Here is a 54,429-nt window from a genome sequence, read left to right as displayed (position 1 = left end):
TCCCTGCCATTTGCGAGCCTCCTGCCCGTCGTCGTCGCACGCTGGTCACGCCTGCGGTCTTTGACAGCCGCCCCGATCGCGAATGGCATCGGAGCTGCCCTCAAAAACTGCCTATACCGGGCTAGGCCGGTATAGGACTTGATCTCTTACTTGGCGGCGGTGGCCAGCGTCGAGGTATCGACGGCGACGCCGACGCCCATCGTGCTGGACAGAGCGACCTTCTGCAAAAACTGACCCTTCGCCGTGGACGGCTTGGCCTTCAGCAGATCGGCAATCAGGGTGTTGAGATTGTCCGCGAGCTGCGAAGCGTCAAAGCTGGCCTTGCCGATGGTGGCGTGAATGATGCCGGCCTTGTCGTTGCGGAACTTCACCTGACCCGCCTTGGCGTTCTTGACCGCCGTGGCGACGTCGGCGGTGACCGAGCCGTCCTTCGGATTCGGCATCAGGCCACGCGGGCCCAGCAGCTGACCGAGCTTGCCGACCACGCGCATGGCGTCCGGCGTGGCGATGACGCGACCGAAGTCGAGATCGCCAGCCTGCATGCGCTCGGCAAGATCGTCCATACCAACGGCGTCGGCACCGGCGGCCTTGGCAGCCTCGGCCTTTTCACCCGGCGGGCAGAACACGGCGACCTTGACGGTCTTGCCGGTGCCGTGCGGGAGCAGCGAAGAACCGCGCACGCCCTGGTCCGACTTCTTCGCGTCGATGCCCAGGCGCACAGCCACGTCCACCGACTCGGGGAACTTGGCCTTGGCGTTGTCCTTGATGATCTTCAGCGCTTCGTCCAGGCCATAGAACTTGCCCGGCTGCACCGCGCCCTGCGCGGCCTTCATACGTTTTGTGAGTTTGGTCGTCATGTCTTAACCCTCCACTACCAGGCCCATGGAACGGGCGCTGCCGGCGATTGTGCGAACCGCGGCTTCGAGCTCGGCGGCCGTGAGGTCGGCGCTTTTCTGCTTGGCGATCTCTTCGAGCTGGGCGCGCGTGACCTTGCCGACCTTGTCGGTATTCGGCTTGGGCGAACCCTTGGCCGTATTGGTCAGCTTCTTCAGCCAGAAGGTGGCGGGCGACGTCTTCATCGCGAAGGTGAAGCTGCGATCGGAGTAGGCGGTGATCACCACGGGAATCGGAGCACCCGGCTCCATTTTCTGCGTAGCGGCATTGAACGCCTTGCAGAATTCCATGATGTTCAGGCCGCGCTGACCGAGGGCTGGACCCACCGGCGGCGACGGGTTGGCCTGACCGGCCTTGACCTGCAGCTTGATGTAACCAGTAACTTTCTTTGCCATGGCATTTTTCCTCGCGAGTTCAGGCGCCTTGCGGCTCCTCGCTGTTCACCGGTCCCTCGATGGAAGGAAGGTCTGCATCGTGCAGACCCTGAAACACGGACACGCCGAGATCGTTAGACCTCGACGTGAACCGCGCAGTATAGAGATTGAACTGGCTTTCAGCAAGCCCCGTGCCAAAGGCACGGATTCACTCACTAGAGCCAGTGAATCGGACCGGCCCGATCAGGCTTTCTCGACCTGACCAAATTCCAGTTCGACCGGGGTCGACCTGCCGAAGATCAGCACGGCAACGCGCAGACGACTCTTGTCGTAGTTGACTTCTTCGACCACGCCATTGAAGTCGTTGAATGGACCTTCGGTGACACGAACCATCTCGCCCGGTTCGAACAACACCTTCGGACGCGGCTTTTCGACACCTTCGCGGACGCGGCTGAGAATGGCTTCGGCCTCGCTGTCCTTGATCGGCAGCGGACGATCGGCGGTACCGCCGATAAAGCCCATGACCTTCGGCGTCTCCTTGATCAGATGCCAGCATTCATCGTCGATCCGCGGCGATTTGCCCTCGGTATTCGTCTCGATCTGCACCAGCACGTAGCCTGGGAAGAATTTGCGCTCGCTGCGACGCTTCTGGCCGCCGCGCATCTCGATCACTTCCTCGGTCGGCACCAGCACTTCGCCGAATTTCTCTTCCATCTCGGCGCGCTTGATGCGCTCGTCGAGGGAACGTTTCACCTGATTCTCGAAACCCGAATAGGCGTGCACCACATACCAACGCTTGCTCATGTTTTCCACCTCAGGTACCCAACTTGAGCAGCCAGTCGAGGATGACCGACTTCAGGATCAGATCGATCAGGCCAAGCAACAGCGACAGCACCACCACGACCACGATGATGATGCCGGTAGTCTTGATCGTCTCATCTTTGGTCGGCCAGACCACCTTGCGCAATTCGAACTGCGACTCGCCGACGAAATTGCGCACCCGACGACCCAGCGCCGTGAAGGCCGCTATCGCCAGCGCGATGACCAGCGCCGCGAGTACGCCGAGCAGGCGCACGGATGAAGGGATGCTGGCGTCGTTACCGAACCAGGAATAGGCGAAGATGCCGCCAACCAGTATCAGCCCTGCCAATACCAGCTTGGCAACATCGGCGGCATTCGTGCCTTTGGGCTGCTGTTCTGCCTTGGTATTCATGCACAGTGATCAAGTGTCAGCGGCATACCGGCCTGTTCGGGCGGCCTTGCCATCGTCACCCGTCATCGATCCTCGGGAAAGTGGCACGCCAGGAGGGACTTGAACCCCCAACCTGCGGTTTTGGAGACCGCTGCTCTGCCAATTGAGCTACTGGCGTACATGACTTGAACTGTAAACACGACGGCGAGCGGATGGTTCCGCTCGCCCCGTGAAGAGATTTAGTTTTAGCCATCATCCCTGATGGCGGAGCCAAGCCCGGCATCCATGCCGGACTCTTCATAGGAGCTACTCACTTTGGGGCTTTGTTAATTCGAGCCCCGCCGTTCGAATTTGTTACTTGATGACCTTGGCAACGACGCCGGCGCCGACGGTGCGACCGCCTTCACGGATGGCGAAGCGCAGGCCTTCGTCCATCGCGATCGGGTGGATCAGGCTCACCACCATCTTCACGTTGTCACCCGGCATCACCATTTCCACGCCCTCGGGCAGCTCGCAAGCGCCCGTCACGTCGGTGGTGCGGAAGTAGAACTGCGGGCGGTAGCCCTTGAAGAACGGCGTATGACGGCCACCCTCGTCCTTCGACAGAACGTACACCTCGGCCTCGAAGTCCGTATGCGGGGTGATCGTGCCCGGCTTGGCCAGCACCTGGCCGCGCTCGACGTCGTCACGCTTCAGGCCGCGCAGCAGCAGACCGGCGTTGTCGCCTGCCTGACCCTGATCCAGCAGCTTGCGGAACATTTCCACGCCCGTCACGGTGGTCTTCTGCGTATTGCGGATACCCACCACTTCGATTTCGTCGCCGACCTTGATGATGCCGCGCTCGATACGACCGGTCACCACCGTGCCGCGGCCGGAGATCGAGAACACGTCTTCGACCGGCATCAGGAACGGCTTGTCGATCACGCGCACCGGCTCAGGGATGTACGCGTCCAGCGCGTCCACCAGCTTGATGATCGACGGCACGCCGATTTCGCTCTGGTCGCCTTCCAGCGCCAGCTTGGCCGAACCATGGATCATCGGGGTGTCGTCGCCCGGGAAGTCGTACTTGCTCAGCAGCTCGCGCACTTCCATCTCGACCAGCTCGAGCAGCTCGGCGTCGTCGACCATGTCCGCCTTGTTCAGGTAGACCACGATGTACGGCACGCCGACCTGGCGCGACAGCAGGATGTGCTCGCGCGTCTGCGGCATCGGGCCGTCCGCGGCCGAGCACACCAGAATCGCGCCGTCCATCTGCGCCGCACCGGTGATCATGTTCTTCACATAATCCGCGTGACCCGGGCAGTCGACGTGCGCGTAGTGGCGGTTCGGCGACTCGTATTCCACGTGCGCGGTCGAGATCGTGATGCCGCGCGCCTTCTCTTCCGGCGCCGCGTCGATCGCGTCATAGGCCTTGAACTCGCCACCGAAACGTTCTGCACCGACTTTCGTCAGCGCCGCTGTCAGCGTCGTCTTGCCGTGATCCACGTGACCAATCGTGCCGACGTTGACGTGCGGCTTGGTGCGTTCGAATTTACCCTTTGCCATGCGCGCTAAACCCCGATGGAGTCAATCAATTGAAGGAAAAAAACCGACCGTATCCGACCTGAGCCATTACGGGCGTAGTGAAATGGTGCTCATAACAGGAATCGAACCTGTGACCTCTTCCTTACCAAGGAAGTGCTCTACCGACTGAGCTACATGAGCGGATACTTCAGCCATCCTCCATGATGGCAAAGAACAGACCGGCATCCTGCCGGACAATTCAAAAAAAGCGTCGACTTCCGCATTGCATGCAAAGGTCGACCGCTTGGCCGATGCAGCGCAATGGAGCGGAAGGCGGGAATCGAACCCGCATAATCAGTTTGGAAAACTGATGTTCTACCATTGAACTACTCCCGCCCTGCGCGGAACTCGCTCGATAAACGGGACGGGCTTCGTGATCCACATCGAATCATGCCACCTGCCTCATCCATCAGGGCCGCGCCGCTTTCGCGTCGCGATCAGAATTGCTTCCTTGCAACCATGTGTACTTGTTCTACTGAACGCCGCGATAAAACTAACGTCGCTCACTTTTTGACGCTTCACCGTTTCACAAATCGAAGCAGTGACCAAGCTGGTGGAGGGAGGTGGATTCGAACCACCGAAGGCGTAAGCCAGCAGATTTACAGTCTGCCCCCGTTGGCCGCTTGGGTATCCCTCCAACAAAGAACGCGTATTGTGTGGATCGAGCCTTGAGCTGTCAACACCTGAGGCGTGCAAATGCGCGTATTTCGCACAGTTTTTGCGCGTACGGCTGCAGGTCAGCTCGCGGACGCGCCGTGCATATCGATCAGCTGCTCCATGCCCTTGGACAGTTCCAGAAGCTGTTTCGCCTGCAGCTGCAGCCGGCGCTCGTTGTCGTTACTTGGCTCCCAGCGCGGCACCGCAGTGGGTTTACCGTCCTGCCCGTCGAGCGCCACGAACACCATCACGCAGCTGGTTGCCAGCCGCTGCTCGCCCTTGCGCAGATCGCGCGCCAGCACATCCACGGCCATATGCATGCTCGATGTGCCGGTGTGAATCAGACGAGCCCGCACCGTGACCAGGTCGCCGATCAGGATCGGCGCCACGAACTGAATGCCGCTGACCGACGCGGTGACGCAATACGCGCCGCTCCAGCCCACCGCACAGGCATAACCGGCCTGATCGATCCACTTCATGGCCATGCCGCCGTGCACCTTGCCGCCGAAGTTGACGTCGGTGGGCTGGGCGAGAAAACGGAAAGTCACTTCGTGCTGCTGGCCTGACATGGAAACTCCGGCTAAAGGTCGAACAAACTCACGACGACGCGCGTCAGACGTTGAACAGGAAATTCAGCACGTCGCCGTCCTTGACGACGTAGTCTTTGCCCTCGGCGCGCATCTTGCCCGCCTCCTTGGCGCCCTGCTCGCCGCGATAGCGGATGAAATCGTCGAAACCGATCGTCTGCGCACGAATAAAGCCGCGCTCGAAATCGGTGTGGATCACGCCAGCCGCCTGCGGCGCGGTGTCGCCGATGTGGATCGTCCAGGCGCGCACTTCCTTGACGCCGGCAGTGAAGTACGTCTGCAGACCGAGCAACCCGAACGCCGCGCGCGCCAGCCGATTAAGCCCCGGCTCCTTCAGGCCCATTTCGGCGAGAAACTCCGCTTTGTCGGCGTCGTCCATCTCGGCCATATCCGACTCGATGGCCGCGCACACGGCGACCACCGGCGCACCCTCGATGGCCGCATGCTCACGCACCTTGTCCAGCAGCGGATTGTTCTCGAAACCGTCTTCGGCCACATTGGCCACGTACATCGCCGGCTTGATGGTCAGCAGCGACAGCGGCTTGAGCGCCAGCTTTTCTTCATCGGACAGCGGCGCCGAGCGCGCCGGATTGCCCTGATCCAGATGCGGCACCACTTTTTCCAGCGCGGCAACCATCAGCTTGGCGTCCTTGTCGCCTGCGCGGGCTTTCTTCTGCTCGCGCTGCAGCGCCTTGTCGGCCGTAGCCAGATCGGCCAGCGCCAGCTCGGTACCGATAACGATAATGTCGTCGAGCGGATCGATGCGGCCGGCCACGTGGATAATGTTGTCGTCGTTGAAACAACGCACAACGTTGACGATGGCGTCGGTCTCGCGAATATTGGCCAGGAACTGGTTGCCCAAGCCCTCGCCCTTCGACGCGCCCGCCACCAATCCGGCAATATCGACGAACTCGACCACGGCCGACACTACTTTCTGCGGCTTGACGATCTCGGACAGCTGCGCCAGTCGCACGTCCGGCACTTCCACGATGCCGACATTGGGCTCGATGGTGCAGAACGGATAGTTCGCCGCCTCAATGCCCGCCTTGGTCAGCGCGTTGAACAGGGTGGACTTGCCGACGTTGGGCAGACCGACGATGCCGCATTTGATACCCATGATGATTCCGTGCCGTGAAACGTGAGGCGCAAATCGATCCGGTGGCTCGGCTTGCGCATCGCGTCTGCTGCGAATGAAAACCTACTTTTTCACTGCACTGGCTTCCGCACTGTGCAGCTGATGCATTGCCTTTTCAAACTCGCCCCTCGTCGCCAGCGGCAGCACATCAAGTGCTCTGCCGATACCGAACAGCATGGCGTCTTCGTCAGCCGCCGAGGGCCGACCCAGCACCCAGGGCGTGACCTGATCCCGATGCCCGGGATGGCCGATACCCACGCGCAACCGATGGAATTTACCGTGCCCCAGATGGGCCATGATGTCGCGCAGGCCGTTCTGACCGCCATGGCCGCCGTCGAACTTGAGGCGCACCACGCCAGGCGGCAAATCGAGATCATCGTGCGCGACCAGGCACTGCTCCGGCTCGATCTTGTAGTAGCGCAGCGCGGAAGCCACCGCGATGCCGCTTTTGTTCATGAAGGTCGAAGGCTTCAGCAGCCACACCGACTCGCCACCGATGGCGACCTTGCAGGCTTCGCCGTGCAGCTTGCCGTCGAAACCGAACCGCTGGCCCTGCGCGCTGGCGAGGGCGTCCACAAACCAGAACCCGGCGTTGTGCCGGGTTCTGAGGTATTCGGCACCGGGGTTGCCCAGTCCGACGATGAGTCGCAAACCTGCCATGACGGAAGGCAAGCAGCGCAGCCCGCACCGTTTCCAGTGCGGGCTGCAGCGGCTTACTTCTTGTCGTCCTTCTTGGCGTCGCCGGCGGGCTTGGCGGCAGCGTCATCACCCTCGACAGCTTCCGGCGCTTCGTCCACTTCTTCCTGCACGAACATTACGGTGACCACGGCAATGTCGTGATCCTCGCCCAGCGCCAGCGCCGGAATTTCGACGTTCGCCGGCAGCGTCAGCTGCGACAGATGGATGATATCGCCTTCCTTCAGCTTGCCCAGATCGAGCTCGATGAACTCCGGCAGATCCTTGGGCAGGCAGGAGACTTCCACTTCCGTGAGGTTGTGCGAAATGACCACGCCGGAAGTCTTGGCAGCCGGCGAGGTTTCCTGGTTGAGGAAGTGCAGCGGCACGTTGACGCGAACGACTTCGTTCTCGTTGATGCGCAGGAAATCCATGTGCATCATCAGCTGCTTGAACGGGTGCTTCTGCCAGTCGCGCACCAGCACCTTCTGCACCTTGCCGTCGACGTTGAGGTCGAGCACCGAGGAGAAGAACCACTCGTGCTTGGCAGCGAGCAGGATGGTGTTGTGTTCGATCTGGATGCTCTGCGGATCCTTGCCGGCGCCGTAAACGACGGCAGGCACGAAGCTCGCATGACGCAGGCGGCGGCTCGCACCTTTCCCCTCGTCTTTGCGGCTCTGCGCCTTGATTTCGTGTGTCTTAGCCATGTTGGTATTGCCTTGGTTGGGTAGTAACCGCTTCGCAGCGGTCGAGTGACTTTCCCGCGACCAGAAAAGTCGATGGTGCGATGGCGAATGCCATCGCGTTTGAAGCCAAAAACTGTGGGTGCAGCAATATCAGCCAGTCAGTATGAAGCAATACGACTGAATCAATCCCGCCGCATCAGTCCACGTACAGCGAACTCACCGACTCGCCAAAGGCGATGCGGCGAATGGTTTCGGCCAGCAGCTCGGCGACCGACAGCTGACGAATCCGGGTACAGGCCTGCACCTGCGGACTGAGCGGCAGCGTATTGGTGACTACCAGCTGATCGAGCTGGGAGCCTTCGATATTGCTGACCGCCGCGCCCGACAGCACCGGATGCACGCAGTAGGCAACCACCTTGCGGGCGCCACGCTCTTTCAGCGCAGCGGCGGCCGCACACAGCGTGCCGGCGGTATCGACGATGTCGTCGATCAGCACGCAGGTCTTGCCGTTCACGTCGCCGATGATGTTCATCACCGTGGCCACGTTGGCCTTCGGGCGGCGCTTGTCGATGATCGCCAGATCCGCGTCGTCGAGCCGCTTGGCCAGTGCGCGGGCGCGCACCACGCCGCCCACGTCCGGGCTGACCACGATCACATCGTCCATGCTGTGATGGCGCCAGATATCGGCCAGCAGCACCGGCGAGGCGTACACGTTGTCGACCGGAATATCGAAGAAGCCCTGGATCTGGTCGGCGTGCAGATCCACCGTCAGCACCCGGTCGACGCCCGCGGCGCCGATCATGCGGGCAGCCAGCTTGGCGGTGATCGGTACGCGGGCCGAGCGCGGCCGGCGATCCTGTCGCGCGTAGCCGAAATACGGCATCACCGCGGTCACACTCATGGCCGAAGCGCGCTTGAGCGCATCGACCAGCGCCAGCAGCTCGAACAGGTTTTCCGCACTCGGCGCACCCGTCGGCTGGATGACGAAAACCTCCTGCCGGCGGACGTTTTCCTCGATTTCGATCTGCACTTCGCCGTCGCTGAACGTGCTGACCAGCGCCTTGCCAAGCGGCACGCCCAGTCGATGGGCGACGTCCTCGGACAGCGCGCGATGCGCATTGCCGGTAAAAAGCATCATCGGGGTGGACGTGTCCACAGTGGTTACCTCGGAACTCAAGCCATCAGGAATGGCTGGGGCGGCAGGATTCGAACCTGCGTATGCGGGAATCAAAATCCCGTGCCTTAACCAGCTTGGCGACGCCCCAGTAGTAGGTTGTTCGATTGTGCTTTTGTTCGTACTCGTTGGGGTTCGCCATGCCGCCAGCGAACGCCGTGTGTCGTTTCACTCCGTGCGCGATTGATGCCGCGCCAGAGCCTGCTGCAGCGGTGAAACATCGACCCCCGAGGCCACGTGGGCCGTGAAGGCCACCGGACATTGCCCGGCGATCGATACCGCCCGCTCGAATGATTTCGTTTCCAGAAACACGCAGCCGCCACTACCGGACAGTCGCGCTTGACCGAAGCCGCCCAGCCAGTCGAGCGCGGCGGCCACCCGCGGGTGACGCGCGCGTACTACCGGCGCAAAGGCATTTTCTGTCGTTTCGCCAGAAGCAAAGGATGAAATTGTCGCCCGCGGCGCATTTCGTGTCAATTCAGACGCCTGGAAAAGCGCGGCCGTCGGCACATGCTCATGCGGGTCGAGCACCACATACGTTCGCCGCGGCAGCGGCAGCGGTGTGAGCTGCTCGCCGATACCCTCGGCCCAGGCCGACCGACCGCGCACGAAGACCGGCACATCCGCACCCAGCTGACGCCCGAGTTCGGCCAGGGTGTCTTCGCCCAGATTCAGCCGCCACAGCCAGTTCAGCGCCACCAGCACGGTGGCCGCATCGGAACTGCCACCGCCCAAGCCGCCGCCCATCGGCACGCGCTTGTTTACCTCGATGTCCGCGCCCGCAGCTGCGCCGGCGTGCGTCTTCAAAAGCTGCGCCGCGCGCACCGCCAGGTCGGACGACTCCGGCACGCCGGGCACCTCGTGTAGCCGCCGAACTTGGCCATCGTCACGCAGGCGCAGGCGGATCTCATCGCCCCAGTCGAGGATCCGAAATACCGTCTGCAGCTCGTGGTAACCGTCGGGCCGCCGCCCGGTGATGCGCAAAAAGAGGTTCAACTTGGCCGGCGCAGGCCATATCGTCCATTCGTTCCGGGCAGGACGCGCCAAAGCGCGGCTCATAAATACCCGCAGCCGGTCTGGAAAACCGTTTTCGCGGTCGCGCTGGCGCGCAAAGGCAAACGCCGGATCGTTCTTGTCGACCGCGGCAAAGCCGCGCTTGGCATAGAACGGCGCGTTCCAAGGCACGTCGGCCAGCGTCCCCAGGGCGATCCGGCGATAGCCGGCGGCGCGTGCCCATTGGCAGGCATGTTCAAGCAACGCGGCACCGATGCCGCGCTGGCCGTAACTTGGCAGCACGTCGATTTCGGCGACGCCGATCGCCTCATCAGCCGCCCCGCGGTCTATCTCTGCATCCAGCCAGACAAATCCCACCGCCTCCTGGTCCACACTCAGCGCGACCCAGACCAGACCGCGACCGATCGCCCGGTGCAACAGCTCGGGCGGGATCGGCATATCGGCATAGGCCGCCCAGGCCGGGTGACCGCGAAAAAGCTGCACGGCTTTTCGCTCGATCGCACACAGCGCCGCAACCTGGTCAGGCAGCGCACGTTCGATGGAAAAAACGCGTTCGGTCGGATGATCGGGCATGACGGGTCTGGCGACTCAACGCATTCGTGCGCTGCGCGCATCGCCGAGCTGCCAGCGAATCGCCATCACTGGAACTGCCATGATTCGATCGACAGCTTCACCTTGTACGGCGGCTTGCTGGCGTAGACCTTGGTCGGCAGAGCGGGCTGGCGCGTGATGTCCCATTCGCGGTACTCGACCGACCAGCCATCCTGCACCAGCAGCGACGGCAGCGCGTTGTCGCCAAAGCTGACGTCGGCTGCGCCGCTGTCCGCGCGCAGGCCAAGCACCCAGGCACGCAGATCGCGCAGCGGTACTTCCCAGCCCAGCGCCTTGCGCATCAGCGCCTCGGCATCGGGGCCGCTGATCGGTCCGGACTTGAGGCCCTGCAGCTGCGCGCCGTCGGGCCCGCCGCTGAGACGGAAGTCCGCGCCGCTGATGGCCGGCCCGCGCAGCACGAACTCGTAGCGATCGCCATTCTGCGTCCAGCTGAAGCTACCGCTACCGCCGTCCTTGCCGTCGGACACACCCAACCTCCCCTGCATGACCCAATGATCAGCATGGGCCAACGACTGCTCGCGCGACTGCTGCGCCGCCAGCTGGCCGGCACCGCCCTTCGTCCTTATCGCCGGCGCCGGTACGCAGGCGGCAAGCAACAGCGGCAGCGACACGGCAACGCATCGAAAAACCCGGTTCATCGCAGCAGCCTTCATGCGTGCAGACGCCGCAGCGCATCTTGCAGGTTCTTGTTGGTCGGATCGAGCTTGCGCACGTCGTCGAAAATGCGTTGTGCCTCCTGCTGGTGACCCAGCTTCCACAGCACCTCGCCCAGATGAACGCCGACGTCGGCGTCCTTCTGCGCTTGCCACGCGCTGCTGAGCACCTGCGCCGCCTGATCGAGATGACCGAGCCGGTACTGCAGCCAACCCCAGGAATCGGCGATGGCCGGATCGTTCGGCTTGGCCGCGCGGGCCGTCTGGATCAGCTGCTCGGCTTCGGGCAGGTCACGATCGGCGTCGGCCAGGGTGAAACCCAACGCATTGCTGGCATCGACGTCACCCGGCTTGATCTTCAGAAGGCGGTGAAAATCCTTGACCGCCAGATCGACATCGTTCGCCTCGGCGTATGCCAGCCCGCGGCCGTAGAGCAGGTCCGGATCGTCCGGCACCACCTGCAGGGCGTGACTGAATGCCGCGATCGCCTGCGGGTACTTGCGTTCGCGCATGTAAAGTTCGGCATCGACCTGATAGGCCTTGCGCAGCTGGGTGGGCTGATCGAGGTAATCGACCTGCATCTGTTCCAGCGCCTGATGCGCCTCGTTGCTCTTGCCCTGCGATTGCAAGATCACCGCGCTGCGCAGGTCGGCGTCGAACGCATGGGTGTCGTCATCGTCGACCTGGCTGTACCAGGCCAGCGCCTCGTCGTTGAGATGCTGCGCCTCGGCCAGCTGGCCCAGCAGATAGGCACTTTTCGCGCGCACCTCCGGCGGCGCTTTCTGCAGCTGCTGATACAGCGCGGCCAGCCCGGTACCGTTGCCGTTCTGCGCCGCCAGAGCCACGCGCAGGGCGTAGGTGTCGGCATTTTGCGGGCCGTGATCGAGCACCTTGGAGGCGCCGGCATAGTCACCGGCCTGGCTGAGCATGCTGGCGTAGGCCAGACGCAACTGAATATTGTCGGGTGCCTTGGCGATCGCCTTTTGCAGCAGCGCGCGGGCGCCGTCGTGATCGCCATCCTTGAATTTCATTTGCGCCAGCCAGGCGTAGGTTTCGGCGCTCTTGAACCGCTGCACGGCCGCTTCGGCGATGGCCAGCGCGTAAGCGTGCCGGCCGAATTTATCGCCCAGTTCGCTCATCGCCAGCCATGCCTGCGGGTCGGCCGGCAGCTGCTGTGGCGTCGCCAGCTCAACCAGCAAGTTGGCCGCTTGTGCCTGATCGCGGGCGCCAAGCATCACCCGGCCGAACTGGCGCCAGACTTCCTTGTCGCTGCTGCCGATGAGAAGCGTGAGCTGGCGACGCGCTTCGTCGGCGTCGCCGCGATCGAGCGCCAGCTCGGCGCGGGCCTCGGCCATACCGACAGGCGCGGCGCCCAGCACCTGCCAGCGATCCAGCGCTTGCTGAGCCGCGGTGTCGTCATGCACGGCGATGGCCAGGCGCGCAGCCCGTTCGGCCACTTCGGGATCCAGGCTCAGGCCGGCGGCGTGACCGTAGGCCGTCGAAGCGGTTTTGAGATCGTTGCGGCTCAGCGCCATTTCGCCGGCCAGCAGTTGGGCCAGCAGATCGTGCTCGGCGTCGGGCGTGGCAACCACCAGATGCGCCAGCGGCTGCGCGTTTGCGGCCGCCTGCCGCGGCGAACGCGCGGGCATCGGGGCACAGCTGCACAAAACCAGCACCGAGGCCGTCAGTGCCGTAAAATGCCGCAGTTGCTTGAACCTGGCCGACCCGCTCCGCACATCCACCTCCATCTGCCTACCTTTTGTTTGTTTGCCGCCGCGTGACCGGCGAAGCCAATATCGGTCACCGCGCGGATACTGCATCAAGCTTAGTCTACGTCGTCACTGCATCGCGCCGAAAACGTCGCAGCGACATCCATGCCGGAACTCCTACACCCTCATGCCGCTGATAGCCCTCGGAATCAACCACCTCACCGCGCCGGTCAGCCTGCGCGAACAGGTGGCGTTCGATCCGGAGGCCGCCGGCGAGGCGCTGCACGAGCTGACGCGCGAGCCGGGCGTTGAAGAGGCGATGATTCTCTCGACCTGCAACCGCACCGAGCTCTACGTTGGCGTGACTGCCGGTGCCGAGAGCATTCCGCAGGCGTGGTTGAGCCGTCACCACCGTCTGACTCCGGGCAAGCTGGACGAGTTCCTGTATCGGCACGATGAACGTGAGGCCGTACGCCACATGTTCCGTGTCGCTACCGGGCTGGATTCGATGGTGCTGGGCGAGCCGCAGATTCTCGGCCAGGTGAAGGACGCCTATCAGCAGGCACGCGAAGCGCAGTCGCTACGCGCGCCGCTGGATCGTCTGCTGCAGCACACCTTTGCGGTCGCCAAGCGCGTGCGCACCGACACGCGGATCGGCGCGTTTACCGTGTCGGTCGCCTTCACCGCGGTACGGCTGGCCGAGCAAGTCTTTGCGGACCTGTCCGACGCCTGCGTGCTGTTGATCGGCGCCGGCGACACGATCGAACTGGCGGCCAAGCATCTTGCCGACAAAAAGGCGCGACGGCTGATCGTCGCCAACCGCACGCTCGAAACTGCACAGGAACTGGCCGGCCGCTACGGCGGTTACGCCATCGCGCTGGCCGATCTGCCGCAGCATCTGGCCGAGGTCGATATCGTGATCTCCTCCACCGCGGCGCGACAGCCGATTCTCACCCGTGCCATGGTCGAGAAAGCCATGGCCGCGCGAAGGCGCAAACCGATGTTCATGGTCGATATCGCGGTGCCGCGTGATATCGAGGACGGCGTGGGCGACCTGCCCGACGTCTATCTCTACGGTATCGACGACCTGCGCCAGGTCATCGACGACAACCGCCGCTCACGCGAAGCCGCCGCGCACGAAGCCAGCGACATCATCGATCTGCAGGTCGATCGCTACATGGCCTGGCGCCACGCACTCACGCTGAAGAACCCGGCGCTCGACATGCGCCAGCACGCCGAGGTCTACCGCGACGAGGTGCTCGACAAGGCACGCGCCATGCTCGCTCGCGGCAAGACGGCCGACGAGGCGCTGGCGTTCCTCGCCAACACGCTGACCAACAAGCTGCTGCACCACCCCAGCGCGCGGCTGCGCGAAGCGGCGCTCAGCGGCGATCTCGACCTGCTGCATGCCGCCGGTCGTTTGTACGGGCTCGACGACGAAGAGAAAGGGACGAGAAGCGAGTCCCAAAAAAGGGATAAATAGCGAGGGCGGCTGGCTGCCGCTTTCATCCTTGCCCGGATCGCTCACTGGTCTAGGCGCTTTTGCTCATCCCTCGCCCCTCTCTACTCGCCCCTTCTCCCATGACCCCATCGATCCGCCGCAAACTCGAAGCACTGGCCGAGCGCCACGAGGAAATCGGCCTGCTGCTGAGCCAGCCCGACGTGCTCGCCGACAACACTCGATTCCGCACTCTGTCGCAGGAATACGCCCAGCTCGAACCTGTCGCCACCTCGCTGCGCGAGCACGACCAAGCCGAGCGCGAGCTGGCCGACACGCGCGCCATGCTCGACGATCCCGAGCTGCGCGACATGGCCAGCGAGGACATCGGCCGACTGCAGCAGCGACTGCTCGAACTGGACAGCGAACTGCAGCTGCTGCTGTTGCCGAAAGATCCACGCGACGAGGCGAACCTCTACCTCGAAGTGCGCGCGGGCGCCGGCGGCGACGAAGCGGCGATCTTCGCCGGCGACCTGCTGCGCATGTATCTGCGCTATGCCGAAAGCCGCCGTTGGCACGTGGAAATTCTCAGCGAACACGCCGGCGAGCACGGCGGCTTCAAGGAGGTGGTCGCACGCGTCGAAGGCGCCGGCGCGTATTCCAAGCTGAAGTTCGAATCCGGCGCGCACTGCGTCAAGCGCGTGCCGGTCACCGAGTCACAAGGCCGCGTGCACACCTCCACCGCCACCGTCGCCGTGCTGCCGGAACTCGATGAGATCGATGACGTCGTCATCAATCCGTCCGATCTGAAGACCGATACCTTTCGCGCCTCCGGCGCCGGCGGTCAGCACGTCAACAAGACCGACTCGGCCATTCGCATTACGCACATTCCCACCGGCACGATCGTCGAGTGTCAGGAAGAGCGCAGCCAGCACAAGAACCGCGCCCGCGCGATGAGCCTGCTGAAGGCGCGCCTGCTCGACGCCGAACGCAGCAAGCAGAGCGAAGCGCAGGCCGAGTCGCGCCGGCTGCAGGTCGGCACCGGCGACCGCAGCCAGCGCATCCGCACCTACCGTTACAAGGACAACCTGGTGACCGATCACCGAATCGGCCTGAATCTTTATCGGCTCACCGAAATCATGCAGGGCGATCTGGCCGAGCTGGTCGATACGCTGACCCGCGAGCATCAGGCCGATGAGCTGAAGTCGCTGAGCGGCGGTTGACGATGCGCCTCTGCCCGAGGGCGCTTGGCGCCCATCCGACCATACGCTAGCGTGAGCCCATGACCGACCTCTTCCAATCCGAACTCGACGGCTACCTGGCGCGCCTGACCACGCTGCTGGAAGCCCACGCCTTTGCCGACGCCGTGCCGGTCGCCGAAGACGCGATGAAGCGCTTCCCCGATTCCGCCGAGCTGCTGCGCATCTATGCCATCACCCTGCATCAGCTCGATCGGCGCGACGAGGCGCTGCGCCTTTTGTACAAGGCCGAAAAACTCAGCCCCGACAGTCTCGAAGTGCAGTGCAATCTGGCCAGTCTCGAAGTGGCCGACGGCCGCGCCGACGAGGCGATCGAGCGCATGCGCGCCGCGCTGCGCGTCTCCCCGGGTCATCCGGTCATCCTGCTGACACTGGGCAACGCGCTGATGGCGGCGGCGCGCTACGGCCAGGCGCGCGATTCGTACGCCATGGCGACCTACGGCGCACCGGGCCATCCCGGCCTGCGGCTGAACGTGGCCGCCGCCGAACTGGCGATCGACCACGCCGCCCAGGCCGAAGTGCATGCACGCGAGGCGCTGCAGATCGCGCCAACCATGGGGCCGGCGCACGCGATGCTCGGACACACGCATCGAGCACGCGGCCAGTTTACTGAAGCGTTTCAGGCCTACCTGCGCGCCGAAGCGCTGGAGCCACGCAACGGCGAGCATCCCTACCACGCGGGCATGATGCTCGATGAGCTGGGCCGGCTCGACGACGCGCAGGCAGCCTTCGCACGATCACTGCAGCTCGATGGAAACAACGGTGCAGCCCTGAGCCAGCGGATTTTCACCTTGCGCCAGCTGTGCCAATGGAGCGAACTGGAAACTCTCGCCGCACGGCTGCGCGTCGCCGTAGCCGACGGCATGCCGGGCATTACGCCCTTCAGCTTTCTGGCCGAGGACGCCAGCGCGGAAGAGCAGCGTCACTGCGCCGAAACCTTTGCCGCCGCCATCGACGCCGAGATGGCGCCGCTGCGCCGACAGCTGGCCTTCACGCATACTATGCCTGCGGCGAATACGCCGATACGGGTGGGCTTTGTCTCCAACGGCTTCGGCGAGCATGCCACCGGCTTGCTGGTGGTCGCGATGATCGAGGCGCTGGCCGAGAGCGAGCTGGAGCTGCACCTTTACGCTACCGCACCTAACGACGGCGGCGCCATTCGTACGCGGCTCGAAGCCGCGTGCCACGTCGATGACGTCAGCGGCCTGGGCCACGGCCCGCTGGCCGAACGCATCCACGCCGATCGGATCGAACTGCTGGTCGATCTCACGGTGTATTCCAGCGGCTCCAACGCCAAACTTTTTGCGCTGCGCCCAGCGCCGCTGCAGCTCAACTGGCTCGGCTATCCGGGCACCTCCGGTGCCGCCTGGATCGATTATCTGCTCGCCGACGCCATCGTCGCGCCGACATCGCTGCGCTCGACGATCAGCGAAAAACTGCTGCTGCTGCCGCGCTGCTTTCAGCCCAACGACCCGACCCGGAACATCCCGCCGGCGCCCCCGCGCGAAGCGTGTGGACTGCCGGCGCAAGGTACGGTGTTTGCCTGCTTCAACGCCAGCTACAAGATCAATCCGCCCTCGTTCAACCGCTTTCTCAGCATTCTCGATCAGACGCCGGGCAGCGTGCTGTGGCTGCTGAGCGGGCCGGAAAACGCCGATCGGCGTCTGCGCGAGCACGCGGTCCAGGCGGGCATCGCCGCCGATCGCTTGATCTTCATGGCCAAGCTGCCGCATCGGGAATATCTGGCGCGCTATGCGCACGTCGATCTGTTTCTCGATACCCTCCCCTACAACGCGCACACCACCGCGTCCGACGCGCTATGGGCCGGCTGCCCGCTGCTGACGCTGGTGGGCAACACCTTTGCCGGCCGCGTGGCGGCTAGCCTGCTGCAGCACGTCGGCCTGCCCGAACTGGTGACCGAGGACGAGGACAGCTTCGTCGCGCTCGCCGTGAACCTGGGCAGCCATCACGAAGCCTTGCAGCTGCTGCGCCATCATCTGGAACAGCAGCGCCAGCGCGGCAAGCTGTTCGACATGGCCGGTTATGCCACCGATTTCCGCCGCGCGGTGCAGGCCATGGTGGCCCGGCGCCGAATCGGCCGTCCGGCCGCCGACATCAATATCACCTAGCCGCTCGGAATCCTCATGGGCAAGAAAGCCAAACATCACTACCGCAAAGCCATGAAAGAGCTGCAGCTCGAGCTGATACGCCTGCAGCACGGGCTCAAGCGCAGCGGCAAGCGGCTGGTGGTGATCTTCGAGGGGCGCGACGCGGCCGGCAAAGGCGGCACGATCAAGGCGATTACCGAAAGCCTGGATACGCGCAGCTATCGCATTGCCGCGCTGTCCAAACCCAGCGAACACGAGTCGAGCCAGTGGTATTTCCAGCGCTATGTCGAGCACTTGCCCAGCGCCGGCGAGTTCGTGCTGTTCGATCGCAGCTGGTACAACCGCGCGGTGGTCGAACCGGCCATGGGCTTTTGCAGCAAGGACGAATACAAGGCCTTTCTCGACGCGGTGCCGACTTTCGAAAAGCTGCTCACCGACGACGGCATTATCCTGCTGAAGTACTGGCTGGCCGTGGATCAGCAGGAGCAGGAAGAGCGCTTCAACCAGCGCGCCGAGAATCCGCTGAAACGCTGGAAGCTGTCGCCGGTGGATATGGCTGCGCGGCAGAAATACACCGAAATCGGCAAGCTGCGCGACACCATGATCAAACGCACCGACGCCAAGCATGCGCCGTGGTTCGTGGTGGACTTCAACGACCAGAAGCGCGGCCGCGTAAATCTGATCCGACATCTGCTGAAGCAACTACCGTTCGACGACGAACCGATCGCCGAAGTGGAACTGTCGGCACTGAAAGGCGATCCCGCGCACGAGAACGTTACCGACAAGGCCGTGTGGGTCGCCGATACGTTCGGCGATAGCTAACGCAAAAAGCTAGCGGATATGGAAGTCCTTGCCGAAGCTCTCGGCAGTGATTTCGCCAGCCAGCTCGTCGCGATGAACCGATGCTACCGTCGCCGCTGGCGGCCCACGCTGCAGCCACTGCTCCAGCGCATCCAGTGCGGCGATATCGCCGATGGCCAGCACTTCGACTTCGCCGCCAGGCAGATTTTTCGCATGACCTGCCAAACCGAGATTCGAGGCCTGCTCACGCGTGCTGGCGCGATAGAACACGCCCTGCACGTGGCCGCTGACGATGAACCTCGCTGCCGGCATTACTTGGCGCCGATCGCCGCGGCAAGCATCGACGAGGTCACCGGCCCCACGAAAGGCTTGGCCACCTTGCCCTGCGGGTCGATCAGCCAAGTGGTCGGCAGGCCGCGCGGCTCGTCGAAATCCTTGACCGGTTTGTCCATCGTCACTTGCGCGATGGGATACACCACCGGATGCTTGGCCACGAAGGCCTTGATGTCTGCGGGCTCGCTGTCGTCGAATGCCAGGCCGATCGCGGCGACGTTCTTGTGGGTTGCCACAAAGTGGGAGATGTCCGGCATCTCCTTGATGCAGGGCACGCACCAGGTCGCCCAATAATTGACGATCACCCACTTGCCGCGCTCGGCTGCCAGATCGAAGGTCTTGCCATCGATCGTGACGACTTTCAGCGTGGGCTTTTCGGGCATCGCGGCTTGCGCCGGAATGGCCACGGCCAGTGCGACGAATATCAGCGAGGTGAAGCCGAGTTTGCGTAGCGCAGAAATCATGCAGGAAGTTCCTTGGTATCGGCCGCGCGGTTCGCGTCCGGGGGATAAACGGTGTTGAGCCGTGTGGTCAGTGTGGCCGCGACTTCGTCAGCCAACACCGCCAGTAGCCCCAGCAGCGGCTGGGGCAGTGCGATGCCGAGTTCGGCCGCCTCTTCCACGGGATTGAGCGGCAGGCGATAGCGGGAATGTTCGTAAACGCGCAGCAGATCGGTGCTGTCCAGGCTGCGGCACAACAGCCAGCTGCCCAGCTCGCTTTGGGTGATCAGTTCGGCCTGCTCCAGCTCGAAGAAATAATCGGCGATCGTGCCGCGATGCAGATACGGCTCGTACTGCCGTATCTTGGCCTGATCTACCGTGTCTCCGCTGCGCTGCGCGTCGATGAAATGCCCCAGCACCACCAGCAGGCCGAGAAACTCGGCACCGGCCGGCAGGCGCTCTTTCGGCGCGTGAAAGTCGAACGCCGATACCGATGCCGCAATCGACGCGGACAGAATCACGATCACCCACGAGAGATAAATCCACAGCAGAAAAATGGGAATCGCCGCCAGCGCGGCGCCGTAGATCTGCTGATACGTCTGCGCCTGCCGCACGAACAAGGTGAAGCCCCAGCGCACGATCTCGAACAGCACGGCGCCCAGCGTGGCGCCGATCAGCGCATCGCGCCGGGATACTTTGCAGTTGGGCACCACCGCATACAGCAGCCACAACGTGAGAAAGGTCACCACGAACGGCAGCACGCTGAGCAGACTGTGGCCGATGCCGTAGATCTGGCTTGCCGCACCTTGCAACAGCGGTAGCGCCGTGACGTAGGAGGTGACCGCGATACCGCCGACCACGAGTATCGGACCCAGGGTCAGCGCCGCCCAGTAAAGCAGCAGTCGCGAACCCCAGCCGCGCGCCTTGTGCACGCGCCAGATCTGGTTGAGCCGATCCTCGATGCTGATCATCATCGACAGCGCGCTGAACAGCATGACCAAAATGCTGATGCCGGTCAGCTTGCTCGCGTTGTCGGCAAAACTCTGGATCGCTTTCTGCACTGTCTCGCCGGCGGCCGGCACGAAGTTGTCGAACACGAAATCCACCAGCGTAGTACGCGCGCCCTGAAATACCGGAAACGCCGAAAACATGGCAAACACCGCCACGGTCAGCGGCACCAGCGAGACCAGCGTGGTGTACGACAGCGCACCAGCCGTCTCGAAGCACTTGTCGTCGAGAAAGCGTTGCCACAGAAAGCGGCTGAACTGCACTACGCGATTGCGGTTGAAGCGCAAGGCCATCGATTTTCTCAAAGGAAGTTCGCGTCACAGCAGCCGACGCGTTGGATATCGGTAGGTACACTAGCGTATCGCCTGTGAAAGCCTCAACGCATTCGCCCGGCACGCAAGACACCATCACAGGTCCAACCACATGAGTCACGACATTCTCGTTCTGTACTACAGCCGTACCGGCAGCACCGCACAGCTGGCCCGACTCGTCGCCCGCGGCATCGAAGAAGTGCCCGGCATGCGCGCGCGCCTGCGCCAGGTCCCACCGGTCGCGCCGGTGACAGAAATCGCGCAGCCGCCCGAGCCCGAGGAAGGCGCACCCTACGTGCAGAAAAACGATCTGCTCGAATGTATCGGCCTGGCAATGGGCAGTCCCACGCGCTTCGGCAATATGGCTGCGCCGCTGAAATACTTTCTCGACAGTACCGGCACGGAATGGGCCAACGGTGCGCTGGTCGGCAAGCCGGCCGCGCTGTTCACCTCTACCAGCAGCATGCACGGCGGCCAGGAATCCACGTTGCTGACGATGGCGCTGCCGCTGCTCCACCACGGCATGTTGCTGCTCGGTCTGCCTTATACGGAGCCTGCGCTGAGCACGACGCAAACCGGCGGCACGCCCTACGGCGCCAGTCACGTCGCCGGCGGCAAGGGCGAAAATCCGATCAGCGAACACGAACGCGAACTGGCGCGCGCGCTGGGCCGTCGGCTCGCCGACACTGCGCGCAAACTGGCGGCCAGCGCGTGACGACACGCGTGACTTCCGAGCAGCGTTGGGGACTCTACGCCTGGGGTGGCCTGGTGCTGCTGCAGCTGATCTGGCACGCGTGGCTGGTGCCGGCGCAAACGGTGCCGCTGTGGCTCGTGCTCGCTATCACGGTAGCTCCCTTGGTGTTGCCACTCCTGGCGATCCGCAGGATTCGGCGCGCACTGCTGTGGGTCGGCATTCTCAGTCTGTTCTATTTCTGCCACGGCGTCGCCGAAGCATGGAGTTCGCCCCACGAGCGCTGGCTTGCGCTGGTGGAAGTGCTCCTGACGCTGCTGCTGATCGGCACCCTGGGTGCCGGTGTGCGGCGCCGTCCGAAGGCAGCGACAAAACCGCCTCTGGCCTGACCCGAACCGCCGCTGTCGCGCCGCTCGCAAGCGTGGCCGAAGAAGCTCAGGCGCCTGTGCCTTCGACCTTGCCCTGATGCAGACTGTTGGTATCGCCATCCAGCCGCATGCGGAACACGAAGCGGGTAAACGCCGTATTCGATATCGCCTGCAGCGTGCCGCCGTGGGCCTTGGCGATCTCGGCAGCGATATACAGGCCGAGTCCGAGCCCCGGTTTGGGCGAGGTGGACGTGCCCCGGGTGAAAGGCTGGAAAAGGCGATCGATCGTATCTTCGGCAATCGGCTTGCCCGCGTTTTCTACGGCCAGCTCGAAGTGCGATGCGTTGCTGAGGATAAAAACGCGCACAGGCGACGTGTGCGACCCATGCGTGATGGCATTGGAGAGCAGATTGCCGAGCAACTGCCCGATGCGTCGTTGATCGCAGGCAAAGGCCTGCTGCAGCGACGTGGTGACGACAATCTCGCGGTCGGGATGCGCGCGCTGTATTTCCGATACGACGTGCTCCAGATCGCTGGCAAGATCGTGTGGTCGTTCCATCGATGCCGCGATGCCCTCGCCGAGCTTACCCAGCGCAAAATCCATGATATTGCTGATCAGCTCGCTCATACGCTGGCAGCTACGCTGGATGTGCTTGGCGATGCGTCGCTCGCGCCCGTCGGGGAGGTCGCGATCGAGCATGTCCGCACCCATGCTGATCGACTGCACGGGATTGCGCAGATCGTGCCCCAGCACGGCGACGAACTGGTCGCGCAGACGCGCCGTCGACTGCGCGTCGAGCAGGGCCGACTCCGCCGCGTCGCTGCGCCGTTCGGCCTCGTACTGGGCGGCGATCAGCTGGGCGAAGAGCTGCAGCGTCTTCAGCAGTTCCGGATCGTCGATTTTTGCCGGCGCCGGATCGATCGCACACAGCGTGCCGAAAAAGCTTTCGTCCGACAGGAAAATAGGGATCGAAATATAACTTTCGAAGCCGTACAACTTAGGCGTGGGGTGATTGGCGAATACCGTGTGCTTGCTGGCATGCCCGAAGATTATCGGCTGACGGTGCTCGCGAATCTCATTGCAGATGGTCGACTTGAGCACCAGCTCGCCGCCCGGCCTCAGACCGAATTCGATTCGATCGTAGACGGCGCACGCCGTCCAATGGGTATCGGTCACTCTGGCAACGGCGGTGAAACGCATGCCGGTCGTACGCGCCACCACTTCCAATATCGTGGGCACGGCATTGGATCGGGAAATCAGCGCAATATCGCGCTCGATGGAGGATTGGTTGGCCATCACTTGCCGGGGCTCATAGACGAGGTACTGCGGCCGTGGTCAAGTCGGTTGCCCTGCACCAGCGGACCCCAAACGCCAACGGAAAGCCGGTTCTCACAGGAATGCGCGATGCGCCAGTGCGTCAATATGCCCGGAAACGCCACGGTTGCCTAGATTCCCCGCGCCGACAGGCGCCGCTCCCGCCACAAGAGTCGGTCGAAAAACCATCCCTGCGACAACGCAGAGGTACGGGGAGAGCGTGAGCAGGCCCTAGCTGCCGGTGAGCACGACCAGTTTGCCGCGCACTTCGCGCCGGGCCATGCGCTGCAGCGCATCGACAGCGCCCGACAGCGGCAACTGCTCGGTGACCGGCGGCGCAATCTTCCCGCCGCGGAACCACGCCAGCAACTGCATCAAATGCTCCTGCTGCAGCTTGGGATGGCGTTTGGCCCAGTCGCCCCAGTACACGCCGAGAATCTGGCGCTCCTTCAGCAACGCCAGATTCAACGGCAGGCGCGGAATATCGCCCGTAGCAAAGCCTACCACCAGCAGGCGGCCGCCCCAGCCGGTGGCGCGCAGTGCCGCTTCGCTGTAGGCACCGCCAACCGCGTCGTACACCACGTCGACACCGCGCTTTTCGGTGAGCGCGTCGACGCATTCGCGCAGGTCATCACGCGCATAGTCGATCGTCTCGTCGGCACCGTGCTCGCGGCACAGCGCCAGCTTTTCCTCGCTCGAGGCGGCGGCGATGACCCGTGCGCCCATCAGCTTGCCGATTTCGATCGCCGCGATACCCACCCCGCCGGACGCACCGAGCACCAGCAACGTTTCGCCGGCGGCCAGTTTCGCCACGTCTTTCAGCGCGTGCAGCGACGTGCAGTAGGTCAGCAGCAGCGCCGAACCGGTGACGAAATCCATATCATCGGGTAAAGGAATCACGCCGCGCGCATCGACCGCGCACTCTTCGGCCAGCGCACCGTGCGGCACCAACGCCATTACGCGGTCACCGACCTTCAGATGACTCACGCCCTCGCCCACGGTTTTCACCACGCCGGCAAACTCGGCGCCGGGCGAAAACGGCAGCGCCGGCTTGACCTGATACAGGCCCTGCACGATCAGCGCATCGGGAAAATTAAGCGCCGCCGCCCGAATCGATACCAACACCTGGCCAGGCCCGGCGGTCGGTGCCTCGATATCCTCGACCCGCAGATTTTCGATCGGACCGAACGCTTTGCAGAGAAGAGCTTTCACGGGAAATCCTTTGGCGGCCAAGCAGCCGATGAAACCGCTTATTCGGCGTCGTTGAACTGATCTTGCGACATTTCGGTATTGCAGCGGTTCTTCAAAAACGTGGCGTTGTCCGACTTGTCCTGCGCGATCATCGCCACGCGCGCTTCTTTCAGCCTCTGGCCCAGATCGCTGCGCAGCTTGGTTTTGTCGAAGCGTTCGTCTTCGGCGTCTTTCGCATGCTCGGTGTGTTTCTTGGCTTCATCGTAAAGCTGAAAGCGCTCCGATGCCGCGACGCACTGGGTCTCGCGCAGGATCGACGCGTCGTAAGTCTCACTGCCCTGATGATCCTTGCCGCAGCCGGCCAGAACCAGGGCGCCAGCCAGAATAATCCAACGTGCTTTCATGCGATGTCCTCTTCGTTCAAATGCGTCGGTTATGGAGACAGCGTGGACGGTTAACGGCGTCGCTAAAATCTCACCGATTACCTTACGACGAGCTTTCGCTCAGCGCACTTCACCGCGATAGCGTTTCAGCTGGGTTTCGTGCTCGGGCTCCGTCGGACGAATCGCCTGCACGCCGCGCTCCTCGCGCCAGACCGAAAACTGCATATGACACGCCGCACAGCCGCACTCGCCGCCGCAGCGGAACTTGCACGCCGGCGTGCAGGTGCACGGCTTGTCCAGATCGGGGGAAAGCTCCGTCGACGGCAATTCGGGAAAATACCCCTCCGTACGCGGGTAGCGCCGCACCCCTTCGGCGGTTGGTAGCGTCACCGACTCGGTCATCAATATCTCCATGGGTTTACCCAAACTGTGCATGCCTGTTTATCTTGCCAATGTGTCAGGCGATAGAACAAGAATGCGTGACGGCAGCGCGTTGGCACGCCCGCTACGGCGCAACTCTGCCCGCCGCCGAGAACGACACCGCCACAGCGCCGTCGATCTCGCGGCACGCATCCGCGATCGCCGCCAGTTTGTCGCTGGGGAAATCGGCAGCGAAACGGATAATTACCATATCCGAGCCATCGGCATCACGGCGCAGCAGCATGCGATCCACCGGGGCTCGGAAGTCGCCCACCACCGCTTCAACCGCTGCCAAGGCCTGGCCCCGCGTGATGGATACCTGGATCGAGGCGTACTTGCGACGCGGCCGCACAAACCGGCGCTCGATCGGTTTCAGCAGGGCAAGAATGACCCAAAGAACGGCCGTGGCGAAAATGGCCGGAAAATACAGCCCGGTGCCGGCGGCCAGACCCACCGCAGCCACCGCCCACAGGCTCGCCGCCGTGGTCAGTCCCTTGATGACCTGCTCTTTCTGCAGAAACAGAATGGTGCCGGCACCGAGAAAACCGATGCCGCTGATCACCTGCGCGGCAATACGCGAGGGGTCCAGCACCACGTGATCCTGTTGGATCGCATGGCTGAATCCGTAAGCGGAAACGATCACCGTCAGGGCAGCACCCACGCTGACCAGCATATGCGTGCGCAGCCCGGCCGCCCATTCCAGCCGTCCGCGATTCACCCCGATGATCGATCCCAATACGGCTGCGGCAAGCAGTCGAAGCACCACATCAACATCTGAAATCACGGCAAGCTCCTTGCGGACGCGGTCCGGCACATCATCGGCCCGACATCAAACAGGCCGAACGAACCATAGAACAACAATGCAGAACGATTGTGCCGACTAAACACTATCGGATCGATGAAACTACACGCTGCGACGGGCCCGTGGCTTGGCCGTACTCCACCCGATAAGCGCAAGCAGCGCGACCTGTATCGGCAGGCGCACGATCAGCGCCCAGTACGGAACGCCGAACAGCGTCGGATGCTGCAGCATATAAAAGTGCGCCGGCGTCACCGCCAGCGTCAGAACGAAAAGACCGATGCCGGCCGCGCGTCGCGTTCTGCCCCAGAGCAGCCCCGCCGCACCGATCAGTTCGAAAACGCCGCTCGCCAGCACCGCCGCCCGCGGCCAGGAAATAAACGGCGGCACGATGCGCATCTCCGTTTGCGTCAACGCGAAATGCGCAATACCGCCCAGGAAAAACCACAGAAACACGAAGACGATGCCGGCGATGCGCCAGCGGCTCAGATCGGCGACTGCGATAAATCGGGCCATGGCAGAAGGCGATGATGGGAACATGATGTGCTCGAAGCGTCTGGATGCATTCAGACGCCAGCCTACACCGGGAAGAAATCGTCACGGGTGCTGGCGCAGATCACTAACCAAACACCACCATGCTCTGCCGACTCAGCGCGACGGGTTCGCCTCGATGGCCCCACAGCATCAGGCTCTGGTTGGTATAGCCATCGCGGGCGGCAATCAGCTGGGCGTCGATGCGCCAGTCGTCCAGGCCGAGGTCGTCGTAGCGATCGCGCAGCAGTTCGATCATCCAGGTCAGCGAGCTGCCTGGCGTAGGCTGCTTGAACATGCCCAGGGCGATCGGTGGAATGAAATCGGCGAAAGCGAGCACGTGGGTTTCGTCCGGCGTGCCTTCATCGCGCAGCGATACCTGCAGTACGCTTTCCCGACTGTGGCCACCGGTAAACGGCAGATCGCCGCGCAGCCAACGCGCGCCAAAGTGCTGCATGAAGGCCGGCATCCGGCCTTCCACATAGCGCAGTTCGCGCGGTACGTTACTCTCGACCGCCGGCTGTTCGGGCTGAAAGTCGAGCACCGAAGGCCGCGCGCTGCCGAACACGCCGACCAGTCGGCACAGCGTCTGCTCGCCGTCGCCGAGGCTGGCTTCGATCTGCGTGGCGCTGCGCCCCTCGCGCAAGATTCGCGCGTGAATGGCGACCGGACCAGCAGGCACCGGCGCGACGAACGTCGTCTGCAGGCTGCGCAACGGCATATCCGCACTCACCAGCTCGCGCATGGCACGCAGCGCCAGCGCCGCCTGAATGCCACCGAATGCGCTGCGCCCCTGCAGCCAGTCCTCGCCAATCGTCGCCTGCCAGCCGTCGCCGTGACGAGTAACAGATTGCATCGCTTCGGAAAATCGCATGTCGTTCTCTGCAAGGGAAACCTGCGCCCGATGATGCCAGCACAGCGGACCGACTGCTTGCGTGCTTATACTTTGGTACTTCGACAGTGGATGGAGAGCGCCATGGCCTTCCTGCAGGATGCACCGCAGCTGGCTCACCCGTACCGCACCGATCGCTCGCTGCGCGCGTTGCTCGATCGCGTCGTGCCGACGTCGCGCATGGCGGCGCTGGATGCCGACCTGGATGCGCTGGGCGATTACGCGCAGATGGCGTGGCAGCGGGCAAGCAGCAGCACACGGCGCAAACCCGTGCTCACGCAGTGGGATGCGTGGGGTCGTCGGGTCGACCGGATCGAGCTGACTACCGCGTGGCTGGAAGGACCGCAGCTCACCACGCGCCACGGCGTACTTTCCGCAGGTCATGCCGACAATGAATACGCGCGATTGGAGCAGTTCGCTCGCGTCTATCTCTATCACGTGGCCAGCGAGTTCTACACCTGCCCGCTGGCGATGACCGACGGTGCGGCCACCGCACTCAAGGCTTCCGGCAACAAAGAGCTGATCGATCGCGCATTGCCGCATTTTCTCAGCCGCGACGCGTCGAGCTTCTGGCTCAGCGGACAGTGGATGACCGAGAACGCCGGCGGCTCCGATGTGGGCAATACCGAAACCGTCGCGCGACAGGATGTGGAAGGCCAATGGCGCTTGCATGGCCGCAAGTGGTTCAGCTCGGCGGTGGTCGGCGAAGCTGCGCTGGCGCTGGCGCGGCCGGAAGGTGCCGGCAGCGGCACGGGCGCGCTGGCGCTTTTCTATGTCGAAACGATGGAAGACGACGCGGCCAGCGACGGCAACCGACGCAAACCCGAGCTCGTCATCGATCGGCTCAAGGACAAGCTCGGTACGCACGAACTGCCCACGGCAGAAATCCATCTGGAGGGATTGCCCGCCTGGCCGCTCGGCGAGCTGGCCAACGGCGTGCGGCAAATTGCACCGATGCTCAATGTCACACGCACCTGGAACGCGGTTTGCGCGACCGCCAGCATGGCGCGCGCGATCAGCCTGACGCGCGATTACGCCATGCGCAGGCAATCGTTTGGACGTCCATTGATTGAGCAACCGCTGCATGCACAGACGTTGGCCGACATGCAGGCAGAGTTCGAAGCCGCCTTCGCGTTGACGTTCGAGGTGGCGTATCTGCTCGGCTGCGTCGAGCGGCACGTCGCCGCGCCGCACGAAACGCTGCTGCTGCGCCTGCTCACGCCACTGGCCAAGCTGTGGACCGGCAAGCTGGCCGTCAGGATATGTTCCGAGGCCCTGGAATGCTTCGGCGGCGCGGGCTATATCGAGGACACTGGTCTGCCGCAGCTGTTGCGCGACGCGCAGGTGTATTCGATCTGGGAAGGCACCACCAACGTGCTGTCGCTGGACAGCCTGCGCGCGCTGGCCGGTGAGAGTTTGAGCGCGCTGCGCACCGCCATTGACGGTTGGCAGGAGGGCTGCACCGATGCGACGGCGATTCATGCGAATCGCGCTGCGCTCGATGCAGCCGCGGCCTTTATCGATGCTCAGCACATCAGCCGCGATGCGCTGGAAGCCGGCGCGCGCGGATTGGCGATCACTCTGGCACGCTGCGCCGCTGCCGCCTTGCTCGCGCGGCAGGCCACGTGGTCGAGCGCCCGCGGCGATGCAAGGCCTGCCGCTGCGTTACGACGTTTTGTCGGGCACGGCCTGCTGCGTCTGAGCACACAGGATGCGGACGATACGGCGCTGTTGCTGGGTTAGTGCTCCATGAAATCCATGGAAGGCACCGATCGTTGGGGCGAAGAGTCTCGAAACAGGGAAGGGAGGCGCGGCGCGAGCGCAGCAGCTAAAATAGGCAATCCTCACCCTGGCTATCCTCATGCAGCATCTGACCATCGTCACCACCGGCGGCACCATCGACAAGATCTATTTCGACGACAAGTCGGACTACAAGATCGGTGCACCGCAGATCGGCGAGATCCTCGCACAGCTCGGCGTGGCGTTTCAGTTCGAGGTGATTCCGATTCTGCGCAAGGACAGTCTGCACATGGGCGCGGAAGATCGAGGCCTGGTGCGTTCGACCATCGAGGGCCAAGCAAACCGGCACGTGCTGGTGACGCACGGCACGGACACCATGGTGGAAACGGCACGCGAGCTTGCCGCTATCGAAGGCAAGGTTATCGTGCTGACCGGTGCGCTGAATCCCGCGCGCTTTCAGGGTTCGGACGCGGTGTTCAATATCGGCTGCGCTGTCGCCGCCGTGCAGACCCTGCCCGACGGCGTATATATCGCCATGAACGGCCGCGTGTGGGATCCGGCCAAGGTGCGCAAGAATCGCGACGCCAATCGCTTCGAGGAAGCGGCGGACTGAGGCATTTTGTTTTTGTCGATCTTTCGGTAGAGCGATCAACACCGAAAATACGAAACGGGCCTGACGACATACCGTCAGGCCCGTTTTTTATCCCTCTTGAAGTCGATTCATAACAGGCGGATTGCCCTGATCCGCCCATGGATTACCAGCTGGCTTTCAGCGAAACACCCGAGAACGCTGCGTACGCGTTGAGCATGATGTAGTACGTGCCGGACGGCGCGCTGAAGCTGCAGCTTTCCGCGTTGCCGGTCTTGTACGGGCGGCAGCTGTAGCTGCTGGTGGTCGGCGCGGAGCCGAGCTTGACGTAGAGATCGGCATCACCGGTGCCACCGGAGGTGGCGATGGTCAGCGTGCCCGAACCGGCCGGCACGGTCACCGTATAGTTCAACGAGCCGCCCTTGACTGCGCTCAATCCGGTCACTGCCACACCGTTCTGCAGGCCACCGGTGCTGCCACCGCCACCGGTACCCGGGCAGGTCACGCCGACGGCGTTGAAGGCAGCGATCACGTCGTTCTTGTTGTAACCCAGATCGGTCGCCGCTGACTCCACCCCGCAGGCACCGGAGTTGAAGGTTGAGGTGGCTGTCCAATACACCTTGTTGGCCAGCGCATAGGCCTGGAAAGCTTTCTTGGTATCCCAACCAGAGGTCTTGGCCAGCAGGCAGAACGACTTGTTGTAGACGCCGCTGGAGTAGTGCACGTCGAGGTTGGAGGTGTAGTTGGCCGCGTTGTCGATCGATCCGCCATCCTGCGGCGGGTTGCACATGTAGCGCAGCGCGGTGCCGTTCTTGATGATGTCGGCACCGACTAGAAAGTCGTTGGTGCCACGGTCGAAATACTCCGCCGCCTCACCGGCTATATCCGAATAGGCCTCGTTCATGCCGCCGGACTGTCCCGTGTACTCCAGTGCCGAATGCTGCTCGGTGTAACCGTGGCTGATCTCATGACCGGTCACATCCAGCGACACCAGCGGATAGAAGGTGCTGGCGCCGTCGCCGAAGCTCATCACCGAGCCATCCCAGAACGCGTTCTCGTAGTTCTTGCCGTAATGCACCTTCATCACCAGCGAAAAGCTCAGCGGATTGCCGCCGGTATAGCCCTGATACATGTCATGCACGACGCTGCCGAAGTGGTGTGCGTCGTTGGCCGGCGAGTACGCGCCGTTGATCGCGTCGGTGTTGCTGGTCGGGCAGACAAAGCTCACCAGGGTGCCAGCACCCGAGGTGGCGTTCTTGAGGTTGTAGGTGGCAACGTCGGTATTTTTCAGCGTGCAGGTCGTGCCCGACTGGGTTACGTTGAGCGCGGCGAAATCCGTGCCGTAGGTATATTTGCCGGTCTTGGTGTTGCCGCCCGGGCCGTTGGCGCTGGCGTCGGTGAGGCCGTCCCAGCTCTGGATCACCTCGCCGGTATTGGCATTGATGATGGCGGTGGGGCGACTCGGCTTTTGCGGGTCATCCACAAAGTACGACACGCGGTAAACCAGACGCGTCGGGCCATTCTCCTGCGGATACACGAATAGATCGGTCTTCGGGTTCTGCATGGTGGTGCCCGCCACCAGTACCGTGTGGGCGTGGCCTTTGAGAATGCCGATGGCGGCCGCCGGCGTCAGTTGGGGAACGACCGAAATCAGGTCGGCTGCCGTGCCCTGCATCAGCTCGCCGGTGGCGCGCAGCGCGTTGCCGCTGGCGTCCTGCACCACGGCAATGCTGCGGCCATACACCGGCACGCCGCGATAAAGCTGCTGCTGACGCACCACCTGGGCGCCATTGGCCAATGGAACGGCGTTGCGCGCCACCAGAGTCATGTCCTGACCGAGATTCAAGCGGGCAGCCAGCGTGCTGATCGGCTGCGCGGCGAGGTTTTGCGCACGCAGGGTTTGCGTGGTGGCCGCCGTCGCGGTCGACGCCGCAACCATGCCGATCGTTGCAACCATCAGCTTGGAACGAAAAGTATTGAGCATTAGGTGAGAACTCCACGATATGTGGGGACAAAACCGCCCGATGCGGCCGTATGGACCCCATTCCAGTTCGCCGTGCTGGCGGCACGGCCTCGCACTCGTTGACTGTCCGGTGATGCCGGGACAGGTTCTGTCGCGTCCCCTCGCGCTTGTGGCGCGGCTCGATTGACGACGCAGCACTGGCCGGCAGCGGCACGGGACGAATTGACTGTCGATCAACCCGCTATCAGCCAGACATCTAGACGTTATTACTTGCGAAATGACCAGGCAATACGAATATTTCTTACGATTGTCTATTCGCTCACAGAATACTCGTCATGGTGGAACTTTAGCGCCATCAGCGCTTCGCCAAGCAAACGGCCCGCCGGATGTAAGGGCGAGCCGCAAGAGATTTTCGTTATATTTTGCGAATCGAGCATTGCTCGATCTGGGTCTAACCACGATGCACCGCCGCGGAACCCTAGAGCATGCCGGTTTCGAGTTTGGCCGCATCGGACATCATCGAATGCGTCCATGGCGGATCGAACACCAGATCCACATCGGCTTCGACGATGGTGGGAATCATTTCCAGCTTGGTCCGCGCGTCGTCCACCAGAATATCGCCCATGCCGCAGCCAGGCGCGGTGAGGGTGAGCTTGACGTAGACCTTGCGCGCGCCGGACTCGGTCTGCTCCAGGCTGAGGTCGTAGACCAAGCCGAGTTCGACCACATTGACCGGAATCTCCGGGTCGAACACGGTGCGCAGCTGATCCCACGCGACCTTTTCCACGTCGGCATCGGAGGCGTTGGCCGCCAGCTCGATCGGCGGCGGCAGTTCCTTGCCCAGCGCGTCGGCCTCCTTGCCGGCGATGCGGAACAGGTTGCCCTCCACGTAGACGGTAAAGCTGCCGCCCAGCGCCTGCGTGATATAGCCGATCTGACCGGCCGGCAACTCCACCACATCGCCCTGCGGCACCATCACCGCACTGCAATCGCGCTGCAGGGTGAAAGGCTCGCTGCTCAAACTGAAACCGCTCATGCCACCTGCCAATGCGCTGTCTGCGAAAAAACGTCGACGGAGCGGCAGAGCGCCGCATCCAGTCGCCTATTATGCCGCCCGCCAAGCGGGCTGGCTTGAGAAAGATCAGGCCGGAATCGCGGAACTCAAGAATCCGGAGAGATAAAAGGCCAGCGGCCAGCCGCGTTATGATGGCCGCTTTGCCCGATGGACGAATGCCTGATGGCGCACCGCATGACCCGACGCAGTCCGTTGCACGAGCACCCGCCCGCCCTTTGCCCACACCGGATCGACGGATGAGCTCCCGCTCGATTTTCGGGCTGGTCTTCGGGGTGTTCATCGCCGCGATGCTCGGACTCGCGGCCGGCGCGCTGTGGATGGTGGTCACGCTTTACCAACGCCAGCCGATGCCCTGGCTGGCGCTGCCGATCGCCGTCATTCTGGCCTGGGCGATACGCAACGGCGTGCGCAGACCGGGCAATGGTGCAGCCCTGTTGGCTGCGCTGGCCACCTTGCTGGCATCGATCTACGTCAGCATGCTGATCGCGGCGGCACGGATCGCCGGCAGCATGGGGCTGGGCCTGATCGACACCCTGCAGACTGCCGGTGCCGGCATGCTGTGGCAGCTGGCACGCATCGGTTTGTCGGTATCGGAAGGCATGTGGACCGTGCTGGCGGTGCTGCTGGCGGCCTGGCTGGGTCGCCGCCCCGCGCCGATCAAAAAGCTGTCGAAATAGCCGTCAGGCGTCCATCGACTTCAGCTCGCTGACCAGTTCGCCGGCCGCTGCCTGCCCATCGCCGTAAAGCATACGGGTGTTGTCGGCATAGAACAGCGCGTTCTCGATGCCGGCAAAACCGGTGCCCTTGCCGCGCTTCACCACGATCACGTGCTTGGCGTTGCCGACGTCGAGGATCGGCATGCCGTAGATCGGCGAGGCCGGATCGGTCTTGGCCAGCGGATTGACCACGTCGTTGGCGCCGATCACCAGCGCCACGTCGGTGGCGGGAAACTCCGGATTGATCTCGTCCATGTCGGCGATCAGGTCGTACGGCACACCGGCCTCGGCCAGCAGTACGTTCATATGGCCAGGCATACGGCCGGCGACGGGATGGATGGCGAACTTCACCTTCACGCCGCGCTTGATGAGCAGCTGGGCGAACTCCCATACCTTGTGTTGCGCCTGCGCCACGGCCATGCCGTAGCCGGGCACGATCACCACGCGCTCGGCGTAGGCCATCATCACCGCAGCATCGGCCGCGTCGACCGGCTTCTGCGCGCCGTCGATCGCCTGAGCCTCGGCGCCGCTGGCGCCAAAGCTGCCGAACAGCACATTGCCGATCGAACGGTTCATCGCCTTGGCCATCAGCTGGGTCAGCAGCGTGCCAGCCGCACCGACCACGGTGCCGGCGATAATCATCGTCTCGTTGCCCAGCACAAAGCCCTCGAACGCCACGGCCAGCCCGGTAAACGCGTTGTACAGCGAGATCACCACCGGCATGTCGGCGCCGCCGATCGGCAGCGTCATCATCAGGCCGAACAGCAGTGCCAGCACGAAGAACGCTGCGATCAGCGGATAGCTGGCATAACCGCTGGCCAGAAGAATGCCGATCACGACCGCCGCCGCGAGCAGCAGCAGATTCACCGCGCGCTGTCCCGGAAACACGAACCGCCGGTCCAACCAGCCCTGCAGCTTGGAAAAGGCGATCAGCGAGCCGGAAAAACTCACCGCGCCGATGAGCGAGCCAAGCACGCCCAGCGCCAGCTCGATCGGCGAAAGCGCCGTCACGGCCATGGCCGGATGCAGCGCATCGATGGCCCAGGCCTCCGGTCGAAGCGGCGACGTATCGGGCATGCCCTGCGTCAGCAGCCGATGACGCACATAGCCGATCAGCTCGACCGCGCCGATCGATGCCGCGGCGCCACCGCCCATGCCGTTGTACAGCGCCACCATCTGCGGCATGGCCGTCATCGCCACGCGTTTGCCGCTCCACCACGCCGCGCCGACGCCGACGATCACCGCTGCGACAATCAGCCCGCGGTTGTGCATGTCCGGCAGGAAAAACGTGGCCAGCACCGCCACCAGCATGCCGTAGCCCGCCCACACGATGCCGCCGCGGGCCGTACGCGGCGAGCTCATGCGCTTCAGGCCAAGGATGAAAAGCAGCGCCGCAAGGAAATAGCAGGCCTTGATCAAGGTCGGCAACCAGCCATCACTTGGTCTCCCGGCTGGCCGCTTTGGCGTCGGGCTTGCTGGACTTGAACATTTCCAGCATCCGCTCGGTGACCACGTAGCCACCGGCCGCATTGCCCGCACCCAGCAGCACGCCGATGAAGCCAATGCCCATTTCCAGCGGCGTTTCGGCATGGCCTAGCGCGATCATGGCGCCAACCAGCACAATACCGTGCACAAAGTTGGACCCGGACATCAGCGGCGTGTGCAGGATGACCGGTACCCGCGCGATGATTTCATAGCCGGTAAATGCGGCAAGCATGAAGATATACAGCGCCAGGAAACCGTCGATCATGACCCCACCCCGTCAGGACTTAGTTGTCCGCACACTATACGGTTGCCAGTCAACCCATGCGAGCGTGCTGCGTTGAATATGGGTGTCGAACCGATGGAGCCTGAGCATGCATCAACCGACGATGCGGATGCCTTGGCCATGAGCACGGTGGCCGGTACCCTGGAAACCGATCTACTGCTGGACGGCGCGCAAGAAACGCCGGCCACGCTGGATGCGTTTTTGGCGCAGGTCGAGCGGCGCGCTTTCCGTATGGCGGAACTCAATCTTCGCCATCGCGAGGATGCGATGGACGCCGTGCAGGACGCCATGCTGCGGCTGGTCAAGCATTACCGCGAAAAGCCCGCCGCCGAGTGGCCGCCGCTGTTCTGGGGCATTCTGCGCCGACGCATCGTCGATCTGCAGCGTCGCCGCAAGGTGCGCTCGATCGTGGTCGGCTGGCTCGGCGGCGGCAAGGATGACGAAGGCGGCGAGATGCCGGTGTGGGAGCCGGCCGATCGCGGCCCCGGCCCGCTCGACCGGCTGCACGATTCGCAGTCCTACAACGACATGGCGGCGGCGGTGAAACAGCTGCCGCAGCGCCAGCGCGAGGCTTTCATGCTGCGCATGCTGGAAGGTCTGGATGTCGCGGAAACCGCCCGAGCCATGGGCTGCTCCGAAGGCAGCGTCAAAACACATCTGTCGCGCGCGATGCATCATCTGCGCGACCAACTGGAGGACTGGCGATGACTGCGCCTGGCAACAACACATCCGATCATCCAACCGCGGGTCACACCGATTTGCGCGATGAGCGAATCGCCCGTCGCGCACGCGCTCTCTACCGCGAAGCCAGCCAGCGGATCGACCCGACCACTGCCGGGCGCCTGCGCGCCGCACGCCGAGAGGCGCTGAGCGCCGCCAAGACACCGCAACATCACACCGCACGCTGGCTGGTTCCCACCGGCGCGTTTGCCGCCATTGCCTTTGCCATGCTGATGGTGTGGCAACCGCTGTCGCACGGACCCAGCGTGCCCACCAGTCAGCCCGTCAGCCTGGAGCAAAGCGCCGAAGCCGACAGCGATCTGCCGCCCGACGCGGAAAAGACCGATCCGAACCTCTACCAGAACCTCGACTTCTATGGCTGGCTGGCGGCCAACAGTGCGTCGGACAGCCAGCCGGCGAATCGCTGAGCCATGCGTCGATCTTTTTCATGGATTTTGCCGCTGCTGCTGGCCGCATTGCTGGCCGGACCGACTGCCGCATCGCTGCACGCGCAGAACTTTCCAGCGCCGCCGAACCAGAACATGCCGCCACCGCCGCCGCGGCCATGGAGCAGCCTGACTCCCGCGCAGCGCGACGTCCTGTCGCCGCTGCGCGACAAATGGGACACCCTGCCGCCGCGGCGACAGCAGAACATGCTGCAGAAGTCCGAACACTGGGTGACCTTGCCGCCGGAAAAGCGTGACGAGGTACGTTTACGTATTGCGCATTGGCAGGCCATGACGCCGGAACAGCGCAAAGAAGCTCGCGCCAACCTGCAGCAGTTTCGTCAGCTGCCGCCGGAGGAGCGCGCCCGGCTGCATGCCACGTTCGAACATTTTCAGGAGCTGCCGCCAGAGCAGCGAGAAAAGCTGATGCAGCAGTTTCGTCAGCTGCCGCCGGAACAGCGCGTGCGATTCCAGGGACAACCCGCTCCCCCACCGGGCGGCCAGTAAGCACCTGCCCACCGGCTAACTGCCGACGATTTCCTTGCAGCGAGGACTCAGCCGGTGAAACGCGTTTCGCCGGCGTGGCTCAGGCAGCTCTTGGCCACCAGCTCATCGTTAAAATCCGGCTGCAGCATGCCGTCTTGCACAAGCAGCTCAACGAAGTTGTACACATTGCGCGCGTACATTTCCGACGCGTGCAGCGGTGCGCCTGCGGAAAGATTGAGCGGACCGAGGATCACCACGCCGCCGTGTTCGATCCGTTCGCCGGGTCGAGTCAGCTCGCAGTTGCCGCCGCTTTCGGCGGCTAGGTCGACGATCAGCGCGCCCGGCTTCATGCCTTCCACCATCGCTGCGGTGAGAATCTTGGGCGCCGGCCGGCCCGGCACCGCCGCGGTGGTGACGATTACATCGATCGTCTTCAAATGCTCGCCCAATGCGTCCTGCTGCGTCCTGCGCTCCTCGGCGGACAGCTCGCGCGCGTAGCCGCCGCTGCCTGCCGCGCTGACGGCGAGCTCGAGAAATTTGGCACCCAGCGATTCGACCTGCTCGCGCGTTTCCGGCCTTACGTCATAGCCTTCGGTTTGCGCACCGAGACGGCGGGCGGTGGCGATGGCCTGCAACCCCGCCACACCCGCGCCGATAACCAGCACTTTGGATGGCCGAATAGTGCCAGCGGCCGTGGTCAGCATCGGAAAGAATTTCGGCGAGGACTCGGCCGCGATGAGCATGGCGCGATAACCGGCCACTGCCGCCTGCGAACTGAGCACGTCCATCGCCTGCGCTCGTGTGGTGCGTGGCAACAGCTCCAGCGAAAACGCGGTGAGCCTGCGCGCCGCCAGCGTAGCCACGCGTTCGGGCGCACCGTACGGCCGCAGTTGGCCCACCAGCACCGCGCCCTCGCGCAGCCGTGAAAGCACCGAGTCGTCGGGTGGCAGAACGCAGGCGAGCAAATCCGCCCGAGCCAGCACGCCGGCGGCGTCGGCAAACTCGACATCGGCATACGAGCTATCCGGGAAACCCGCCGCACGCCCCGCATCATGCTCAAGCAGAATCCGTACGCCCTTGCCGCGCAGCTTTTTGGCCATCTCCGGCGTGATCGCCACGCGGCGCTCTCCCGCGGCGGTTTCACGCAAGGCGGCAACGGTAATAGGCATGAGACGGCTCCCCCTCAAAAGGTCCGACTATCTTAGCGGCACTCGCTAGCTCGGGTTTTGCCGGGTTTGCGCCGCGCATCGGGCAGAGTAAGCTGGCCCGCCGGAAGCGGTCGCCCGACGCAGCAGCGCGGCGCGGCGCCGTCGATCATTCGGGGTCACCGGAGATTTCGATGCCTGCAGCGAATGCATTTGACCCACTGCTGTCCGCCGCTCGCCACGCGCGCGAGATAGCGTACGCACCCTATTCCCGTTTCCAGGTCGGCGCCGCCTTGCTGGCGAAAGACGGCCGGCAGTTCAGCGGGTGCAACGTGGAGAACGCAGCCTACGGCCTGTGCAACTGCGCCGAGCGCACCGCGCTGTTCAGCGCCATGGCCGCCGGCTGCAGGCCGGGAGATTTTGCCGCGATCGCCGTGATCGCCGACTGTCCCGGCCCGGTCAGCCCATGCGGCTCCTGCCGACAGGTCATGGCCGAACTGTGCGACGACGACATGCCGGTGCTGCTGACCAATCTGCACGGTGAGGTGCAGCGGACGACGGTTGCGGCGCTGTTGCCCGGATCATTCAAGTTTCCAACGTCGACCTGACCACCGTGTCATATCGGCGATTGGGACGGACGACGATCAGAGCGCCGGCGAAAAACGGCCGAGCGGCCCATCGAAAACCAAGCCATATTTTTGAGAAAAGCCAGACCATGTTCGACTACGCGCTGCATTTCATACCGCTGGCCTTCGCCGCGCTGCTGCCGATCATCAATCCGGTGGGATCGGCGCTGATCTTTCTGGGTATCGTCGGGCCGGAGCCGCCGACGGTGTATCGCCAGCTGGCGCTGCGCATTGCGATCAACATGCTGATCTTCATTGCCGTGATCGAACTGCTCGGCGCGTGGATTCTGAAATTCTTCGGCATCTCGCTGCCGATTCTGCAGGTGGGTGGCGGCGTCACGCTGGCGGCGATGGGTTGGCGGATGCTCAATGCACCGGATGCCACGCCTGCCGCCGCGGCGATCGAAAGCGACAGCCATGCGGCGATCGACAAGGTCTTCTATCCGCTGACCTTTCCGTTGACCGTAGGTCCCGGCACCATCGTAGTAGTACTGACGCTGAGCGCGAATGCGTCGGGCCATGGCTGGTCGGATATTCTGTTGGCGCACGTTTCCATTTTCGTGGCCTCGACACTCCTGGCCCTACTGGTGTTTCTGAGCTACGGCTACGCGCCCGCGTTGGCGCGCAAAATTCCCGAGCATGCGTTCAACGGCGTGCAGCGCCTGATCTCATTCATCCTGCTGTGCATCGGCGTGCAGATCGCCTGGGGCGGACTGGATACGCTGCTGCGGTCGCTGCCGCACTGATTGCCACGCCAATACAAGAAAACGGCGCATCACGCGCCGTTTTCTTTGCTGAAGTGAACGCTTATTGATATTCGGTGCCGTTGACCACGACGTAGCCGGCGTGCGGCCACGAGCTGCTGGTTCCGTGATGGGTCCAGTCGATGCCCTGGCTGTCGTCGTTGTCGTAGTAATAGCGGCCCTGCACGTACGTCGTATCGCCGACGGCAACCCACGGCCACTTCGGCGCGTTCATCTGGTCGAGATCGGAAACGATTTCGATAGTGACGCCGGAAGCAACCTGCACATAGAAATAGCCGTGGTTGCCGCTCTTGGTTTTCTTGGCCGGCAGCACGGCCGTGACCATGCCGCAGACGTCTTCGGGTTGATCGGCGGTGATCTGGCCGTTTTCGAAAGCCTGCTGATCCTGCAGAAACTGGGTGTTGTTGCACGGATACGTCTTGGTCGTTTTCGCCGGCGAGAACACGCCCGTGCTGTAGCTGTCCTGGGCATGCGCTGCCGTACCGATCATCAGTGTCGCGCTGAGCAGCGCGAATGACATGTAACGAAGCTTCATGAATACGTTCCTTTGTATGTGTTGTCCCCTGCGCGACCCACAATAAAAGAACTCCTTTGCGGTTTCTTTAAGAAAAAAAGACATGTGGCGTCATCGCAGCGCAGCAAAAACGCAAACAGCGCGTCGACCGCGCGTACCGAAGTCGCCACGACAACGTTTGGCCGGTTAGCATGGGCTTCCCAGCATTTTCGCTATCGAGCCTTCGCATGTCCGAACCACTTTCGCTGCTGACGCAGCGCCACTCCACGCCATCGCGCCAGCTCGGCGAACCCGCACCGGACAAGGATCAGCTCAAAGCCTTGCTGAAGGCGGCCATTCGCGTGCCCGACCATGGCAAGCTCGTGCCGTTTCGCCTGATCAAGCTGAAAGGCAAATCGAAATTGCGCTTTGGCGAATTGGTCGCCGACATCGCCGCACGCAACGATCCGGACATGTCCGAAGCGAAGCTGGACAAGGAGCGCCATCGCTACACGTTTGCGCCGCTGGTGCTGGTGCTGGTGGCCTGCATCGATACGCACAGCAAGGTGCCGGCGATCGAACAGCAGCTGACCGCGGGCTGCGTCGCGCAGAATATTCTGCTGGGCGCTTTCGAGCTCGGCATCGGTGCGCAGTGGCTGACCGGCTGGGCCGCCTACGATGCAAGCGTAGCGAAGCTGCTGCAACTGAAGGCGAACGAGCAGGTGATCGCCTTTATCCATATGGGTACGCCGCAGATCGACGTGCCCGACCGCGATCGGCCGGCATTGAAAAATCTGCTCAGCACATGGAAGCCGTGAACACGGCGACACACGCTGTACCGGCGGCGTATCTGGTCGACGGCAGCCTGTACGTGTTTCGGGCCTGGCATTCGATGCCGGACGAATTTTTCGATGTCGACGGGCACCCGGTGAATGCCGTACACGGCTATACGCGCTTTCTGTGTGAACTGCTCGAGCGGGCGCAGCCCGAACACATTGCGGTCGCCTTCGATGCCTCGCTGACCAGTTCGTTTCGCAATGCGATTTACCCAGCCTACAAGGCCAACCGCGAACTGCCGCCGCCGGATCTGGAACGACAGTTCGTACAGTGCCGCGCCATTACCGAGGCGCTCGGCATCCACTTGATGATCGACCACAGCTTCGAGGCCGACGATCTGATCGGCAGCACGGTGTGGAACTTTCGCGCGCTCGGTTGGCGCAGCGTGATCGTATCGGCCGACAAGGACTTCGGCCAGCTGCTGGGCGAACACGACGAGCAGTGGGATTACGCGCGCGGCGTGCGCTGGGGAGCCGCCGGCGTGCACGAGCGGCTCGGCGTACACCCGCATCAGGTGGCGGATTATCTGGCCCTGTGCGGCGACGCGGTGGACAACATTCCCGGCGTGCCCGGCGTGGGTGCAAAAACCGCCGCCGTGCTGCTCTCGCATTTCGGCAGTCTGGACGTTCTGCTCGAGCGCGTCGACGAAGTGGGCTACCTGCGCTTTCGCGGCGCCGCGGCCTGCGCGATGAAGCTGCGCGAACACGGCGAAAAAGCGCGGCTGTATCGCCGCCTCACGCGCATCGCACTTGACGCCCCCGGCGCCAGTACTGTCGATACCTTGTTGCGCAAATCCGACCCACAGAACCGCCTCGACCTTCTTTGCGATCAGCTCGGCTTCGGCGCGTTTACCCGCAGCCGACTGCGCTCATTGCTTCGCTGACGCCACGCACCCCAACGAAAGCCCATGATCGATATCACGAAACGCTTGCCGCCCGACGCCGATACGCCACCCGAAACACTGTATGAAGGCCGCTGGCTACGCCTGCGCAAACGCGGCCGCTGGGAATATGCCGAGCGCACCAATCCAGCCGGCGCCGTGATCATCATCGCGGTTACCCCGGACGATAAACTGCTGTTCGTCGAGCAGTACCGTGTGCCGATACAGCAGCGCACGATCGAGATGCCTGCAGGTCTGGTCGGCGATATTGCCGGACAGGCCGACGAAGGCGCTCTGCTGGCCGCCCGGCGCGAACTGGAGGAAGAAACCGGCTATCGCTGCCGACGTGTGGAGTTCATCCATCGCGGACCCTCGTCATCGGGCATGAGCACCGAGATGATCGCCTTCGTGCGCGCCTACGATCTGGAAAAAGTCGGCGCCGGCGGCGGTGACGAATCGGAAAACATCATCGTGCACGAGGTGCCGCGCAACGATGCAGGCGCATGGCTGTTTGCGCGCGCCGACGAAGGTTATTCGATCGATCCGAAGCTGTTCGCGGGCCTGTGGTTCCTCGAGCACGAGAACCAGTTAAGCAGGCCCTGAATAGCCATCCAAACGATGTGCGCCTTTGGCGCGCCTTTAAAGCTACGGCCGATCAAAACCTCGCCGCGTACTCGACCGCACTCAAGGTTGATCGGTCGACCGCCGCTTGTGCCAGCGCAGTCGCCACACCGTCAGCGCCGTGCCCAGCAGGGTCGTCAGCAGCCAGGCAACCATCGCCGACGTGTCGTGGCCGAGCCACAGCACGGTCGACACGGCACCGACCACCAGCGCGCCCAGACCGAGCGCCAGCAGCGGATCGCGGCGTCGACGGCGCGCGACCAGCATCACGAATGCGCCCAGAGCGGCCAATAGCACTGCGGCGATGCGGCGGGCTATGACGTATTCCGGCGGTACCGGCATATCGGGCAGCAGGTTAAGCAGCGATACGTTGCCGATCTCGATGTCATAACCCTTGCCGTCGGGGGTATCGGTGGCGGGAACCAGTTTGTCCCCATCGATGCGCGCGAATACGGTCATCGGCTGCAGCGGAATTTTTTCCCAGCCCACGCGCAGGTCGCCGACGCGCGGGCTATCAGGCTGCGAGCTCGTGGTCAGGTAGTTCTGATAAGGGCCGAAGCTCGCCGCCAGATTGGCCGGCAGCGACTTCAGGTCTGGCTGCACTGCGGCGGTGCCCGGCAGCGCACGTATCAGTTCCGGCGAAAGCCTGAACCCGCCGAGTTGCACGAGCCCGGCCTCGAATTTCTTTTTCGTGATCGGAAAGCTGGCCGGATTGGCATGACCGGCAGGATGCACGAAACGGCTGGCATCGATCAAGTGATCCACCCAAGCAAGTTCGTAACTCACCTCGCTGCCGAAATGCAGCTCGCGCCACTGGAACATTTCCACATGGCGCACGAGTAACGGCGTATCCGTCTTCAGGCCGAACTCCGGATCGCTCGGCGGCTCGATCACGCTGGGCGTGCCGACAACGCGCGCCATGTGCCCGTACTGGCCCGGCTGCAGACTGGCGTCGTTGCCCAGATCCATCATCTCGCCACCGTGCCGTTCCGCGGCCACGCGGTAGTTCATCAGACTGTGCGCAGTGAGCGCCGCCAGTCCCACACCGGCAAGAATCAGCAGCACGCCGATGACGTGCAACATGATGCAACGCATGGACGCGCCGTTGAGTCGGCTCATCCGAGCGAGCCTGTCACGCACGGCATGGCCACCGGAGCGTTTGTCACCACGTACCTACTGCACCTTGCCGAGGCCGGAGGGATGCCTCGGATCGCTGGCCGCGTCGAGCCGATTGGCCTTGCGATCCCAGGTGACTACGTTCATGTAACCCCACGATTCGTGCTGCTTCAGCGCATAACCCATCGCCGTGAGCGCGTCGCTGGTCGGCTGATCGAACGTACCCGCTTCCACCATCACCTCGTCGGGCAGGTACTGATGGTGATAGCGCTTGTCGGCGACGATCTGCTTCGCAGTTTCGCCGTCGATGAAATGCAGGATGCCTTCGAGCACCTGGGTGATGATGGTCGAACCGCCGGGTGAGCCGATCACCGCCGTGCGATCGGCGCCGATGACGATGCTCGGCGACATCGACGACAGCGGCCGCTTGCCGCCCTTCGGCGCATTCGCTTTGCTGCCCAGCAGACCGTAGACATTGGGCTTGTTCGGCACCAGCGCAAAGTCATCCATTTCGTCGTTGAGCAGCACGCCGGTGCCGGCGGCAACAAACGTCGAGCCCAGTACGTAGTTCACTGTCGAAGTAATGCCCACCATATTGCCGTCGGCGTCGATGATCGAAAAATGCGTGGTGTGCATGCCGGGCTGGCTCGCCTCGGCGACCGGCAGCATCGACGACGGTGTGGCCTTGTCCGGCAGAATGCTCTGACGCAGGCCGTCGGCATAAAACGGCGACAGCAGCATCTCGAGCGGCATGCTCACAAAATCCGGATCGCCCAGATAATCGTTGTGATCGCGGAACGCGCGACGCATCGCCTCGACGATGTAATGCACCCGATGCGCCTGATCGAGCTTGCCCAGATCCACGCCGGAGAGGATATTCAGAATCTCCGCAATCGCCACGCCGCCGGACGACGGCGGCGGCGCGGTAACGATGCGATAGCCACGGTAGTTCACCGTGATCGGCGTGCGTTCCTTGGCCTGATAACTGGCCAGGTCGGCGAGCGTCCAATTGCCGCCGGCCGCTTTCACGGCGGCGATCAGCTTGGCCGCGGTTTCGCCATGATAGAAACCGTCGTTGCCTTTGGCCGCGATCAGTTCGAGCGTGCGCGCCTGATCGGGATCACGCCACAGCGCACCCTGCACTGGCGGCGCGCCGTTGGGCAGGTATTTGGCCGCCGAGGCAGGCCAGCGCTGCAGGTCTTTTTGCTGCTCGTCGATGGCACCCAGCAGGCGCGGATCGGGCTGAAACCCGTCGCGTGCAATGCGGATGGCCGGCGCCAGCGACTGCTGCAGCGAAAGCTTGCCGTAGCGCTTGGCGATCAGCACCAGACCCGCCGGTTCGCCGGGAATGCCGGCCGAAAGCGGGCCTTTCAGCGCGGCATCGCGATTGGGGCTGCCGTCGGCGTTGAGGTAATCCTTGCTGTCGACCGCCGCCGGTGCAGTTTCGCGGGCGTCGATAAAGATGTCGTGGTTGTCCTTCGCCCGATGCAGCACCGCCATGAAACCGCCGCCGATGCCGGAGCTCTCCGGCTCGACCACCGACAGCGCGGCCGCTACCGCGATCGCCGCGTCGAACGCATTGCCACCTTTGGCCAGGATTTCGAGGCCGGCATTGGTGGCGAGAAAGTTGGCGCTCGCTATCGCCGCGTGCCCAGGTCGCTGGCTGGCAACGGATGGAACCGAGGTTTTTGTCTCTGACGGCGTGGAATCCTTGGCCGAAACGTCGGCAGCGCAGGCGATGCCCGCCGCCATAACGACTCCCGCAAAAAATAGACCGCACGACAGTGCGCCCCAGCGCAGCGATACCTTCATGCAGCGGACTCCTTGGCCATCAGGTGCTGATATTTGAGATCGAGTTGCTCGATCGACTCGATATTTTCGGGGTCGGTGATGATGCATTCGACCGGACACACGACCACGCACTGCGGCTCGTCGTGGTGACCTACGCACTCGGTGCACAGATCCGGATCGATGACATAGAACTCCTCACCCAGCGAAATCGCCTTGTTCGGACAGGCCGGTTCGCAGACGTCGCAGTTGACGCAGGTATCGAGGATTTTGAGAGACATGCATTGAATAATACATGTTGCGCGCGTGATCCCCGAGGCAACGGCCGGGGAATCACGTCGCGTTTCAGCCGCGCACAGGCGCCGCATCGACTGAAAACCTTGCGGATTTGCCCAGCTTTCGTCAGGGCAAACCCGCAAATCAGCGGCCGCGCAATGGCGGCTACGGACGTGTTCTGCGAGAAAGTTACATCGCCACGAAGCGGAACGTGGCGCCGCTGGGCTTGATCGCGTCGGTCACGCGCTGCTCGTCGGCCTTGTCGCCGATGAACACTACGATCACGTCCTTGAACGAACCGGGCTTGACGTCCTGGAATGCGGCGATCAGCAGATCGGCAGTCTTGGCCGAGTTGGCACCGGCGAAGGCCATCAGGTTACCCGGCAGCACGCCGCGGGCGACCGTGTCTTTCACGTTGGAAAGCTGACGATCGTTGTTGGCCTTGGCCTCGTCGGTATCGGCGGCGTCCACCAGATAGGCGAACGGCTGGCTGGCGGTCATGCCCTGCAGATTCTTCTGCACCAGATCGCCGAGGTAGGCATTCCAGCCCTTGGTATCGTTCGGATTGGTGGGCTTCGGGACCGCCTGTTCGGTCGGCTGGGCGGCCTGCTGATCGTCCTGCGATTTGTTGCAGGCGCTCAGGGACAGGGTAGCGGCCAGCGCGAGGGCAGCAATGAGAGCGAACTTACGCATAGTGATCACCTTCTGTTTCGGGTTGCTTGTGGGAGCCGGCTCGGCTCTTTTGCCAGCGCTGCCGCATGGCCTGTTGTACCGCCGGATGGACGAAACCGGAGATGTCGCCACCGAGGCGTCCGATCTCGCGCACCAGCGACGAGGAAATAAAGCTGTATTGCTCCGCCGGCGTCAGAAACAGCGTTTCCGCCTGCGGGATCAGATGGCGATTCATGCTCGCCAGCTGAAATTCGTATTCGAAATCCGACACCGCGCGCAGGCCGCGAATGATCACGCCGGCACCCACTTCCTCGATAAACGTGGCCAGCAGGCAGTCGAAGCCGCGCACCTCCACGTTCGGCAGATCGCCCAGCGCGAGTCGCGCCAGGGTGATGCGCTCGTCGATGCTGAAAGCGGGCCCCTTGCTGGAGCTGTCCGCTACCGCTACCAGCACGCGATCGAACAGCGGCGCGGCACGCGCCACCAGATCGGCGTGGCCGTTCGTGATCGGATCGAACGTGCCGGGATAAACGGCAAAACGCGGATTTCCCAAAGGTTTGTTCACGAGTCGAAGTTCTTGAGGACGGGGTTAGGGCGAAAAGCCCGCGTAGCTTAGCCCAAGCCGCGCGGCGTTGGCTCAATCGACCGGCCATGCGCGAACACACGGATAAAACGACGTCCAACCGGCTCAACGCCGGTAAAGCGCAAAGCGCACCTCGCCGGCGCGACCTTCCTTGTGCAGTCGCCAGGTCGACGGCAGTGATGGAGGCGAAGCTTGCGGGCTCTCCACATAGACGGTGGCTGCCTTGGTCAGCCAGCCCCCCTGCTCCAACCGGTGTGCCAGCACGCTCCACAAATCCAGCGCGAATGGCGGATCGAGAAACACCATATCCACCGGCTGCGGCGACCCGCCGAGAAACGCTTGCGCGTCGCCGGCGGAAAGCTGGGCGGTCGCGAGCTTGAGTCTGTCCAGGTTCTTCCGTAGGGCCTGCACGGCCCGCGCTTCGCACTCGACGAACTGCACGCTCGCCGCGCCACGCGAAAGCGCCTCGATACCCAGCGCACCGGTACCCGCACACAGGTCGAGGCAACGCGCGCCTTGGATCGTCGGCGCCAGCCAGTTGAACAGAGTCTCGCGCACACGCTCTGGCGTGGGCCGAAGGCCGGGCAGATTGGGCACCTCGAGCCGCGAATTACGCAGATTGCCGCCGATGATGCGTATTCGTCCCGAGCCGGGGCCGCGCGGCGCGCTCATGCGCGCGTCCGCGGCATGGAATCATCACCGGCCGTTACAAGTTGGAGTGATAGCATGCCGGCCATTGTCTTTGAATCGCCGCCGCAATGCTCAAGTTCTGGAAGAAAAAGCCCGCCGAAACCCCGTCGGAGCCACCGGCGACGCCGGCGGATAGCCCGACACTCGAGAGCAGCCCGCACGCGACACAGGTCGACGCGGCGCCACCGCTCGGACCGTCGGCAAGTATTGAATCACCCCGCCCGCCGGACATCGCGCGTGACACTGACAACGCCGCCGTGGAAGAGCCGCCGACCAAACGCAGCTGGCGCGACCGCCTGTCCGGCAATGCCTTTTCGCGCGGCCTCACCTCGCTGTTCGTCCGTCATCCCAAACTCGATGACGATTTGCTCGATGAACTCGAAACCACGCTGATCACCGCCGATGTCGGTATCGAAGCCAGCACCGAGCTGGTGGAAAACCTGCGCAAGCGCATGCACAAGCGCGAGTTCGCCGATGCGCCCGCGCTGCTGAGAGCGCTGCGCGAATCCTTGATCGCCATGCTCCGGCCGATCGAGAAGCCGCTGGATATTTCCGGCCGCAAGCCTTTCGTCGTACTTACCGTGGGCATCAACGGCGCAGGCAAAACCACCACAATCGGCAAGCTGGCGCGGCGCTGGAGCGACGAAAAGCGCGCCGTGATTCTGGCGGCGGGCGACACCTTTCGCGCCGCGGCCGTCAACCAGCTGAAAACCTGGGGCGAGCGCAATCAGGTACCGGTGATCTCGCAGGGGCAGGACGCCGATTCGGCCAGCGTGATCTTCGATGCACTGCAGGCCGCTCGTTCGCGCGGTGCCGACGTACTGATCGCCGACACCGCCGGCCGCCTGCACACGCAGGGCGGCCTGATGGACGAGCTGGGCAAGATCGCCCGCGTGCTGAAAAAAATCGATGCCGATGCGCCACACGAAGTGCTGATGGTGATCGACGGCACCACCGGTCAGAACGCCGTGAATCAGGTGCGCCAGTTCCGCCAGATCGTCGGCGTCACAGGGCTGGTCGTCACCAAGCTCGACGGCACGGCCAAGGGTGGCGTGATCTTTGCGCTGGCGCGCGAGTTCGGCCTGCCGATCCGCTTTGTCGGACTGGGCGAAACGGCCACCGATCTGCGCACGTTCGATGCCGAAGCCTTCGTCGATGGCCTGCTTCCGGCCAACCTCGGCAGCGATCGCGGCCATGACTGACCTGCAACGGTACGGTTGATCGATGCGGCGCCGCTGGCGACTTACCTTGCTGGTATTGGGCGGCGTTGCGCTGACGGTGGCGCTCGCGGCCATCATGGCCGTCTATCTGCTGCTGCGGCCCGAGCGCTTCACCGCCATGCTGCAAGCCCAGGCCCGCGCTGCCGGGTTGGAATTGAATCTCGCCAGCCCGGCCAGCCCTACGCTGTTCCCACGGCCGGCACTGGATCTCAGCGGCATCACCATCAACGCGCAGGACGCCAACGTACCGATCCTGCTGGCAGCGCGCGGGCAACTCGCGCTGCCGTGGCGCACCTTGCTGGGCGGTCCGACCGTGATCTCGCAGCTTCAGATCGATGCGCCTCGTGTCGACCTTGAAGCGCTGCAGGCATGGCTGACGAAGCTGCCGGCTCAGCCGCAAGGCGCACCGACCAATATCCCGCGGATCGATACAGGAGTGAGCATCATCCGCGGCAGCATCGTCCGCGGTGACGAACTGCTGCTGGGCAACGTCTCGCTGGATGCCGGAAGCCTGATCTCGGGTCAACCATTCCCGCTCGCCCTGTCGGCCACGACGGCTTCGGGCCTGCCGCTGCAGCTTCGCCTGCTGGCAACCCCGCGCATCGAGGAAAACTCGCTGCAGCTCGATGATGTCTCGCTGCATATTGCACAAGGCAGTTCGCTGGCGCTGGCCCTACAAGGCAGCGCACGCTGGCACGGCGCCGCCGATGCCGCTGCCGACCTGAGCGGCACGCTCGACCAGTCGGACGCCGGGCACTACGTCATCTCGGTAAAACTCAAACCCGCGGATCAAACCAACCCACTGCTGCTCGCCCTGAAACTGGATGGCCCGGACAACCACGCAGATTTGCGCCTGCCGCCGCTGGCGCTTGCCAGCTGGTGGAGCCAGCTCGCCGGGTCGCAGGCCCTCCCGCTGACCGTACCCCCTGCAAATGGCCATCTGGAAATGTCGAAATTCCAAGCTGCCGGCATAACCATCGAAGGGCTGACGCTGGATACGGGAGACACAGCGCCAGCGGTCGCTGCTACGGCAACGGCCGCCAAGTCCGCCCGCGCAAAACCGGCCGGCAAGAAAAAACCATGAGTTCATCCTTCGCACAGCGCCTGCTGCGCTGGTTCGACCGGCACGGCCGCAAGGACCTGCCGTGGCAGCACCCGCGCGACGCATACCGAGTGTGGCTATCGGAGGTAATGCTGCAGCAGACCCAGGTGAGCACGGTCATCGGTTACTTCGAGCGCTTCGTCGGCGCGCTGCCCACGCTGCGCGATCTCGCTTCAGCCGATGAAGACACCGTGCTCGCCCTGTGGTCCGGCCTGGGCTACTACCGCCGCGCGCGCTTTCTGCATCGGGCGGCGCAGATTTGCGTGGAACGGCACAACGGCGAGATGCCGCGCGACTACGAAGCGCTGGCTGCCCTGCCCGGCATCGGCCGCTCAACCGCCGGCGCCATCCTCGCGCAAGCGTACGGCATGCGCTTCCCCATACTCGACGGCAACGTCAAACGCGTGCTGACCCGCTATCACGGCATCCACGGTCAGCCTGGCCAGAGCGCGGTTGAAAAACAGTTGTGGCGGCACGCCGACGCCCACACGCCAGCGGAGCGCGTGGCTGACTACACGCAGGCGATCATGGATCTTGGCGCCACGATCTGCGTGCGCTCGCGACCGGCGTGCGAAGCCTGTCCGCTGCAGAACGACTGCGTTGCCTGCCGCGACAACCTCACCGCACAATTGCCCAGCCGCAAGCCTGCCAAGGTCATTCCCACGCGCAGCACGGTCATGCTGATTCTCAGAGACGCGCAGCGACGCGTGCTGCTCGAACGGCGAGGCCCGGTTGGCGTGTGGCCTGGCTTGTGGAGCCTGCCCGAAGCCACCGATTCGGACAACGCGTGGTCCATCGCGCAAAAATTCGCGCGCATCGAGGACGCGCAGGCATTGGCTTCGTTCGTACACGTGTTCAGCCACTACCGCCTGGATATCGAACCGCTGCTGTTCGAGGATGCCGTAGCGCACCGTGGCGTGGCCGATAACCCTCTGCAGCGCTGGTGCAGCGCGAACGAACTGACCACACTCGGTCTGCCCGCCCCCGTGCGCGAACTGCTGCTGAAGATCGATGAAGTAATCTGAGCGCTGAACCCATATCGGCGCGGCACCTGAGTGTGACGCCGACAACCAAGGAACCCGATGAGCCGCACCATCCATTGCAGCAAACTCGACATCGATGCCGAAGGCCTGGACTTCGCTCCGTGGCCGGGGCCGCTCGGTCAGCGCATTTACGCGCAGATATCCAAGCCAGCCTGGCAGCAGTGGCTCAGCCACCAGACCATGCTGATCAACGAGTATCGGCTCAACCCGCTCGACCCCAAGGCGCGCAAGTATCTCGGCGAGGAAATGGAAAAATTCCTGTTCGGCGGCGACGTCGCCAAACCCACCGGTTACGTCGCTCCCGATCATGAGCCTTGACGAAAACCCGAGTATTCGGTTTAATGCGCGGCTCTACATGGAACGAACAACCCGCGCGGTTGTGCATCTTCGGCCGGGTAGCTCAGTTGGTAGAGCAGGGGATTGAAAATCCCCGTGTCGGCGGTTCGATTCCGTCCCCGGCCACCATGTAGAACAATGACTTAGCCCACTTTAACGAGTGGGCTTTTTCGTTTCTGGACACGCTCTGGACACAAGAATGACGTGGCTCAGGGTGTGTTATCCCCTGCGCTGCCACCTCCAATATTTCTGTGGACACGGCTCGATTACACTCGAGCCATGCCCGATACCGTGCTCAACTTTTTTGATGAACCGCTCATCCAAGCGTTCGACCGCTTGGCCGACATCCAACCCCTTACCCCTCAGCAAGTCGCACTGATTTTGCAGTGCTCGGTTCGCTGGCTAGAAGAGCAAAGAGCTGGCAAAAAGCCGCCACCCTGGTTCCCTCTTGGGAAGCGGATGGTGAGGTACGCGGCCGGTCCTCTGCGCAACTACATTCGGGGTTTGATAACAGCCCCTAACTTGTCGACCTCGGAACACACCCAAGCCAAGCTTGATGCGAAGGTGGGGCTTGATGAGCCCATGCTTCGGGGTGGGCGTAAGAAGGCCAAGCAGGCGAGCTTCACGGGATTTCTGTCCGTTGGGCTGATGCATGACGAGTGGCCCTTCGCGTTGGTCGGTGAACACCGCCGGCCCATCGACTTCCTGAGCTCTCTTGAGATTGAGTTCGATGTGGAACCTGAATGCAGGTGGCTCACTCTCAAGACTTACCTAACAGAGCTTAAGCGTTCGGCCGTCGATGAAACGTTGGCGTCAGAGGCAATGGCTGAGAGGGCTGGGCTCGATAAATCGATTCCCGAAGCATCGCGTGGAGTCAAGCCAAGGGGTCTTTGAAGGTGAGTATTTGGTTGTATCTATCGATTTCTGCCAAAAGTAGTCATGGACATCCGGCGCTTTTCCCCCGATGTGCCATCAAAAGTCACCGACTCGATGCTCAGTCGGTTGCAGGCTCAGCTGCAACTTCCTCATCCTCAGATTCGTCGTCTCGAAGTTCACCTGTCAGAACTTGAGCGACGCAATTGAGCAGCGAAACGGCTTTCAGACTGTTGACCTTCGTTCCGTAAGCCAGATCTTCCCCATGCATGACCATATGGCGGTTTAGTCCGCTAAAACCTGGCTCCCGCTCTTTTTCAGAAAGTCCGATTGGTCTCAATTCCTCGAACATGCAAAGAAAAGCCTCAGCCAAGTCAGACTCCGCCTGTTTGAGGAGAAAGTCAGCAACTCCTGGACGCGCCTGCCCCTTCCTAGCCCGAACGAAGAAATACTCATTCGCGACATCTTTGCTGATGCCGTCGGTTTGCATGAGCAACACCGGTATAGCAAGGAGATGTTCGCCTCGCTCAACAGCGCCAAATGCAGAGTCAAAAAATGGTTTTCGATGGGGAAATTTCTCATTGAGCGAATCGCGGATGCCGCTCAATCGCTCTTCAAAGTGGGTCGCCATGAAAGCTTCTGCCGTGGCCGCCCCTTCATCGTCGACGACTCGCTTAAAGCGTGCGATGTCAGACATCCCCATTTCCAGATCCAAGTACCAACCGGCATTTGCCATGGCAAGGATGGAGTCGCGGGTTCTTTGAGGAAGCTTGTCCCAGCCTTCAAACATGTGACCAAGGCGAAACCCTTGGGCAGGTAAGCTATTTTTGAAGAAATCTTGTGCGACATTGATGCGCTTGAGAAAGTCATCGAACACAGAAGTAGGAGACCGATAAGTCCCCAGCAATCCAGACATTCGATCGCTTTGCGTTTTGAAAACCTGCTCCAACGCACCCGCCATTTTGGGCAACTGCGTCAAATCCAGACCTCCGAAGGTCTTGGGCAGCGGAGATGAGGCCAAAGTCTTCAGTGCTTTGAAGAGTGGGTTTGACTGCTCACTCGCATGAATGAAGTTACTGAGTGGCAAATTGGGCTTGTAATCCTTCACAGGCGACCCCTTTGGGTAAAATCCATCGTTTTTATGCTGTCGAAGATCTGTCAACAGAAGATGGGAAGCAAGACTATATTCTAAGCCGCTCGAAATACGACCCTTCGGAAGAGACCTTACTTACGTGTCCAAGCAGAAATTCAATGCAATCCAGCGACGCGCAATGTTTGAGGTCTACAGTGGAAAGTGCTTTTACACCACCGTCGCTTTGGACATCGCAAGCTTCCACATCGAACACATCATCCCAGAGAGTATGGGCGATGACCCGAAAGCGTTGAAGGAGCTCCTTCAACGACTGGATCTGCCAGAGACATTCGATATCTTTGGATACGAAAACCTAGTTCCCACCGCCCCAAACGCAAATATGAAGAAGGGCGATGCGCTGTTTAGCGACACCAATATCCGCTTCTATCTTTCCCTAGTGAAGAAGGACGAAGTCCTAAATCGAATTGAGCTCATCAAGACGACAAACAACAAAATGAAGCTTGTTGTGATGCTTAAAGGAGCTCTTGAGTCAGGAAAACTGACGTGGGATGAGGTAGCAGCGATAGCGGACCAATCCACAGGTGACCCGGAAGAGACTTTTCACCTCATCCACAAGCTCAAATTTTTTGATGACACCGAAATTGAGGCCATCATGAAAAGCGACATTGAGTCGCTGCGTGACCGCCCGGTAAGGATGGGTGAGAACACTTTTATAGATGGCTTAACGCTGACCCACAATGAACTTCCGGACCGTCACGTCCGCACTACTCGTGAATACGATGATGCGGTAGCGGTTGGATATTACGGGTACACGACCTACGCCATGAAGATGGAGGCGTTCTTCATCCAACAATCGGGGCTCCTCCATGCGTTGGAAAAAGCCAGCATCCCCAAAAGTAGCTTCATTGCATCACCTAGGGTCGGCCTAACGGACTTACATCTTTTGCCGCTGGATCTTTTTCCCCGATTCGGTGAGTCAGGGTTTGATGAAACGACAGGGCTAACTTACCAGGACAAACTCAATGAAGGAGCTATCAGAGTCCTGGCTTCTCGTCACAACTACCTAAAGGTTGATGGCCCAATGGGCCAACAACTTATAGAAGTGGTACGCGCTGACTTCACAGGCGACGGGCTTGAAGATATTTTGCTCTTCACCTACAGGTGGGCTATCGGTGGAACGTTTGGTCACGGCGGCGTTGCGATTCTGAGCCGCAAAACCAGCGATGGTCCTTTTGAGCTTTCGAGCATTTAACGAACTTTGTGCAATTGCCTCTGCCAAACCGGATACAACAGATTTCCAAAATGACCGAACCCCGATCCTCTGAGCTCACTATCATTCGCCTTTATCTTTTGCGCGACATGTACCTCTCTATCGCGGTCGGCTTAGCTTTTACAAGCTAGGCCGACATCGCGGCTCGCGACGGAAGTCCTACCAACGCGACCACCGTCAGCCGGTCCTCCGACGTCCCCCCGGTTTTGAGTAGCACGATGATTTGGAGTCCAATCCCACCATCGAAGGAGATTGGACGTGAAGAAGCGATTTACCGACGAACAG

59 protein-coding genes and 6 tRNA genes are annotated in these 54,429 nt (G+C 62.7%); 24 read left to right on the top strand and 41 right to left on the bottom strand.

Annotation, left to right across the window (positions count from 1 at the left end; genetic code table 11):
• Positions 1 to 146 precede the first annotated feature (146 nt).
• From rplA to HDE78_RS10805, 18 genes are all read right to left on the bottom strand, one after another.
• Positions 147 to 857, bottom strand: coding sequence for a 50S ribosomal protein L1 (rplA, locus tag HDE78_RS10890; protein WP_179479248.1), 711 nt, complete (start codon positions 855 to 857; stop codon positions 147 to 149).
• 3 nt (positions 858 to 860) lie between these two features.
• Positions 861 to 1,289, bottom strand: a complete 429-nt coding sequence (gene rplK, locus HDE78_RS10885) for a 50S ribosomal protein L11 (protein WP_179479246.1) — start codon at positions 1,287 to 1,289, stop codon at positions 861 to 863.
• A 222-nt stretch (positions 1,290 to 1,511) separates the two neighbouring features.
• The gene (gene nusG / locus HDE78_RS10880) at positions 1,512 to 2,072 is read right to left on the bottom strand and encodes a transcription termination/antitermination protein NusG (RefSeq protein WP_179479244.1); all 561 of its coding nucleotides are present in this window, start codon (positions 2,070 to 2,072) and stop codon (positions 1,512 to 1,514) included.
• 10 nt (positions 2,073 to 2,082) lie between these two features.
• Positions 2,083 to 2,481, bottom strand: coding sequence for a preprotein translocase subunit SecE (gene secE / locus HDE78_RS10875; protein ID WP_179479242.1), 399 nt, complete (start codon positions 2,479 to 2,481; stop codon positions 2,083 to 2,085).
• 81 nt (positions 2,482 to 2,562) lie between these two features.
• Positions 2,563 to 2,638 (bottom strand) — tRNA-Trp (locus HDE78_RS10870).
• A 176-nt stretch (positions 2,639 to 2,814) separates the two neighbouring features.
• Positions 2,815 to 4,005, bottom strand: coding sequence for an elongation factor Tu (gene tuf, locus HDE78_RS10865; protein WP_179479240.1), 1,191 nt, complete (start codon positions 4,003 to 4,005; stop codon positions 2,815 to 2,817).
• A gap of 83 nt (positions 4,006 to 4,088) precedes the next feature.
• Positions 4,089 to 4,164 (bottom strand) — tRNA-Thr (locus tag HDE78_RS10860).
• A 121-nt stretch (positions 4,165 to 4,285) separates the two neighbouring features.
• A tRNA-Gly gene (locus HDE78_RS10855) sits at positions 4,286 to 4,359 on the bottom strand.
• A gap of 215 nt (positions 4,360 to 4,574) precedes the next feature.
• Positions 4,575 to 4,660: transfer RNA gene (locus HDE78_RS10850), tRNA-Tyr, on the bottom strand.
• 100 nt (positions 4,661 to 4,760) lie between these two features.
• The gene (locus tag HDE78_RS10845) at positions 4,761 to 5,249 is read right to left on the bottom strand and encodes an acyl-CoA thioesterase (RefSeq protein WP_179479238.1); all 489 of its coding nucleotides are present in this window, start codon (positions 5,247 to 5,249) and stop codon (positions 4,761 to 4,763) included.
• Positions 5,250 to 5,292: 43 nt separating this feature from the next.
• Positions 5,293 to 6,384: a redox-regulated ATPase YchF gene (ychF, locus tag HDE78_RS10840; RefSeq protein WP_179479236.1), complete on the bottom strand. Its 1,092-nt coding sequence runs from the start codon at positions 6,382 to 6,384 to the stop codon at positions 5,293 to 5,295.
• Between the two features lie 81 nt (positions 6,385 to 6,465).
• Positions 6,466 to 7,062 carry an aminoacyl-tRNA hydrolase gene (gene pth, locus HDE78_RS10835; RefSeq protein ID WP_179479234.1) on the bottom strand — a complete coding sequence of 199 codons (597 nt, stop codon included), beginning with the start codon at positions 7,060 to 7,062 and terminating at the stop codon, positions 6,466 to 6,468.
• A gap of 53 nt (positions 7,063 to 7,115) precedes the next feature.
• On the bottom strand, positions 7,116 to 7,784 hold the full coding sequence (locus HDE78_RS10830) for a 50S ribosomal protein L25/general stress protein Ctc (protein WP_179479232.1): 669 nt from the start codon (positions 7,782 to 7,784) through the stop codon (positions 7,116 to 7,118).
• Positions 7,785 to 7,959: 175 nt separating this feature from the next.
• Positions 7,960 to 8,901 (bottom strand): ribose-phosphate diphosphokinase, encoded by a 942-nt coding sequence (locus HDE78_RS10825; protein ID WP_179479731.1) that lies wholly within the window; start codon positions 8,899 to 8,901, stop codon positions 7,960 to 7,962.
• Between the two features lie 50 nt (positions 8,902 to 8,951).
• Positions 8,952 to 9,028: transfer RNA gene (locus tag HDE78_RS10820), tRNA-Gln, on the bottom strand.
• Positions 9,029 to 9,105: 77 nt separating this feature from the next.
• Complete coding sequence (gene ispE / locus HDE78_RS10815) at positions 9,106 to 10,524, bottom strand: 4-(cytidine 5'-diphospho)-2-C-methyl-D-erythritol kinase (protein WP_179479230.1); 1,419 nt, start codon at positions 10,522 to 10,524, stop codon at positions 9,106 to 9,108.
• 65 nt (positions 10,525 to 10,589) lie between these two features.
• Complete coding sequence (gene lolB, locus HDE78_RS10810) at positions 10,590 to 11,201, bottom strand: lipoprotein insertase outer membrane protein LolB (protein WP_179479228.1); 612 nt, start codon at positions 11,199 to 11,201, stop codon at positions 10,590 to 10,592.
• A gap of 11 nt (positions 11,202 to 11,212) precedes the next feature.
• On the bottom strand, positions 11,213 to 12,865 hold the full coding sequence (locus HDE78_RS10805) for a tetratricopeptide repeat protein (RefSeq protein ID WP_255457758.1): 1,653 nt from the start codon (positions 12,863 to 12,865) through the stop codon (positions 11,213 to 11,215).
• Between the two features lie 247 nt (positions 12,866 to 13,112).
• Here HDE78_RS10805 and hemA point away from each other — a divergent pair, with 247 nt between their 5' ends.
• From hemA to ppk2, 4 genes are all read left to right on the top strand, one after another.
• Positions 13,113 to 14,408 (top strand): glutamyl-tRNA reductase, encoded by a 1,296-nt coding sequence (hemA, locus tag HDE78_RS10800; RefSeq protein WP_179479224.1) that lies wholly within the window; start codon positions 13,113 to 13,115, stop codon positions 14,406 to 14,408.
• Positions 14,409 to 14,506: 98 nt separating this feature from the next.
• On the top strand, positions 14,507 to 15,586 hold the full coding sequence (gene prfA, locus HDE78_RS10795; RefSeq protein WP_179479222.1) for a peptide chain release factor 1: 1,080 nt from the start codon (positions 14,507 to 14,509) through the stop codon (positions 15,584 to 15,586).
• 59 nt (positions 15,587 to 15,645) lie between these two features.
• Positions 15,646 to 17,751, top strand: coding sequence for a tetratricopeptide repeat protein (locus HDE78_RS10790; protein WP_179479220.1), 2,106 nt, complete (start codon positions 15,646 to 15,648; stop codon positions 17,749 to 17,751).
• Positions 17,752 to 17,766: 15 nt separating this feature from the next.
• Positions 17,767 to 18,552: a polyphosphate kinase 2 gene (ppk2, locus tag HDE78_RS10785; RefSeq protein WP_179479218.1), complete on the top strand. Its 786-nt coding sequence runs from the start codon at positions 17,767 to 17,769 to the stop codon at positions 18,550 to 18,552.
• A gap of 9 nt (positions 18,553 to 18,561) precedes the next feature.
• Here the strand turns inward: ppk2 and HDE78_RS10780 are convergent, their stop codons facing one another.
• From HDE78_RS10780 to HDE78_RS10770, 3 genes are read right to left on the bottom strand one after another with little or no spacing between them, the layout of a single operon-like run.
• Positions 18,562 to 18,843 (bottom strand): acylphosphatase, encoded by a 282-nt coding sequence (locus HDE78_RS10780; protein WP_179479216.1) that lies wholly within the window; start codon positions 18,841 to 18,843, stop codon positions 18,562 to 18,564.
• Complete coding sequence (locus HDE78_RS10775; protein WP_179479214.1) at positions 18,843 to 19,328, bottom strand: TlpA disulfide reductase family protein; 486 nt, start codon at positions 19,326 to 19,328, stop codon at positions 18,843 to 18,845. The genes HDE78_RS10780 and HDE78_RS10775 overlap by 1 nt, the downstream gene beginning before the upstream one ends.
• Positions 19,325 to 20,605 (bottom strand): YihY family inner membrane protein, encoded by a 1,281-nt coding sequence (locus HDE78_RS10770; protein ID WP_179479212.1) that lies wholly within the window; start codon positions 20,603 to 20,605, stop codon positions 19,325 to 19,327. Before HDE78_RS10770 ends, HDE78_RS10775 begins: the two co-directional genes overlap by 4 nt.
• 130 nt (positions 20,606 to 20,735) lie before the next feature.
• Between HDE78_RS10770 and wrbA the strand changes: the two genes are divergently transcribed.
• Entirely contained in the window at positions 20,736 to 21,338 is a 603-nt protein-coding gene (gene wrbA, locus HDE78_RS10765) for an NAD(P)H:quinone oxidoreductase (RefSeq protein WP_179479210.1), read from the top strand.
• Complete coding sequence (locus tag HDE78_RS10760; RefSeq protein ID WP_179479208.1) at positions 21,335 to 21,703, top strand: DUF2069 domain-containing protein; 369 nt, start codon at positions 21,335 to 21,337, stop codon at positions 21,701 to 21,703. The genes wrbA and HDE78_RS10760 overlap by 4 nt, the downstream gene beginning before the upstream one ends.
• 46 nt (positions 21,704 to 21,749) lie before the next feature.
• On the opposite strand, the gene HDE78_RS10755 is transcribed toward HDE78_RS10760, so the two are convergent.
• From HDE78_RS10755 to HDE78_RS10725, 7 genes are all read right to left on the bottom strand, one after another.
• Complete coding sequence (locus HDE78_RS10755; RefSeq protein ID WP_179479207.1) at positions 21,750 to 22,979, bottom strand: GAF domain-containing sensor histidine kinase; 1,230 nt, start codon at positions 22,977 to 22,979, stop codon at positions 21,750 to 21,752.
• A 249-nt stretch (positions 22,980 to 23,228) separates the two neighbouring features.
• On the bottom strand, positions 23,229 to 24,209 hold the full coding sequence (locus HDE78_RS10750) for an NADPH:quinone oxidoreductase family protein (RefSeq protein ID WP_179479205.1): 981 nt from the start codon (positions 24,207 to 24,209) through the stop codon (positions 23,229 to 23,231).
• 38 nt (positions 24,210 to 24,247) lie between these two features.
• Positions 24,248 to 24,592, bottom strand: a complete 345-nt coding sequence (locus HDE78_RS10745) for a hypothetical protein (RefSeq protein WP_179479203.1) — start codon at positions 24,590 to 24,592, stop codon at positions 24,248 to 24,250.
• Between the two features lie 99 nt (positions 24,593 to 24,691).
• Positions 24,692 to 24,973: a hypothetical protein gene (locus HDE78_RS10740; protein WP_179479201.1), complete on the bottom strand. Its 282-nt coding sequence runs from the start codon at positions 24,971 to 24,973 to the stop codon at positions 24,692 to 24,694.
• A gap of 103 nt (positions 24,974 to 25,076) precedes the next feature.
• On the bottom strand, positions 25,077 to 25,775 hold the full coding sequence (locus HDE78_RS10735; RefSeq protein WP_179479199.1) for an MgtC/SapB family protein: 699 nt from the start codon (positions 25,773 to 25,775) through the stop codon (positions 25,077 to 25,079).
• 120 nt (positions 25,776 to 25,895) lie between these two features.
• Complete coding sequence (locus HDE78_RS10730) at positions 25,896 to 26,306, bottom strand: hypothetical protein (protein WP_218862279.1); 411 nt, start codon at positions 26,304 to 26,306, stop codon at positions 25,896 to 25,898.
• Positions 26,307 to 26,409: 103 nt separating this feature from the next.
• The gene (locus HDE78_RS10725) at positions 26,410 to 27,177 is read right to left on the bottom strand and encodes a thioesterase family protein (protein WP_255457757.1); all 768 of its coding nucleotides are present in this window, start codon (positions 27,175 to 27,177) and stop codon (positions 26,410 to 26,412) included.
• A 120-nt stretch (positions 27,178 to 27,297) separates the two neighbouring features.
• Here HDE78_RS10725 and HDE78_RS10720 point away from each other — a divergent pair, with 120 nt between their 5' ends.
• Entirely contained in the window at positions 27,298 to 28,956 is a 1,659-nt protein-coding gene (locus HDE78_RS10720) for an acyl-CoA dehydrogenase family protein (RefSeq protein ID WP_179479195.1), read from the top strand.
• A 118-nt stretch (positions 28,957 to 29,074) separates the two neighbouring features.
• A complete protein-coding gene (locus HDE78_RS10715) occupies positions 29,075 to 29,566 on the top strand; it encodes an asparaginase domain-containing protein (RefSeq protein ID WP_179479193.1) in 492 nt (163 codons plus the stop codon).
• A gap of 142 nt (positions 29,567 to 29,708) precedes the next feature.
• On the opposite strand, the gene HDE78_RS10710 is transcribed toward HDE78_RS10715, so the two are convergent.
• Together HDE78_RS10710 and sufT are read right to left on the bottom strand one after the other, a co-directional pair.
• Positions 29,709 to 31,526: a M4 family metallopeptidase gene (locus HDE78_RS10710; RefSeq protein WP_179479192.1), complete on the bottom strand. Its 1,818-nt coding sequence runs from the start codon at positions 31,524 to 31,526 to the stop codon at positions 29,709 to 29,711.
• 457 nt (positions 31,527 to 31,983) lie between these two features.
• Positions 31,984 to 32,541, bottom strand: coding sequence for a putative Fe-S cluster assembly protein SufT (gene sufT / locus HDE78_RS10705; RefSeq protein ID WP_179479190.1), 558 nt, complete (start codon positions 32,539 to 32,541; stop codon positions 31,984 to 31,986).
• 275 nt (positions 32,542 to 32,816) lie between these two features.
• Between sufT and HDE78_RS10700 the strand changes: the two genes are divergently transcribed.
• Positions 32,817 to 33,257: a hypothetical protein gene (locus HDE78_RS10700; protein ID WP_179479188.1), complete on the top strand. Its 441-nt coding sequence runs from the start codon at positions 32,817 to 32,819 to the stop codon at positions 33,255 to 33,257.
• Positions 33,258 to 33,260: 3 nt separating this feature from the next.
• On the opposite strand, the gene HDE78_RS10695 is transcribed toward HDE78_RS10700, so the two are convergent.
• Complete coding sequence (locus HDE78_RS10695; protein WP_255457756.1) at positions 33,261 to 34,724, bottom strand: NAD(P)(+) transhydrogenase (Re/Si-specific) subunit beta; 1,464 nt, start codon at positions 34,722 to 34,724, stop codon at positions 33,261 to 33,263.
• A 7-nt stretch (positions 34,725 to 34,731) separates the two neighbouring features.
• Positions 34,732 to 35,046 (bottom strand): NAD(P) transhydrogenase subunit alpha, encoded by a 315-nt coding sequence (locus tag HDE78_RS10690; protein WP_179479184.1) that lies wholly within the window; start codon positions 35,044 to 35,046, stop codon positions 34,732 to 34,734.
• Between the two features lie 138 nt (positions 35,047 to 35,184).
• Between HDE78_RS10690 and HDE78_RS10685 the strand changes: the two genes are divergently transcribed.
• From HDE78_RS10685 to HDE78_RS10675, 3 genes are read left to right on the top strand one after another with little or no spacing between them, the layout of a single operon-like run.
• Positions 35,185 to 35,772, top strand: a complete 588-nt coding sequence (locus HDE78_RS10685) for an RNA polymerase sigma factor (protein WP_179479182.1) — start codon at positions 35,185 to 35,187, stop codon at positions 35,770 to 35,772.
• Positions 35,769 to 36,212 carry a DUF3619 family protein gene (locus tag HDE78_RS10680; protein WP_179479180.1) on the top strand — a complete coding sequence of 148 codons (444 nt, stop codon included), beginning with the start codon at positions 35,769 to 35,771 and terminating at the stop codon, positions 36,210 to 36,212. Before HDE78_RS10685 ends, HDE78_RS10680 begins: the two co-directional genes overlap by 4 nt.
• Positions 36,213 to 36,215: 3 nt before the next feature.
• Positions 36,216 to 36,737, top strand: a complete 522-nt coding sequence (locus tag HDE78_RS10675) for a DUF3106 domain-containing protein (RefSeq protein WP_179479179.1) — start codon at positions 36,216 to 36,218, stop codon at positions 36,735 to 36,737.
• Between the two features lie 47 nt (positions 36,738 to 36,784).
• Here HDE78_RS10675 and HDE78_RS10670 read toward each other — a convergent pair whose 3' ends face one another.
• Positions 36,785 to 37,885: an NAD(P) transhydrogenase subunit alpha gene (locus tag HDE78_RS10670; protein ID WP_179479177.1), complete on the bottom strand. Its 1,101-nt coding sequence runs from the start codon at positions 37,883 to 37,885 to the stop codon at positions 36,785 to 36,787.
• A gap of 170 nt (positions 37,886 to 38,055) precedes the next feature.
• Between HDE78_RS10670 and cdd the strand changes: the two genes are divergently transcribed.
• Both cdd and HDE78_RS10660 read left to right on the top strand, forming a co-directional pair.
• Positions 38,056 to 38,469, top strand: coding sequence for a cytidine deaminase (gene cdd, locus HDE78_RS10665; RefSeq protein ID WP_179479175.1), 414 nt, complete (start codon positions 38,056 to 38,058; stop codon positions 38,467 to 38,469).
• A 107-nt stretch (positions 38,470 to 38,576) separates the two neighbouring features.
• Positions 38,577 to 39,233 (top strand): MarC family protein, encoded by a 657-nt coding sequence (locus HDE78_RS10660; RefSeq protein ID WP_179479174.1) that lies wholly within the window; start codon positions 38,577 to 38,579, stop codon positions 39,231 to 39,233.
• Between the two features lie 61 nt (positions 39,234 to 39,294).
• On the opposite strand, the gene HDE78_RS10655 is transcribed toward HDE78_RS10660, so the two are convergent.
• Positions 39,295 to 39,786 carry a DUF3465 domain-containing protein gene (locus HDE78_RS10655; RefSeq protein ID WP_179479172.1) on the bottom strand — a complete coding sequence of 164 codons (492 nt, stop codon included), beginning with the start codon at positions 39,784 to 39,786 and terminating at the stop codon, positions 39,295 to 39,297.
• Positions 39,787 to 39,992: 206 nt separating this feature from the next.
• On the opposite strand from HDE78_RS10655, the gene HDE78_RS10650 reads away from it, so the two are divergent.
• Genes HDE78_RS10650 through HDE78_RS10640 form a run of 3 tightly spaced genes read left to right on the top strand, consistent with a single transcriptional unit; the run spans position 39,993 to position 42,064 of the window.
• Complete coding sequence (locus HDE78_RS10650) at positions 39,993 to 40,562, top strand: nitroreductase (RefSeq protein ID WP_179479170.1); 570 nt, start codon at positions 39,993 to 39,995, stop codon at positions 40,560 to 40,562.
• Positions 40,550 to 41,464, top strand: a complete 915-nt coding sequence (locus HDE78_RS10645; RefSeq protein WP_179479169.1) for a 5'-3' exonuclease H3TH domain-containing protein — start codon at positions 40,550 to 40,552, stop codon at positions 41,462 to 41,464. Before HDE78_RS10650 ends, HDE78_RS10645 begins: the two co-directional genes overlap by 13 nt.
• Before the next feature lie 24 nt (positions 41,465 to 41,488).
• Complete coding sequence (locus HDE78_RS10640) at positions 41,489 to 42,064, top strand: NUDIX hydrolase (RefSeq protein ID WP_179479167.1); 576 nt, start codon at positions 41,489 to 41,491, stop codon at positions 42,062 to 42,064.
• An 81-nt stretch (positions 42,065 to 42,145) separates the two neighbouring features.
• On the opposite strand, the gene HDE78_RS10635 is transcribed toward HDE78_RS10640, so the two are convergent.
• The 6 genes from HDE78_RS10635 to rsmD all read right to left on the bottom strand — a co-directional run bounded on the left by HDE78_RS10635 (position 42,146) and on the right by rsmD (position 47,189).
• Complete coding sequence (locus HDE78_RS10635; RefSeq protein WP_255457755.1) at positions 42,146 to 43,165, bottom strand: TMEM43 family protein; 1,020 nt, start codon at positions 43,163 to 43,165, stop codon at positions 42,146 to 42,148.
• Positions 43,166 to 43,255: 90 nt separating this feature from the next.
• Positions 43,256 to 45,010: a gamma-glutamyltransferase gene (gene ggt / locus HDE78_RS10630; RefSeq protein WP_179479163.1), complete on the bottom strand. Its 1,755-nt coding sequence runs from the start codon at positions 45,008 to 45,010 to the stop codon at positions 43,256 to 43,258.
• Positions 45,007 to 45,267, bottom strand: coding sequence for a YfhL family 4Fe-4S dicluster ferredoxin (locus HDE78_RS10625; protein WP_179479162.1), 261 nt, complete (start codon positions 45,265 to 45,267; stop codon positions 45,007 to 45,009). Before HDE78_RS10625 ends, ggt begins: the two co-directional genes overlap by 4 nt.
• Positions 45,268 to 45,451: 184 nt before the next feature.
• Positions 45,452 to 45,955, bottom strand: coding sequence for a hypothetical protein (locus tag HDE78_RS10620; RefSeq protein ID WP_179479154.1), 504 nt, complete (start codon positions 45,953 to 45,955; stop codon positions 45,452 to 45,454).
• The gene (gene coaD / locus HDE78_RS10615; RefSeq protein ID WP_179479727.1) at positions 45,948 to 46,487 is read right to left on the bottom strand and encodes a pantetheine-phosphate adenylyltransferase; all 540 of its coding nucleotides are present in this window, start codon (positions 46,485 to 46,487) and stop codon (positions 45,948 to 45,950) included. Before coaD ends, HDE78_RS10620 begins: the two co-directional genes overlap by 8 nt.
• Positions 46,488 to 46,622: 135 nt before the next feature.
• Positions 46,623 to 47,189, bottom strand: coding sequence for a 16S rRNA (guanine(966)-N(2))-methyltransferase RsmD (rsmD, locus tag HDE78_RS10610; RefSeq protein WP_179479152.1), 567 nt, complete (start codon positions 47,187 to 47,189; stop codon positions 46,623 to 46,625).
• 86 nt (positions 47,190 to 47,275) lie between these two features.
• On the opposite strand from rsmD, the gene ftsY reads away from it, so the two are divergent.
• The 6 genes from ftsY to HDE78_RS10580 all read left to right on the top strand — a co-directional run bounded on the left by ftsY (position 47,276) and on the right by HDE78_RS10580 (position 51,802).
• Positions 47,276 to 48,409, top strand: a complete 1,134-nt coding sequence (gene ftsY, locus HDE78_RS10605) for a signal recognition particle-docking protein FtsY (protein WP_179479144.1) — start codon at positions 47,276 to 47,278, stop codon at positions 48,407 to 48,409.
• A 22-nt stretch (positions 48,410 to 48,431) separates the two neighbouring features.
• On the top strand, positions 48,432 to 49,511 hold the full coding sequence (locus HDE78_RS10600) for an AsmA family protein (RefSeq protein WP_179479142.1): 1,080 nt from the start codon (positions 48,432 to 48,434) through the stop codon (positions 49,509 to 49,511).
• Entirely contained in the window at positions 49,508 to 50,554 is a 1,047-nt protein-coding gene (gene mutY / locus HDE78_RS10595; protein ID WP_179479140.1) for an A/G-specific adenine glycosylase, read from the top strand. The genes HDE78_RS10600 and mutY overlap by 4 nt, the downstream gene beginning before the upstream one ends.
• Before the next feature lie 57 nt (positions 50,555 to 50,611).
• Positions 50,612 to 50,890, top strand: a complete 279-nt coding sequence (locus HDE78_RS10590; RefSeq protein WP_179479139.1) for an oxidative damage protection protein — start codon at positions 50,612 to 50,614, stop codon at positions 50,888 to 50,890.
• Positions 50,891 to 50,961: 71 nt separating this feature from the next.
• Positions 50,962 to 51,037: transfer RNA gene (locus tag HDE78_RS10585), tRNA-Phe, on the top strand.
• Between the two features lie 150 nt (positions 51,038 to 51,187).
• On the top strand, positions 51,188 to 51,802 hold the full coding sequence (locus tag HDE78_RS10580; protein WP_179479137.1) for a hypothetical protein: 615 nt from the start codon (positions 51,188 to 51,190) through the stop codon (positions 51,800 to 51,802).
• 100 nt (positions 51,803 to 51,902) lie between these two features.
• Here the strand turns inward: HDE78_RS10580 and HDE78_RS10575 are convergent, their stop codons facing one another.
• Positions 51,903 to 52,889, bottom strand: coding sequence for a hypothetical protein (locus tag HDE78_RS10575; RefSeq protein WP_179479134.1), 987 nt, complete (start codon positions 52,887 to 52,889; stop codon positions 51,903 to 51,905).
• Positions 52,890 to 53,013: 124 nt separating this feature from the next.
• On the opposite strand from HDE78_RS10575, the gene HDE78_RS10570 reads away from it, so the two are divergent.
• Complete coding sequence (locus tag HDE78_RS10570; RefSeq protein ID WP_179479133.1) at positions 53,014 to 54,126, top strand: hypothetical protein; 1,113 nt, start codon at positions 53,014 to 53,016, stop codon at positions 54,124 to 54,126.
• Positions 54,127 to 54,429: the final 303 nt, after the last annotated feature.

Source organism: Rhodanobacter sp. K2T2 (assembly GCF_013408815.1).
Classification (GTDB): domain Bacteria; phylum Pseudomonadota; class Gammaproteobacteria; order Xanthomonadales; family Rhodanobacteraceae; genus Rhodanobacter.
This window is presented reverse-complemented; position numbering and strand designations above follow the sequence as displayed.

Excerpts from the sequence above, each read along its gene's own strand:
- pth (WP_179479234.1), bottom strand. The coding sequence starts at position 7,062 with ATGGCAGGTTTGCGACTCATCGTCGGACTGGGCAACCCCGGTGCCGAA.
- HDE78_RS10680 (WP_179479180.1), top strand. The coding sequence starts at position 35,769 with ATGACTGCGCCTGGCAACAACACATCCGATCATCCAACCGCGGGTCAC.
- HDE78_RS10740 (WP_179479201.1), bottom strand. The coding sequence starts at position 24,973 with ATGACCGAGTCGGTGACGCTACCAACCGCCGAAGGGGTGCGGCGCTAC.
- HDE78_RS10580 (WP_179479137.1), top strand. The coding sequence starts at position 51,188 with ATGCCCGATACCGTGCTCAACTTTTTTGATGAACCGCTCATCCAAGCG.
- HDE78_RS10780 (WP_179479216.1), bottom strand. The coding sequence starts at position 18,843 with ATGCCGGCAGCGAGGTTCATCGTCAGCGGCCACGTGCAGGGCGTGTTC.
- ppk2 (WP_179479218.1), top strand. The coding sequence starts at position 17,767 with ATGGGCAAGAAAGCCAAACATCACTACCGCAAAGCCATGAAAGAGCTG.
- rplA (WP_179479248.1), bottom strand. The coding sequence starts at position 857 with ATGACGACCAAACTCACAAAACGTATGAAGGCCGCGCAGGGCGCGGTG.
- tuf (WP_179479240.1), bottom strand. The coding sequence starts at position 4,005 with ATGGCAAAGGGTAAATTCGAACGCACCAAGCCGCACGTCAACGTCGGC.
- HDE78_RS10660 (WP_179479174.1), top strand. The coding sequence starts at position 38,577 with ATGTTCGACTACGCGCTGCATTTCATACCGCTGGCCTTCGCCGCGCTG.
- HDE78_RS10725 (WP_255457757.1), bottom strand. The coding sequence starts at position 27,177 with ATGCAATCTGTTACTCGTCACGGCGACGGCTGGCAGGCGACGATTGGC.
- HDE78_RS10645 (WP_179479169.1), top strand. The coding sequence starts at position 40,550 with ATGGAAGCCGTGAACACGGCGACACACGCTGTACCGGCGGCGTATCTG.
- HDE78_RS10590 (WP_179479139.1), top strand. The coding sequence starts at position 50,612 with ATGAGCCGCACCATCCATTGCAGCAAACTCGACATCGATGCCGAAGGC.
- HDE78_RS10775 (WP_179479214.1), bottom strand. The coding sequence starts at position 19,328 with ATGATTTCTGCGCTACGCAAACTCGGCTTCACCTCGCTGATATTCGTC.
- HDE78_RS10700 (WP_179479188.1), top strand. The coding sequence starts at position 32,817 with ATGAGCTCCCGCTCGATTTTCGGGCTGGTCTTCGGGGTGTTCATCGCC.
- mutY (WP_179479140.1), top strand. The coding sequence starts at position 49,508 with ATGAGTTCATCCTTCGCACAGCGCCTGCTGCGCTGGTTCGACCGGCAC.
- HDE78_RS10730 (WP_218862279.1), bottom strand. The coding sequence starts at position 26,306 with ATGGCCCGATTTATCGCAGTCGCCGATCTGAGCCGCTGGCGCATCGCC.
- HDE78_RS10770 (WP_179479212.1), bottom strand. The coding sequence starts at position 20,605 with ATGGCCTTGCGCTTCAACCGCAATCGCGTAGTGCAGTTCAGCCGCTTT.
- wrbA (WP_179479210.1), top strand. The coding sequence starts at position 20,736 with ATGAGTCACGACATTCTCGTTCTGTACTACAGCCGTACCGGCAGCACC.
- HDE78_RS10650 (WP_179479170.1), top strand. The coding sequence starts at position 39,993 with ATGTCCGAACCACTTTCGCTGCTGACGCAGCGCCACTCCACGCCATCG.
- secE (WP_179479242.1), bottom strand. The coding sequence starts at position 2,481 with ATGAATACCAAGGCAGAACAGCAGCCCAAAGGCACGAATGCCGCCGAT.
- HDE78_RS10655 (WP_179479172.1), bottom strand. The coding sequence starts at position 39,786 with ATGAAGCTTCGTTACATGTCATTCGCGCTGCTCAGCGCGACACTGATG.
- HDE78_RS10715 (WP_179479193.1), top strand. The coding sequence starts at position 29,075 with ATGCAGCATCTGACCATCGTCACCACCGGCGGCACCATCGACAAGATC.
- HDE78_RS10670 (WP_179479177.1), bottom strand. The coding sequence starts at position 37,885 with ATGCCTATTACCGTTGCCGCCTTGCGTGAAACCGCCGCGGGAGAGCGC.
- nusG (WP_179479244.1), bottom strand. The coding sequence starts at position 2,072 with ATGAGCAAGCGTTGGTATGTGGTGCACGCCTATTCGGGTTTCGAGAAT.
- HDE78_RS10830 (WP_179479232.1), bottom strand. The coding sequence starts at position 7,784 with ATGGCTAAGACACACGAAATCAAGGCGCAGAGCCGCAAAGACGAGGGG.
- hemA (WP_179479224.1), top strand. The coding sequence starts at position 13,113 with ATGCCGCTGATAGCCCTCGGAATCAACCACCTCACCGCGCCGGTCAGC.
- HDE78_RS10745 (WP_179479203.1), bottom strand. The coding sequence starts at position 24,592 with ATGAAAGCACGTTGGATTATTCTGGCTGGCGCCCTGGTTCTGGCCGGC.
- HDE78_RS10640 (WP_179479167.1), top strand. The coding sequence starts at position 41,489 with ATGATCGATATCACGAAACGCTTGCCGCCCGACGCCGATACGCCACCC.
- HDE78_RS10755 (WP_179479207.1), bottom strand. The coding sequence starts at position 22,979 with ATGGCCAACCAATCCTCCATCGAGCGCGATATTGCGCTGATTTCCCGA.
- cdd (WP_179479175.1), top strand. The coding sequence starts at position 38,056 with ATGCCTGCAGCGAATGCATTTGACCCACTGCTGTCCGCCGCTCGCCAC.
- HDE78_RS10790 (WP_179479220.1), top strand. The coding sequence starts at position 15,646 with ATGACCGACCTCTTCCAATCCGAACTCGACGGCTACCTGGCGCGCCTG.
- rplK (WP_179479246.1), bottom strand. The coding sequence starts at position 1,289 with ATGGCAAAGAAAGTTACTGGTTACATCAAGCTGCAGGTCAAGGCCGGT.
- HDE78_RS10675 (WP_179479179.1), top strand. The coding sequence starts at position 36,216 with ATGCGTCGATCTTTTTCATGGATTTTGCCGCTGCTGCTGGCCGCATTG.
- ychF (WP_179479236.1), bottom strand. The coding sequence starts at position 6,384 with ATGGGTATCAAATGCGGCATCGTCGGTCTGCCCAACGTCGGCAAGTCC.
- ggt (WP_179479163.1), bottom strand. The coding sequence starts at position 45,010 with ATGAAGGTATCGCTGCGCTGGGGCGCACTGTCGTGCGGTCTATTTTTT.
- HDE78_RS10825 (WP_179479731.1), bottom strand. The coding sequence starts at position 8,901 with ATGATGCTTTTTACCGGCAATGCGCATCGCGCGCTGTCCGAGGACGTC.
- rsmD (WP_179479152.1), bottom strand. The coding sequence starts at position 47,189 with ATGAGCGCGCCGCGCGGCCCCGGCTCGGGACGAATACGCATCATCGGC.
- HDE78_RS10710 (WP_179479192.1), bottom strand. The coding sequence starts at position 31,526 with ATGCTCAATACTTTTCGTTCCAAGCTGATGGTTGCAACGATCGGCATG.
- prfA (WP_179479222.1), top strand. The coding sequence starts at position 14,507 with ATGACCCCATCGATCCGCCGCAAACTCGAAGCACTGGCCGAGCGCCAC.
- HDE78_RS10635 (WP_255457755.1), bottom strand. The coding sequence starts at position 43,165 with ATGTTGCACGTCATCGGCGTGCTGCTGATTCTTGCCGGTGTGGGACTG.
- HDE78_RS10845 (WP_179479238.1), bottom strand. The coding sequence starts at position 5,249 with ATGTCAGGCCAGCAGCACGAAGTGACTTTCCGTTTTCTCGCCCAGCCC.
- HDE78_RS10720 (WP_179479195.1), top strand. The coding sequence starts at position 27,298 with ATGGCCTTCCTGCAGGATGCACCGCAGCTGGCTCACCCGTACCGCACC.
- sufT (WP_179479190.1), bottom strand. The coding sequence starts at position 32,541 with ATGAGCGGTTTCAGTTTGAGCAGCGAGCCTTTCACCCTGCAGCGCGAT.
- HDE78_RS10685 (WP_179479182.1), top strand. The coding sequence starts at position 35,185 with ATGAGCACGGTGGCCGGTACCCTGGAAACCGATCTACTGCTGGACGGC.
- HDE78_RS10600 (WP_179479142.1), top strand. The coding sequence starts at position 48,432 with ATGCGGCGCCGCTGGCGACTTACCTTGCTGGTATTGGGCGGCGTTGCG.
- HDE78_RS10690 (WP_179479184.1), bottom strand. The coding sequence starts at position 35,046 with ATGATCGACGGTTTCCTGGCGCTGTATATCTTCATGCTTGCCGCATTT.
- ispE (WP_179479230.1), bottom strand. The coding sequence starts at position 10,524 with ATGCCCGATCATCCGACCGAACGCGTTTTTTCCATCGAACGTGCGCTG.
- ftsY (WP_179479144.1), top strand. The coding sequence starts at position 47,276 with ATGCTCAAGTTCTGGAAGAAAAAGCCCGCCGAAACCCCGTCGGAGCCA.
- HDE78_RS10805 (WP_255457758.1), bottom strand. The coding sequence starts at position 12,865 with ATGCCCGCGCGTTCGCCGCGGCAGGCGGCCGCAAACGCGCAGCCGCTG.
- HDE78_RS10625 (WP_179479162.1), bottom strand. The coding sequence starts at position 45,267 with ATGTCTCTCAAAATCCTCGATACCTGCGTCAACTGCGACGTCTGCGAA.
- lolB (WP_179479228.1), bottom strand. The coding sequence starts at position 11,201 with ATGAACCGGGTTTTTCGATGCGTTGCCGTGTCGCTGCCGCTGTTGCTT.
- HDE78_RS10620 (WP_179479154.1), bottom strand. The coding sequence starts at position 45,955 with ATGCGTAAGTTCGCTCTCATTGCTGCCCTCGCGCTGGCCGCTACCCTG.